Origin of the sequence: Bradyrhizobium lablabi (genome assembly GCF_018131005.1) — a bacterium.
GTDB lineage: Bacteria > Pseudomonadota > Alphaproteobacteria > Rhizobiales > Xanthobacteraceae > Bradyrhizobium > Bradyrhizobium lablabi_D.
In genome coordinates, this window is the sequence record NZ_JAFCJK010000008.1 from 225292 (window position 1) to 282962 (window position 57671).

Genomic DNA, 57671 nt, shown 5'->3' on the forward strand with positions numbered 1-57671 from the left:
GCAATGCGATAGGGATCGCTGGAGGAGGGGGAAAAATCTGCCGCTCGCGGCAGCTCTTGCCGGGATGCGGAACCCCGGGGATTGCGGAAAGCTCGATTTTACTCGGTTTTCTCCATGGCATGAGGATTGCTCAAGAGCGGCAGAGCCGCCGCATGCGGCGTTGTCGGAGTAACTGCCATGTTGTTTGCCCTTGGCGCCGCGTCGTCAGCCATCGACTTCCTGAAATCGCTGACGTCGCCGAAGTCAACGTCCACGCAGCCGGCCGGTCCGGGCCAGGGCGGCAGCAGCCCGTTCGGTATCTCGACCGAGCCATCAAGCCCGGCCGGCGGCGGCAGCGCTGGTGCTGGATCCGCCAGCGGCCTCGCGCAAATCGCGCCGGAAACCTTCAGTGCGCTGCTCGACGCGCAAGGCCAGTCACCGCAGGGCGGATCGACAGGCACGACGAGCCGCTCGGACGCGCTCAAGGACCTGTTCTCGCAAATCGACGGCAATGGCGACGGCAAGATCACGCAGTCGGAATTCGAGAATACGCTCGGCGCGGGTGGCACCAATATCGCGCAGGCCGACGACGTGTTCTCCAAGCTCGATGGCAATGGAGATGGCTCGGTCAACCTCGATGAAATGTCGCAGGCGCTGCAGGGCGGCAAGGGACATCATCACCACCATCACGTTGCCAGCAGTTCGACCGATGCGGCCGGTTCCGGCAGCTCCGACGCTTCGAGTTCCGATCCGTTGCTGCAGGCGCTGGACGGCGCATCGAGCACGTCAGTGACCAACAGCGACGGTTCGACAACGACCACGCTGACCTATGCCGATGGCTCCAAGGTGACAACGACGACGCCGGCCGCGCAGTCTGCGTCCAGCAACGCGACCTCGTCCTACAATTTCATCGAGCAGTTGATCCAGCGCCAGGCCCACGCCGTCTCCGCGCAGGCCTCCGCTTCGGTTGCGATCAGCGTGTAGGGAACGCGCGTACTGCGCTCGATCGCATCGGCCCCGGCCGTTGGGCTCGGGTCGAGCGTTCATGGGGCGAGCCAGAGTGACCGCAAGGTCGGTACGCCCGCCGCGCGGGAGCCCGTCATCACCCGCGCCTTGGCCAGCGTTGCGAGGTGCGGTGCCATTATTGTGCAACGGCGGCGCCGAATATCATCACTCAACGACCGCGGGGACGTCACAATAAATCATCAAAGCGTCATTTCCGGCGCGGCCAATGGAGCAGGACTGGGGCAGACACGCCAGAGGAGGGGAACCATGGCGCTGCAATTCCGCACCATCGACGGCTCCAACAACAATCGTGCAAATCCCACCTTGAACCAAGCCGACACCGACTTTGCTCGGGTGGCTCCGGCGAATTTCTCCGATGGATTCCACGCTATGACATCGGGGCGGAATCCGCGCGAGATCAGCAACATCGTGGTGGCGCAGGTGGAGACCGGAGAGGATGAGCCGCATTTGATGGATGACCGCGGCATCGCACTATCCGGCATGATGTATGCGTGGGGCCAGTTCATCGATCACGATCTGGATTTGCAAAAGCCGGGAACGACAATTGATATCTCGATCACAGTCCCGGCCGACGATCAGTTCCTGGTGCCCGGCAGCATCATTCCGCTGACACGGGTCGCCATCGATCCTGCGACCGGCATTGCCGGACATCCGGCAACTGCGATCAACACGGTTACGGGCTGGCTGGATGGATCACAGATATACGGATCTGACGCTGCCACGGCAGCGGGCCTGCGTACACCCGACGGTCATATGAAAATGTCGGCGGGGCGCAATCTTCCGGTCGTCAACACCGATCAGGGCGAAGCCTTTGCCGCTGGTGACGCGCGGGCACAGGAGAACCCCGATCTGACGGCCCTGCAGACGTTGTTTGTCCGCGAGCACAATTATCAGGTCGATCGACTGCACGAAGAACATCCACGCTGGAGTGGCGATAAATTGTACGAAACCGCGAAAGCCATTACCACGGCTGAGATGGTCAACATTACCTACAACGAGTTCCTGCCACACCTGTTGGGCAAGGACGCCATCAAGCCGTACCACGGCTATGATCCCACGGTGGATGCGCGGATCACGGAAGAGTTTGCAGGCGCGGCGTTTCGTTTTGGTCACTCCATCGTCTCCGACGAGATCAGCGCCACCAGCAATCTGGGTGCCTTCACGTCGGAGCAGACGTTGGCAGAATCGTTCTTTGAGGATCCAGCGACTTTCAAGGCTACGGGTGCAGATGGCTTGCTTCGGCATCTATCGGGAGATTTGGCGAATCTGCTGGACGCCCATCTTGTCGATGGCCTGCGAAACTTCCTGGTCGATCCTCCGGACGCTCTGGATCTGGCGGCGATCAACATCCAGCGCGGCCACGATCTTGGGTTGGGTACGCTGAACCAGACCCGGGAGGCGCTGGGACTGGAGCCGTACACCGACTTCGATCAGCTAAGCTCTAACCCGGCGACGGCAGCGGCATTCGAGCAGGCCTATGGTTCAATCGATGCCGTCGATTTATGGGCTGGTGGATTGGCGGAGGATCATGCTCCGGGAAGCATCATCGGCTCCACATTTGGCAAGATCATCGGCGATCAGTTTTCCGCTCTGCGCGACGGCGATCGATACTATTTCGAGAACCAGAAGTTCGACCAGCAAACCCTGAAAGAGATCAAGAGCACCACGTTGTCGGACTTGATCCTGCGCGACACAGACACCACGGCGATCCAGAGTGATGCTTTCGTCGCCACGGAACGGCATAGTGGCGCGTTGGGGCGAGTTGACCCGACCGGACAAGAGGCGGCCGACGGCATGGCGCAGCTTGTGGTCGGATCCGCGGGCAAGGATACCCTGATCGGTGGAGATTTGGATGACACGTTGGTGGCCGCGCGCGGCCACATGACCATGACAGGCCATGCTGGTGCCGACACCTTTGTGTTCGACCTTGGTCACCTCAAGGGCAGACACAACACCGCGGTCATCACTGACTTCGATCCGAAAGCGGACAAGCTGCAATTCTTGAACGGCGCCCCCGTTGGGACCTCATCCGATCATCACGGCGGAACGCTGCTGCATGTCGGCATTGAAACCATCGACTTGCTCGGCGTAAAGCCGAGCGAACTCCACGATCGCGACTGGGCGTAAGCCCATCGCGGTTGTGCTACACGTCCTGACCGAACCGGTCTTTCCAGCTCGGCAGCGCGCCGGGGAAGGGCAGTGTAGTTGCCTCATAGACGCCGCGCGCGATCGCGCGGGCAACGACGTTGGCCGCGACCATGCCCAGACCTGTCAGCCCGAACAGCGGATCGATCGGCTTCGCTCCCGTGGCCGCGGCAAACACCACGTCGCCGTCGAGCGGGGAGTGCACCGGATAGATCGCGCGGGCCATGCCGGTCTGCGCGATCATTGCCAACCGCCGCGCCTGCGGCTTTGTGAGCTGGGCGTCGGTCACGACGGCAACGAGCGTGGTGTTCTCCGCCGGCGTCGCCTCGGAGCCGCCTTTCACGCGCATCCTGAGCATGTCGGGCGTGAACGATTGCGGCAGACCGCGACGGCCGAATTCGCCGTCAACCTCGAAGGGTGCCGCCCAGAACCAGCGGCCGTCGCCGATCGTGACGCTCCCGATTGCGTTGACGACCGCGAGCGCCGCCACGATCACGCCGTCACCGGTCGCGGCCGAGGCCGAACCGAGGCCGCCCTTGAGCGTTGCGGTCGTCGCGCCCATGCCGGCGCCGACGCTGCCGAGGCGGAAGTCGGCGCCGGCGGCGTTGGCCGCCGCGTAACCGAGGTCGCGATAGGGCGGAAAGCGGCCCCACGCCTTGTTGCCGCCGTTGCTCAGATCGAAGCAGATCGCGCCGGGGACGATCGGGATCACCGCGTCGCGGATGCGAAAGCCGCGACCGCGCTCGGCGAGCCAGGCCTGCACGCCGCCGGCGGCATCGAGCCCGTGCGCGGAGCCGCCTGACAGCGCGATGCCGTCGATTGCCTCGACCACGTTCTGCGGTTCGAGAAGAGCATCCTCGCGGGTCCCCGGGCCGCCGCCGCGCACATCGATCGATGCGACCGCCGGCTTGTCGAAGATGATGGCCGTGACGCCCGAGGCGAGCTGTGGGTCGTCGGCGTGGCCGACGCTGACGCCGGCGATGTCGGTGAGCAGGTTCTTCACGATGCGCTCCGCTGGCCCTCTGCACTCGGTTCGTTCGGGTATAGCACCGCGACGGGTGCATCAACCGTCAAGCGCGATCCGCAGCATGCGCGCGAGCTCGGATTTGCGGTAAGGCTTTGCCAGCAGCAGAACGCCGGTATCGAGGCGGCCGTGATGCACGATGGCGTTTTCGGTGTATCCCGACGTGAACAGGACGTTCAGCGCCGGATTGCGCTTCAGCGCTTCATCGGCAAGCCGGCGGCCGTTCATTGCTCCCGGCATGATGACGTCAGTGAACAGAAGATCGATCGCCGGATTGGTGTCGATCACCTGCAGTGCTTCGGCGGCGTTGGCGGCCTCCAATGTCGCGTAGCCGAGGCTTCGGACCTGGGCCACCACGTAGTTCCGCACCAGCGCATCGTCCTCCACCACTAGCACGAGCTCCTCGCCGCCCTCGGCCTCCGCTGCCGCGCTTGCTTCGGCCAGGGTCTGGCCCGCGCCCGCTGCCCGCGGCAGGTAGATCTTGACCGAAGTGCCGTGGCCTTCCTCGCTGTAGATCTTGATGTGGCCGCCGGACTGCTTGACGAAGCCGAATACCATGCTGAGGCCGAGGCCGGTGCCCTTTCCGACCTCCTTGGTGGTGAAGAAGGGGTCGAACACCCTTTCCAGCAGGTTGGCGGGAATTCCGATGCCGCTGTCGCTCACGGCGATCATCACATAGTGGCCGACCGCGACCTCGCTGTTCATGTCCGCATAGCTTTCGTCGAGATAGACGTTGCGGGTTTCGAGCGAGAGCTTGCCGCCGTTTGGCATCGCGTCGCGTGCATTGAGCGCTAGGTTGAGGATCGCGGTGGTGAGTTGGCTGGGATCGACCAGCGCCGTCCATGCATCGTCCGCAAGCATCGGGGTGATCACGATATGCTCGCCGAGCGTCGGATGCAGCAGCTTGGCAGCCTCCAGCGCCAGCCGATTGACGTCGACCTCGGTCGGCTGCAGCGGCTGCTTGCGTGCGAACGCGAGCAGATGCTTGGTCAAATTGGCGCCGCGTTCAGCCGCCTCGTCGATCAGTCTCGCGACCGCGACGAGATCGGGCCTGTCGGCGACGGCTTCCTCGAGCAGGCCGATCGTGCCGGTGATCACGGTCAGGATGTTGTTGAAGTCGTGTGCCACGCCGCCAGTGAGCTGGCCGACCGCATCCATCTTCTGCACCTGGCGGAGTTCGGCCTCGGCGACCTGCTTCTCGGTCAGGTCGCGGCCGATGAAGAAGTGACGGCGCACCGGTTCCGACCAGGTTCCGGTCCAGTTCAGCGCCACCGGCTCGCCGCTCCTGGCGATGTAGCGTGTCTCGAAGTTGCGCTTGATCAGGCCGCGCCGCGCAGCCCGCATCTCGTTGCGGGTATTTTCGAGATCGTCAGGATGGATGAATTCCACCGCGGAATGCCCGATCATCTCGGCCGGATCGTATCCGAGGATCGTCTTCGCGCTCGGGCTCACCTGAATGAAATTGCCCTGCGTGTCCGTGATCAGGATCAGATCCTGCGAGGTGTCGAAGATGCGTCGGCGCTCCTCGATCTCCTGGTTGAGCGCCCTCTGCGCGCGCTTGCTTTCGGTGATATCGCGCGCGGTCTTGGACGCACCGACGATCTGCCCGGTCGCAGTGCGGATCGGGGACATGCTGAGCAATACGTCGACCTCGCGCCCGCTCCGGTGCAGCCGCACGGTTTCAAAGTGCTCGATCTTCTCGCCGCGCCCGACGCGGTCCAAAATGTCGCGGACCTCGGCGCGGCGTTCGGGGGCGATAATGATGTCGACGCTGTTGCCGACAGCCTCGGAGGCGGAGTAGCCGAACAATTGCTCGGCGGCCCGGTTCCAGGCGGTGATCGTGCCGCCGAGCTCCTGCGTGATGATGGCGTCGTTGGAATTTTCCACGACCGCGCTGAACAGCCGCTCGCGCTCGGCGCGTTGGTCGCGTTCGGTCGCGGCCTCGCGCCGGGCGAGGCCAAGCAGCCGCGACATCTCGGCCTGCAGCCCGAAATTGTCGATCAGCAGCACCGTCAGCACGAAGCTTGCGGCGCACAGCCCGTAGATGCGTCCAAGGTAGAAGCCGAGATCGAAGCGCCCCACGTTCAGCATGGCCGACATCGCGATATCGAACAGCCAGGCGCACAGTACGACCATCAGCCAGACATCGAGGACGGAATGCGGTCGCCGGATGAAGAGCACGGCGAGCGCGGCGAGGCATAAGCACCAGACCGTCGACACCACCCCGATCAAGGTTGAGGTATAGCGTTCGCCGCCCAAGAGCACGGGCAGCATATCGTGGTGTTCGGTGACCAGCCAGGCGAACCCAGCCAAGGCAGCGACGACCGCGGCGACGCAACCAATGATCGCGCCTGTGGTCGATCCCGCGACCTTGGGGCCGCCATCCTTGCCCTTCGACAGCGCATAGCCGAGCACGAGCAGCGGAAACACGCCGTGCCAGATCATGTAGAGCCAGACCGTCGTCTGCGGGCCTGCGCCGAGCAGTCCCGACGGCGCAAACAGGTCAGGGAAGGTCAGCGCGTGGGTCACCGCGGCGCCGGCCGTGAACAAATAGCCGCTTGCCAGCATGAGCAGGGCGCGCGAGCGCAGGATCGCGAACTGCGAGAACAGGAGAACGGCCGTGATGATGTCGTTGATCGCAAGCGCTGCTTGATAGCTCGCCACGAACGCCGGCACCGGCGTCAGCGGCGTGCCCGCGAATGGCACGGCGATCGCGAAGAGAACTGCCGAGATCGCAACAACCGTCACCGCCGCGGTGCGGTCGCCGCGCGACGCAGGCAGGGTGGAAAGAAAGATGCTGCGGTCGTTAGCCGTCGGCACTTATGGTCTCCCGGAAAGCCGGCGACGAAGCCGCCAAGAATGGCAATGGGCCGAGCGCGTACAATACCTCATCGGCGATGGCGGAACAGAGCGGCGTCGGCGCTGGGTTTCCTCCCGCGCTCGCCCGAGCTTGCAAGTTTGGCCCGCATGCAAAAGGCCGTTTCGGTCAAACGAACCGTTGCGCGCGATCGACATTGCGCGCGGACCGGTTCCGCGGAAGATCGCCGCAGGCGCGGCGGACCAAAAAAAACGCCCCGGCGAGCCGGAGCGTTTCTCGGATCCCAGATCAGAACCGATGCCCGAGGCGTCATGAGCCCTTCGGATTGATCTCGGTGTAGTTGCCCTTGTTGTCCCACTTGTAGACGACATAGTCGATCGCCTTGATGTCGCCCTTGGCGTCGAAGGCCATCTTGCCGAGCACCGTGTCCCATTCGCCGGCCTTGATCGTGTCCATCACCTTCTTGGCGTCGGTGGTGCCCGCCTTGGCGACGGCCTGAGACCATACCTGCATCGCGGCGTAGGTGTAGAGCGTGTAGCCTTCGGGGTCGATGTTCTTGGCCTTGAACTTCTCGACGATTGCCTTCGCGGTCGGCTTGTTGCGCGGGTCGGGGCCGAAGGTGAACAGCGTGCCTTCCGCGGCCGGGCCGGTGATGGAAGCGAACTCCTTGTCGTTCATGGCGTCGCCGGCCATCAGCACTGTCTGCAGGCCCTGGTCGCGCATCTGGCGCAGGATCAGGCCGGCTTCCTGATGGTAGCCGCCGACATAGACGAGATCGATATTGTCGCGCTTCAGCCGGGACACGATCGAGTTAAAGTCCTTGTCACCCTTGTTGTAGGATTCGAACATCTTCTCCTGGAAACCGGCCTTGTTCAGCGCCTTCTTGGTCTCGTCGGCAAGGCCTTTGCCGTAGGTGGTCTTGTCGTTCAGGATCGCGACGTTCTTGCCCTTGTAGTTCTTCATGATGAAGTCGGCGGCAACCAGTCCCTGCTGATCGTCGCGGCCGCAGACGCGCGCCACGTTCCAGAGCTTGCGCTCGGTGAATAGCGGATTGGTCGAGGCCGGGGTGATCTGCAGCACGTTGCCGTCCGCGTAGGCCTCGGACGCCGGGATCGACGACGACGAGCAGAAGTGGCCGGCGACGAACGGAATCTTCGAGCCCGCGATCTTCTCAGCCACCGAGCGCGCCTGCTTGGGATCGCAGGCGTCGTCGTTGGATTGGAGCGCGATCTTCTTGCCGAGGACGCCGCCGGCGGCGTTGAGGTCGGCGACCGCCTGCTCTGCGCCGTTCTTCATCTGCCGGCCGAAAGCGGATTCGGAGCCCGTCATCGGGCCCGCCACTGCGATGGTGATGTCTTGCGCGTATGCGCTCGCCGACAATGCGAACGAAGCGCCCATTGCCAGGCCGATGAGCTTCAGTGCTTTCATGACAAGTCCTCGTGGTCGTTGCCTCTTGGGGAATCACCCGGTGGGCCGGGCGAGATAACCGGCGCCATTGTCGGCTGATTTTGCGGCGAAGTCACCGGCAATTTTCAGGCAAATCGACGACCTGTCCGCAGCATGTTGCTGCGGGCTTCACGCGACCGGCGGCTAGCCGTGGCGGCCGCCTTCCAGATAGGCAGCACGGATCTCCGGGCGCTGCAGCAACTCGGCGCCGGTTCCAGCAAGCGTAATCAGGCCGTTGACCATCACGTAGCCGCGGTGCGCGAGCTTCAGCGCGTGGTTGGCGTTTTGCTCGACGATCAGCACGGTCAGGCCATCCCGCCGGTTCAGGGTGCGGATGGCGTCGAAGATCTGTCGCGCGATCAGCGGCGCAAGCCCGAGCGAGGGCTCGTCCAGCATCAGCAGTCGCGGCCGGCTCATCAGCGCGCGGCCGATCGCAAGCATCTGCTGCTCGCCGCCGGACAGCGTGCCGCCGCGCTGCGCAATGCGCTCCTTCAACCGCGGGAACAGGGTGAACACCCGCTCGAGTCCGGCGGCGCGTTCGGCTTCGTTGCAATCTGTCGCGTCCGCGCCCATTTGCAGGTTCTCCGCGACGCTCATTCGCGGAAAGATCCGCCGCCCTTCGGGCGACTGTGCAATCCGTAGCCGCGCGATCTCGTGCGTCGGAACGCCGGTGATGTCCTCCCCGTCGAATTCGATCCGGCCCGCGCGGGCGCGCGGCTTGCCGAAGATCGTCATCATCAGCGTCGACTTGCCGGCGCCGTTGGCGCCGATGAGCGCCACGATCTCGCCGGCATTGATCTCGACGTCGACGCCCTTCAGCGCCTCGATCTTGCCGTAAGCCGCGCGCAGTCTGCGGATTGCGAGCAGGGGAGGTGCTGCCGGTGATGCGCTCACGGGCTGCTCTCCATCACGGCGATGGCTTCCTCCTCGTCGGCGCCGAGATAGGCGGCAATCACCTTTGGATCGTCACGCACCACCTGCGGCGGGCCTTCGGCAATCTTGACGCCATAGTCCATGACAACGACGTGGTCGGATATCTCCATCACGACCGACATGTCGTGCTCGATCAGGAGGATCGAGGTGCCCTGTTCGGCGCGGATCGAAAGCAGCAATTCGTTGAGCGCGCCGCTCTCGCGCGCATTCAGGCCGGCGGCCGGCTCGTCGAGGCAGAGCAGCGCCGGCTCAGTGCACATCGCGCGTGCGATTTCGAGACGCCGCTGGTCGCCATAGGGCAGGTTGCCCGCGGCGTCATCCGCGCGGGCAAGCAGATCGATACGTTCGAGCCAGATCCGTGCCAGATCGATCGCGCGCTGCTCGGCATGGTGCCATGACGGCGCGCCGATCAGCCCGAGAAAGGTCAGCCCGGAGGCGCGCATCAGCGCGTTGTGCTGGGCGACCATGAGGTTCTCGAGCGCGGTCATGCCGGGAAACAGGCGGATATTCTGGAAGGTGCGCGCGACCTTCGCCTGTTTGGAGATACGGAAATCGTTGAGGCGCTCGAGGGCGATCGTGCGGCCGTCGTCGTGAGAGAGGCGGATGGTGCCGCCGCTCGGCCGATAGAAGCCGGTGATGCAGTTGAAGACCGTGGTCTTGCCGGCGCCGTTGGGCCCGATCAACGCGGTGATCTTTCGCCGTTCGGCCACGAAGGAGAGATCGTTGACGGCGACGATGCCGCCAAAGCGCATCATCAGATGATCGACGGCGAGGATATGGTCGTCGCTCATCCGTGGCCCTCCTTGACGAGGTCGGACGAGATCGCCTGGTTGCGCTCCAGGAACACGGTTGGCGAGCGGTGGCCGATCAGCCCGCGCGGCCGCCAGATCATCAGCAGCACCATCGCGACGCCGAACACCAGCATCCGGTACTGGTCGAAGCCTCGAAACAGTTCGAAGCCGCCGATCATGGTCAGCGCCGCGAGGGCTACGCCAAGCTGCGAGCCCATGCCGCCGAGCACGACGATCGCGAGCACCAGCGCCGATTCCTGGAAGGTGAAGGATTCCGGGCTGATGAAACCCTGCCGCGTCGCGAAGAACGCGCCGGCGAAGCCGCCGAACATTGCTCCGGTCGCAAACGCCGTCAGCTTGGTCGTGGTGGTGTTGATGCCGAGCGCGCGGCAGGCGACCTCGTCCTCGCGCAACGCCTCCCACGCGCGGCCGATCGGCAGCCGCCGCAACCGGATCGTCACCCAGTTGGTGAGCAGCGCCAGCGCGAGGATCACGTAGAACAGGAAGACGACGCGGTGGGTCGGCGAGAACTCGATGCCGAGCCGCGCAGCAAGTCCGTCATCGCCCGCCGTCAGCGGGATGCCGAACAGGGTCGGGCGAGGGATGCCGGACACGCCGTTGGGGCCGCCGGTCAGACTCTGCCAGTTGATGATGACGAGACGGATGATCTCGCCGAAGGCAAGGGTGACGATGGCGAGATAGTCGCCACGCAGCCGCAGCACCGGAAACCCGAGCAGGATGCCCCAGAACGCAGCCAAGATGCCCGCAAGCGGCAGGCAGACCCAGAACGACAGTCCGAAATTGGTCGCGAGCAGCGCGTAGGAATAGGCGCCGACCGCGTAAAAGGCGACGTAGCCGAGGTCGAGCAGGCCGGCGAGGCCGACCACGACGTTCAGCCCCCATCCGAGCATCACATAGGTGAGGACCAGGATCGCGAGGTCGAGAATGTAGCGCTGGTCGTAGAAAATCACGGGGACGAGGAACGTGAAGACCAGAAGCGCCGGCGCGAGCCAGCGCCCGACGAAGGCAAACGCGGCCTGCACCGGCTTGGGCACGACCCGGTCCTTGTCGACCGGTCCCCACCACTGCCGCAGCAACTCGATGACGATGCTGCCGCCGAACACGGCGGCGACCATGGCGGCGAGTTCGCCGAACCTGGTCCAGTAGATCAGGCCGCCCTGAGGCCCGGCCTCGGTGCGCACGCCGATCATCAGCGAGAACAGCACCAGCGCGACCAGCGCGCTGATCGAGGCTTTCTTCAAGATGGAGGCGCTGCCCAAGGGTTGCGCGGCGTGCGAGGGGCGGGCTTTTGTTGCGCTCACTTCATGCCGCCCGTCAGACTTTTTCGACTTCGGGCCGGCCGAGCAGGCCGGTCGGCATGAAGATCAGCACGACGATCAGAATGGAGAACGCGGCGACGTCCTTGTACTCGACCGAGAAATAGGCCGACCAGAAGGTCTCGATCAGGCCGATCGCAAGCCCGCCGAGCACCGCGCCGGGCAGCGAGCCGATGCCGCCGAGCACGGCTGCGGTGAAGGCCTTGATGCCTGCGACAAAGCCCATGAAGAAATCCACCTGCCCGTAATAGAGCAGGTACATCATGCCGGCGACGGCGGCGAGCGCAGCACCCGTCACGAACGTCATCGAGATCGTGCGGTCGACGTCGACGCCAAGCAGCGCGGCCATGGTCTGGTCCTGCTCGCAGGCGCGCATATCGCGTCCGAGCCGCGTGCGCGACACCAGCCAGGTAAACAGGGTCAGCAGCACGATCGTGACCAGCACGACGATGATCTGCATATTGGAGATCTGCACGTTGAAGCCGCTCGCGCCTTCATGCAGCGTGTAGCCGCCGGTGATGATCGGCGGTACCGGCTTCACCCGCGCGCCTTGCGCGATCTGCGAGAAGTTGGTCAGCACAAAGGACATGCCGATCGCCGACAGCATCGGTGCGAGACGGAACGAATGCCGCAACGGACGGTACGCAATCCGTTCGACGGTCCAGCCGTAGAGCGCCGTAATCGCCATCGAGACCAGAAGCACGACCAACAGGATGAATGGGATCGCCGTCAGGCCCAGGGATACCAGCACCAGGAACGAAATCAGCGCGATGAAGCCGCCGATCATGAAAATGTCGCCATGGGCGAAATTGATCATGCCGACGATGCCATAGACCATCGTGTAGCCGATGGCGATCAGGCCGTAGATGGAGCCGAGCACCAGGCCGTTGATCAATTGCTGGGCGAAATAGTCCATGCACCGCTGCTATTCGAGGAGTGACGCGGCGAGGGCCCCCGGCAGCCTTGTCCGACGCGTCGTGCCATTTTCTAACAGCGGAACACCGGGGGCGGCAACAGCGCGGACCCCCACGAAAAGGGCTTGTACATAACTAGTTTGGCGGATGGGGTTCCGCGGTCACAGTGACGACAAGGCTTTGCCTTGCAATGACCATGACGAAACTGCCGTTTCGTCGCAACCGGGCCGTTGCCGCTGCGTTGTCCCCGGCTTCCAGGCAAAAAGGAAGATTACCGAATGAGCGGCCGGAACCAGAGCTCGGGCCAGCCGAGCCGTGAGGGCAGAACCCCAGGGGCGCAGTTCGGAAAACGGGAGCAAGAGCAATTGAAGGGTTCCGCCGGAAGACGGGACCCATTCTTTTTGAGCGGAATCCGCTGCCCCCCCCAAGGGGATTAAGGTAAACAAACGGTTTAAATTGCCCCCCGCAGTTTAAGGGCGTTACGTGGCTTGCAAACCGCCGCCTGCCTGAAGGGCTGCGGAAACAAATGGGAAGCGGCGATGTCGAGCACGTGGTCAAGCTCTTGGCGGATCAGTTCAATTAACGGCGCGCTGCTGGCCGCCTATTTCATCCCGCTCTGGACGCTGATCGCCTTCAACATCATGGTGTCGCCGATCCACGGGCTCTACGAGCGGCCGAGCGTGTCGATCGCGCTGTTTGCGACCGACCATTTGCAGCTTGCCAAACTGGCCACGGTCCGGCTCGCCTGGCTGCTGGCACTGGCGCGAATGACCGTGGTGGCCTTCTTCGTGATCTTCCTCGCCACGTTGGTCCGCCCGTCGCTCCGCAAGAGCGGAGCGTGCGACGAAGCCCTCGGCATGGCGCTCGCTCTCGGCAGCGTGCTCAGCTTTGTCAGCATGCTCACGGCCTCGAAGGTTGGCGAAACGGAAGCGCTCCGCCTGCATGCGGCCGAGCTATTGATGCTGATCGGTACCGCGATCGTGTTGCTGGTCGAGAAGCCGGCAAAGCCCGCCGCCGAAGCTCCCGCGAGCGTGGCGGCCGCCGAGCTATCGCTGCAGCAGCCCTAGCTCAGCGATAATCGCGCCCGCTTCCTTGACGGCGTGATTGGCCGCCGGCACGCCGCAATAGATCGCCTGTTGCAGCAGGATTTCCTTGATGTCTTCCGGCGTGAAGCCGCCTTCGGCCAGCGCTGCGCGCACATGCAGGCGGAATTCATCCCACTGGCCGAGCGCGACCATCGTGCCGATGACAAGCACGCGCCGCGTGCGATGATCGAAATGCGGCCGCGTCCAGATGTCGCCCCACGCATAGCGCGTGATCAGGTCCTGGAAGTCGGTGTTGAACGCGTTGCGGTTCTTGATCGACTTGTCGACCCATTCATCGCCCAGCACCTTGCGGCGCTGAACCATTCCGTCGTCGCGGCGCTGATTGTCATCCATTTGATGTTTCCTCTTGTCATTGCGAGGAGCGAGCGACGAAGCAATCCAAACCTTCGCTCGCGCTAGCGTTGCGTCAGGAAGCCGACCACGGCCTCGGTGAAGGCATGCGACTGCTCGACATTGGAGATGTGCGCCGCATCGAGCAGCGTCATGCTCGCACCGGGAATGCCGCTGCGGATCAGTTCCGCCGCCGATACCGGCGTTGCCATGTCCTGTCGCCCGGCGATCACCAGCGTCGGGCTCTTGATTCTGGGCAGCAGCGCGCGCTGGTCGAGCGTTGATAGCGCCTCGCAGCAGGCGATGTAGCCTCGAACCGGCGAGGCCAGCAGCATTGTCTTCATGTTGGCGGTGAGGTGCGGCTCGCGCTCCCGGAAATCCGCGGTCAGCCAGCCAGACAGGACCACGTCCGCGACCGCGGCCATGCCGCCGTCCTTGACCGCCTGGATGCGCTCGAGCCAGCGCGCCGGATCGGGATAATAGCAGGAGGTGTTGGCGAGGATCAGCTTGCCGAACCGCTCGGGTGCGTTGGCACCGAGCCATTGCCCGACCATGCCTCCCATCGAGAGACCGCACCAGTGCACTTTCTCAATGTTGAGGTCGTCGAGGATCGCCAGCACGTCGCGGCCGAACCGCTTCATCGAGTAGGGACCGGGCGGCACGCCCGACTTGCCGTGGCCGCGGCGGTCGTAGCGGATGACGCGAAATAGCTGCGTCAGCGCCCGCATCTGCGGCTCCCACATCTGCAAGGTGCAGCCGAGCGAATTCGACAGCATCAGCGTCGGAGCGCCGTCGCGGCCCTCCACCGAGACGTTGAGCAGGCACCCGTCGGCGTCGATCATTGGCATCTTGCGCTCCTCGTCATGCGCGGCCGAAAGCGCGAAGCGCGTCTTCCGCATCTGACCCGCGCATCCATCTATCGAAGAGGATGGATTGCCGGGTCAAGCCCGGCGATGACATCTACGCTACTTTTCGTTCAGCGAAGCGAGCAGGCGGTCGATCAGGACTTGCGAGGCGCCCTGATAGGTCATTGGGTCGAACAAGGCCGCAATTCTGTCCGCGCCAAGCCGGGAGGCGATCATTGGATCTGCCGACAGCACGTCGCGCAAATGCTTCTTCTCCGCGACGGCTTTCTTGCTCGCTGCCTCGATCAGATGATGCGCCTCGCTCTTGCCGATCGTCTCGGCGAGCGTCATCGCCACTCTTTCCGCCATGATCAGCCCACCGGTGGCCTCGAGATTGGCGCGCATGCGGGCCTTATCGACTTCGAGCCCTTCGGCCAAATCGACGATGGCGGCGAGTGCACCCGAAGTGACCAGCATCAGGGTCGGCAGCGTCGGCCATTCCGCGTGCCAGGGGCCGGCGCTGCGCTCATGATCGTGCACCTGCGCAGCCAGAATCGTGGCGGTGAGGTTGGGCGCCATGGTCGCAGCCGCGAGTGCGCCGGCAGCGGCAACCGGATTGCGCTTGTGCGGCATGGTGGATGAGCCGCCGCGGCCTTCGCCCGCGGGTTCGAAGGCTTCCCCGACGTCGGTCTGCATCATCAGCGAGACATCGCGCGCGATCTTGCCGCAGGTGCCAGCGACGATGGCGAACACCGAAGCCGCCTCCGCAATGCGGTCGCGGTGGCTGTGCCAGGGTGCGTCGGGCAGCGGCAAATTCAGGTCGCGCGCGAGCTGCTCGGAGACTGTCAACCCTTTGTCGCCGAGCGCGGCAAGCGTCCCGACCGCGCCGCCGAATTGCAGCGCCAGCGTCTCGCTCCGCAGGCGCCGCAGGCGCTTGCGGGAGCGGTGCAGGGCCGCCGCATATTCGGCGAGCTTCAAGCCGAACGGCATCGGCAGCGCGTGCTGCAGCCAGGTGCGCCCTACGGCCGCGGTGTCGCGATGCTGCCGCGCCAGCCCGGCAAAGCCGGCGACGGCGCGATCGATGTCGGCGAGCAATGCATCAATGCCGGCGCGAAGGGTGAGCATCGTCGCTGTGTCGATGACGTCCTGGCTGGTCGCGCCCCAATGCACATAACGCGCGGCCTCGCTGTCCGCCTTCGCGACGTTGGCGGTCAGCGCCTTGACGAGGGGCATCGCGAGATTGCCGGCGCGCGTCGCGGCCTCCGCCAGCGCGATCCGGTCGATCGATTCGGCCTTGCAGGCGGCCTCGATCGGCTGTGCTGCCTTCGCCGGGATCACGCCGCAGGCAGCCTCCGCGCGGGCCAGCGCGGCCTCGAATTCCAGCATGTTTTGCAGATAGGCGGCATCGTCGCACACCGCGCGCATCGCGGAGCTCGACAGCATCGGCGCAAGCAGGGGAGAAAGAGCCGTACTCATGTCGCGCGACATAACCATTCTGCAAGCGCCCTGCCAATGCCTGCCGACCGGTTTTTCAACCGCCGCACGGATTGTGCGGTGTTGTGAACGGGGGCGGTCTTGCTGCGCTGCGAATATGCATCGCTCATCCCTCCCGGCGACCCTTTCCTTTGCGCGCGGGCTGCTTTACTGGGGAAGGTTACAGCGATCGGGAGGCATCTCACATGGCCATGACGATGAACGGCGAAGTCCAGCTCGCGGCGCCGCGCCAGGACGTGTGGGATAAGCTCAACAATCCCGAGGTGCTGAAGGCGTGTATTCCCGGCTGCGAGGAGCTGGAAAAGACCGACGAATATGGCTTCCGGGCCGTCGCCAAGATGAAGGTCGGGCCGGTCTCCGCACGTTTCAAGGGCAAGGTCACGCTGAGCGATCTCGATCCGCCGAACGGCTACAAGATCTCGGGCGAGGGCGAGGGCGGCGTGGCCGGCTTCGCCAAGGGCGGCGCCACCGTCGCGCTCGCCGACAAGGATGGCGGCACGCTGTTGAGCTACAATGTCGAGGCCCAGATCGGCGGCAAGCTCGCCCAGCTCGGCCAGCGCCTGATCAACGGCACCGCCAAGAAACTTGCCGATGAATTCTTCGCGAATTTCGCCAAGGCGGTGCAGGGACAGCCCGACCAACAGCCGGGTTAGTCATGTCTGGCCATGCCTGGACGAGTGGCTCGGAAGGTTGCTCATTGCTGGGCCGGCTCATATTATGTCGTCGATGATGGTTTTAAACGCCTGTTCTGCCGATATGCGGTGGCGCAGATAAGAGAGTGCTGATGGCCAAGATTTCAATGATCGTGAACGGCAACCCCGTGAACGCCAACGTCGATCCCCGTACCCTTCTGGTCCAATTTTTGCGCGAAAACCTGCGGCTGACCGGTACGCATGTCGGCTGCGACACGTCGCAGTGCGGCGCTTGCGTCGTGCACCTGGATGGCAAGGCGGTGAAATCCTGCACCACGCTCGCGGTGATGGCCGATGGACACGAGGTCAAGACCATCGAAGGGCTGGCCGCCGACGGCGCGCCGCTGCATCCAATGCAGGAGGCGTTCCGCGAGCATCACGGCCTGCAGTGCGGCTTCTGCACCCCCGGCATGATCATGACCGCTGTCGACATGGTCCATCGCAAGGGCCACGATCTCTCCGACGAGGTCATCCGCGAAGAGCTCGAAGGCAATCTGTGCCGTTGCACAGGCTACCAGAACATCGTCGCTTCGATCGCCGCCGGCGCCAAGGCGATGGCGAAGTCGGACCTCGCGTAATCCGCATTCATCGCGACCAGCGATCGGGACATTTCCAATGTACGAATTCAAATACCATCGTCCGGCGACCGTGCGGCAGGCTGCCAACCTTCTGGTAAAGAACGAGGATGCCAAGCTGATCGCCGGCGGTCACACGCTCGTGCCCGTCATGAAGCAGCGGCTGGCGAGCCCGCCGCATCTGGTCGACCTCTCCCACGTCGAAGGTCTCGACACGATCGAGATGAAGGGCCGTTCGCTCGTGATCGGCGCCACCGCGCGGCATGCCGATGTCGCAAGTTCGGCGATCGTCGGCGAGGCGATCCCAGCGCTCGCTGAACTGGCCGGTCTGATCGGCGACCCCGCCGTCCGCCATCGCGGCACGATCGGCGGCTCGCTCGCCAACAACGACCCGACTGCGGACTACCCGGCCGCGGTGCTGGCGCTCGGTGCGACCATCGTCACCAACAAGCGACGGCTGAAGGCCGAGGAATATTTCCAGGGCTTGTTCTCGACCGCGCTGGAAGTGGACGAGATCATTACCAAGGTGATGTTCCCGCTGCCGAAGAAGGCGGCCTATGTGAAATTCCGCAACCAGGCCTCGCGTTACGCGTTGGTAGGTGTGTTCGTGGCCAGGCGTCCGTCCGACGTGCGCGTCGCGGTGACGGGCGCAGGTTCGGATGGCGTGTTCCGTGTCGCGGCGTTCGAGGAGGCGCTGAAGAAGCGTTTCTCGCACAAGGTGCTCGAGGGCATGAGCGTACCGGCCGAAGGCCTCAACAGCGACCTGCACGGCAGCGCCGAGTACCGCGCGCATCTGATCGGCGTCCTGGCGCGCAGGGCGGTGGAAGCCGCGGCCGCCAAGGGCTAAATTCCGAGTCGTAAGCTGCAAAGCGTGATTTTGCCAAAACCTGCTCGAAGACTGGCGGTCCCATGAGTGCATCGGCGCTACCCACTTCCGTCGATGCGCTGCTGGAGTTGCTGACGTCGCGCGGCTACCTCGCCGAGCGGTCGCTCGCGACCGTGACCTATCTCGCGCTGCGCATGGGCCGTCCGTTGTTCCTGGAGGGCGAGGCCGGCGTCGGCAAGACCGAGATTGCGAAGGTGCTGTCGGCGGCGCTCGGGCGAAAGCTGATCCGCCTGCAATGCTATGAAGGGCTCGACGTTGCTTCGGCCGTCTATGAATGGAGCAGCGCCGCGCAGATGATCGCGATCCGCCTCGCGGAAGCGGCCGGCGATGCCGATCGCGACCAGCTTGCGAGCGACATCTTCGCCGAGCGCTTCCTGATCAAGCGACCGCTATTGCAGGCGCTGGAGCCCGATGTGGCGGGCGCGCCGGTGCTCCTGATCGACGAACTCGACCGCGCCGACGAGGCGTTCGAGGCGTACCTGCTCGAGATCCTCAGCGACTTCCAGGTGACCATTCCCGAACTCGGCACGGTGAAGGCACCGGCGCCGCCGATCGTGATCATCACCTCCAACCGCACCCGCGAGATCCACGACGCGCTGAAGCGTCGCTGTCTCTATCACTGGGTGGATTATCCCTCCGCCGAGCGTGAGCTTGCGATCGTCAAGTCGCGCGTGCCGAACATTTCGGCAAAGCTGTCGCAGCAGGTCGTCCGTTTCGTGCAGGCGTTGCGCAACCAGGATTTCTACAAGTCGCCGGGCGTCGCAGAGACCATCGACTGGGCGACCGCGCTTTCCGAGCTCGACGCGCGTTCGCTGACGCCGCAGGTGGTCGGCGACACGCTGGGCGCGCTGTTGAAGTACCAGGATGATATTGCGCGCATGCAGGGCGACGCGCTGCAGAAGACCTTGAAGGAAGCGACGAGCGACAACTGACGGCGTCCGCCGCAAACCGAGTGGTTCGATGGCGATCAATCATCTTGCGCCTCCGACCGGCCACATGGCCGACAACGTCATCGGCTTTGCCCGCGCGCTGCGGGCGGCCGGGCTCCCGGTCGGCCCGGGCTCGGTGATCGACGCGCTCAATGCGCTGCAACTGATCGAGGTCGGCAATCGCGGTGATTTCTACACCACGCTCGAATCGATCTTCGTCAAGCGCCACGAACATGCGCTGATCTTCCGCCAGGCCTTCGAGCTGTTCTTCCGCGCCGCAGAGGAATGGAAGAGCATGCTGGATTCGGTGCCGCTGCCGGATCATGCGAGGAAGAAGCCGCCACCGGCCTCGCGCCGCGTCCAGGAGGCAATGTCGCAGCCCGCCATGCAGGAGGAGCGGCCGCAGGCCCAGGAGCAGGAGCTCAAGCTCTCGGTCTCCGACAAGGAAATCCTGCAGAGGAAGGACTTCGCGCAGATGACGGCGGCTGAAATCGCCGAGGTCACCCGCGAGATCGCCCTCATGAAGCTGCCGCAGGCCGAGTTGCAAACCCGCCGCTACCAGCCCGACCCGCGAGGCTTGAGGCTCGACATGCGCCGCACAGTGCGCAACTCCTTGCGCACCGGCGGCGAGATCATCGATATCCGCAAGCTCGGCCGTATCGAAAGGCCCGCGCCGATCGTGGCGCTGCTCGATATCTCCGGCTCGATGAGCGAATACACCCGCCTGTTCCTGCACTTTCTCCACGCCATCACCGATGCCCGCAAGCGCGTCTCGGTGTTCCTGTTCGGTACCCGCCTGACCAATGTGACGCGCGCACTGCGGCAGCGCGATCCGGACGAGGCGCTGGCGCATTGCTCGTCCTCGGTCGAGGACTGGGCTGGCGGTACAAGGATCGCCACCTCCCTGCATACCTTCAACCAGCTTTGGGCACGCCGCGTGCTGGGGCAGGGGGCGATCGTGCTTCTGATCTCCGACGGGCTCGAGCGCGAGGCCGATGCAAAACTCGCCTTCGAGATGGATCGGCTGCACCGCTCCTGCCGCCGCCTGATCTGGCTCAATCCGCTGCTGCGCTACAGCGGTTTCGAGGCCAAGGCGCAGGGCATCAAAATGATGCTGCCGCACGTTGACGAATTTCGCCCGGTGCATAATTTGACGTCAATCAAGGGGTTGATCGAGGCGCTGTCGTCCCCGCCGCCGGCACACCACCGCAGCCTGATCCGCTCTGTAGCTTAAGCATGATCCGAAAAAGGTAGGAGGCCAACATGCTGAACCGCGACGAAGACATTCTTCAGGCGGCCGAGACCTGGCAGAAGCAGGGCCATGGAGTCGCGCTCGCCACCGTGGTCGAGACCTGGGGCTCGGCTCCGCGGCCGGCCGGCTCGAGCCTCGTGATCAACGACGACGGCACGTTTCTGGGTTCGGTCTCGGGCGGCTGCGTCGAGGGCGCCGTCGTCACCGAGGCGCTCGACGTGATCGCCAATGGCCACCCCAAAATGCTGGAATTCGGCGTCGCCGACGAGACCGCATGGAACGTCGGTCTCTCCTGCGGCGGCACCATCCGCGTCTTCGTCGAGAAGGTCGGCTAGCCGTGAAGCTTGAAACCCTGAGAGAGCTGAACGCCGAGCGCGCCGCGCGCCGCCCGGTGATCATCGTCACCGACACCTCCAACGGCGAGCAGCGGCTGGTGAAGGCCAAGGACATCCCGTCCGATCCGTTGCGCGCCGAGATCGCAACGCAATTGCGGATGGGCAAGAGCGCGAACGTCGAGGTCGGCGGCAAGAAATTGTTTCTCAACGTCTACGCGCCGACCGCCAAGCTCGTGATCATCGGCGCGGTCCATATCAGCCAGGCTCTGGCGCCGATCGCGCGCGCGCTCGACTACGATGTGACAGTGGTGGATCCGCGCACGGCCTTTGCGAGCCCGGAGCGCTTTCCCGACGTGCCGCTGATTGCGGAATGGCCCGACGTGGCGTTGCCGCCGCTCAACGTCGATCACTACACTGCGTTCGTCGCGGTCACCCACGACCCCAAGATCGACGATCCGGCGCTGCTGCATGCCTTCGAGCGCGACTGCTTCTATGTCGGCGCGCTCGGCTCACGGAAGACGCATGCCAAACGCGCCGATCGGCTGCGGGCGCTGGGCGCCAAGGAAGTCGATATTGCGCGCATTCACGCGCCGATTGGTCTGCCGATCGGCGCAGTGTCACCGTCGGAGATCGCCGTTGCGATCATGGCCGAGATCACGGCTCAACTGCGCTTGCCCCCCAAAGAGAAAGAACAAGCGGCATGAAGTTCGGTCCCGCCAGTCTGGCCGACGCGATTGGCGGCGTCACCGTACATACGCTCCGCCGGGGTTCGCTGGTGCTCAAGAAGGGCACCACGATCGGCCCCAGCGAGGTCGATGCTTTGACCAGTGCGGGGGTCAAGGAAATCGTCGTTGTGCGGCTGGAGGAGGGTGACGTCTCCGAGGACGTCGCGGCCGCCAGCATCGCGCAAGCCGTCGCCGGCGACGGTGTCAATGTCGAGCGCGCCTTTACCGGCCGCGCCAATCTGTTCGCCGCGCGCCCCGGGGTGTTGGTGGTCGATCGCGCCGCGGTCGATCGCATCAACGGCGTCGATGAGGCCATCACGTTTGCGACGCTCCCGGCGTTCAAGCCGGTGGTCGAGGGCGAGATGATCGCGACCGTCAAGCTGATCCCGTTCGGCGTCGAGGCGAGGCTGCGGGACGCAGCCGTCGCCGTTGCCGGCACCGATACGCTGCGCATTGCGCCATACATGATCAAGAAGATTGGCGTGGTCTCGACGCTGTTGCCAGGACTGTCGCCGAAGGTGATCGACAAGACGCTGCGCGTGACTGCCGAACGGCTGGCGCCGGCAGATGCGGCCATCATCGCCGAGCGCCGTGTGCCGCATGAGGAGAGGGCGCTTGCCGCGGCGATCAAGGAACTGCTCGGCCTTGGCGCAGAACTCGTCATCGTGTTCGGGGCGTCCGCGATCGCCGACCGGCGCGACGTGATTCCGGCCGCGATCGAGGGGATCGGCGGCGCGATCGAGCATTTCGGCATGCCGGTCGATCCCGGCAATCTGCTTCTGATCGGTAGCGCCGCCGGTGTGCCAGTGCTGGGCGCGCCGGGCTGCGCGCGCTCGCCGGTGGAGAACGGCTTCGACTGGGTGCTGATGCGTCTGCTCGCCGGCATCGAGGTGACGCGCGCCGATCTCACCGGCATGGGCGTCGGCGGCCTGTTGATGGAGATCGTGACGCGGCCGCAGCCGCGTGCGGTCCCCGACACTGAAGGCAACCGCAACGTCGCGGCGATCGTGCTCGCCGCCGGGCGCTCGACCCGGATGGGCGGCCCCAACAAGCTGCTTGCCGAGCTCGACGGCAAGAAGCTGGTGCGGATCGCCGCCGAGCAGGCGCTGGCTTCGAAGGTCTCGGAAGTGATCGTGGTCACCGGACATCAGGCGGAGCTGGTCGAGCAGGCCCTGACCGGCCTCAAGGTCAAATTCGCGCGCAATCCGGATTTCGCGGGCGGGCTTGCAAGCTCGGTGAAGGCAGGTATCTCGGCCGTTTCGGACAACGCCGATGGCGCGATCGTTTGCCTCGGCGATATGCCCTTGATCGATGCGCAGTTGATCGACCGCCTGATCGACAATTTCGCGCCCGACCGCGGCCATCTGATCGCGGTACCGGTGAACGAGGGCCGGCGCGGCAATCCGGTGCTGTGGTCGCGGCGTTTCTTCAAGGAACTCATGACGCTCGACGGCGATATCGGCGCACGTCACCTGATCGCGAAGCACGCCGAAGCGGTCGCGGAAGTCCCGGTCGAAGGCGACGGTGCGTTCCTCGACATCGACACGCCGCAGGGGCTGGAGGCCGCGCGGCGGGGGTAGTTCGCAGTTGTCGCCGGCTCCTATTCACCAACTGGAAACGTCCCCCGGATAGATTCGCCGCCCTGCTCTGGGGGATTTCCGTCTTGATCGTTTCGACCGTCGCCGCGCAACGTCGCGCGCTGTTCAAACTTGCCGTCACGCTGTTGCTTGGCGCTTCGCTTTTCACTACCGAGACTTGGGCGGCCGGCGCGTTTGCGATCGGCAAATGTGGGGCTTACGGCCAGGCCTACGACTATCCGGCGGAGGCTGCGGCGCGCGCCGCGGCGCTCAAGCAGTGCAAGGGGGACTGCACCGCCGTCTCGATGAAGCGCGCTTGCGCCGCCTTGTCGGTCGACATCACCAATCCCTGCGGCCCCCACGGCTACGCCGTGACGCCGACGATCGCGAGCTCGCTCAACGCCGCTACCCGCAAGTGCTATGAATATGGCGGCAAGGAATGTGTGATCCGCGCCTGGGCCTGCGACGCCAAGGGGTAGCGGCGGGGGACGCGCGCCGAAGCTCCAGATTCCTGTTTTGGCGCGTTTTCTTCACGCCGACCGAAGTCCACTTCGCTCGAAAGCGCTGTGGCGATCCCAGACAAAGTCCGTGTTTCTGCTGTATAGTTCAACAGAGGAGCGGACACCGGTTCTTTAGGGGCTAAATCATGCGCAAGACACTTGGCTTATTGTCCTTGGCCATTGCTGTTGTTCTATTCGGTCCACAGACGAGCGTGCGGCCTGCCGCGGCCCAGACGCCGCAGAGCGTGCTGTCTGCTCAGATTCGCTTGCAAGGCTTTACCTGCGACAAGGCGCTCGGCGCGACACGGGACAAGAAGCGCTCCCGGCCGGACTATGCCGTGTGGGTGCTCAGATGCAGCAATGCGACATACAGGGTCTCGCGCCCACCGGACATGGCGGCAAAGGTCGAAGTGCTCCCGTGAGCTAAAGCGCGATGATCATCCTCATCTCGTCGCGCGCTAGCCGATCCTTACGACCATCTTGCCTAGCGCGGCGCGCGTCTGCATGGTCTTGAACGCCTCGCGGAAATCCGCGAGGGCGAACACCTTGCCGACGACGGGCGTCAGATTCCCGCCGTTCAGCCATGCCGACAATTGCGCCATCACGCGCGCCTGCGCCAGCGGCTCGCGGCGCGCGATCTGGGCGACGTCGACGCCGATCAGGAGGCCGCCCTTCAGCAGCGGCAGGTTGAACGGCAGCGCCGGGATGCTGCCTGAGGCAAAGCCCACGACGAGATGCCGTCCGTTCCATGCGATCGAACGGAACGCCTGTACCGAGATCTCGCCGCCGACCGGATCGAAGATCACGTCGGCGCCGTGGCCGCCGGTCAATTCCTTCAGGGTGTCGCGCCAGTCCGATCTGGAGTAGTCGATCACGGCGTCGGCGCCGAAGCTCGCGGCGAATTTGCGCTTGTCCTCGGTCGAGGCCGCGGCGATGACGCGCGCGCCGAGCAGCTTGCCGACCTGGATCGCAGCAATGCCGGTGCCGCCGGCCGCTCCAAGCACAAGCAACTGTTCGCCGGCGCGGAGCGAGCCGCGTTCGCTGAGCGCGTAGAGCGCGGTCAGATAGTTGGTGCGGAAGGCGGCGCCGGCTTCCGGCTGCAATCCGTCAGGCATGATCTCGACAGCGTCCGGCGGAACGACGATGTATTCCGCGAGCGCGCCCGAGCGCGCTGCGCCCATCACCCGCATGCCCGGCGCGAAGCCCTGGACGTCAGGGGCAACTTCGTCGATCACGCCGGCAAATTCCGCGCCGGGCGTAAAGGGCAGGGGATCCCGGGTCTGGTAGCGCCCCTCGACTTTCAGCCCATCGACAAAGCCGACGCTCGCGGCCTGCACCCGGATGCGGAGCTGGCCCGGCGTCACCACGGGGACAGCGATGTCCTTCAACCCGATCTGATCGATGGGCGCGTATTGCTCGACGATGACCGCCTTCATCCGTCCTCCTCTCTCTCCACTGCCTCGTTCCTTCGCAAGGGACAGGCTATCCCACGTCCGTCGTTCTACGGGCAGTCCTTTGCGCATGCGAGAGCAGCGCATTGCGAGGAAACCGAGCAGCTTCAACCACATCGCGCAAAGGAGTGCGTTTACCTGTTGTTATCCCTACCGAATTCGGTAACGCGTCCTTAATCGCATTAACGTTAGGGTCGTGCCGCGGTCCGCCTTGGATCGCGGCCCGTCCAGGACAGGCGGGTGTCGCGTTCGCGTTGGAGTTTTCCATGGATATCATGACAGGCGCCGGGCTGTTGGCTGGCATCATCGTCATTTCGGTGATGATGATCATGGGCGGCGACCTGCATATGTTCATCTCCGAACACGCCATGATCATCATCTTCGGCGGTTCGATCGCGGCGACCATGATCCGTTTTCCGCTCGGCGTGATGCTGCACGGGCTGCCGCTAGGCGCCAAATTTGCCTTCACGATGAGCCGGCTGTCGGCCCGCGACCTCGTCGAGGAACTGGCCCGCATCGCCGAGATCGCCCGCAAGCAGGGGCCGGTGGGCCTTGAAAAGGTCGAAGCAACTGATCCCTTCCTCGCCAAGGGGATCCGTTACGTCGCCGACGGTTACGACCTCGAATTCATCCGCGACAATCTCGAACGCGACCGCGACAACTTCCTGATGCACCTCGACGAGGGCAGCAAGATCTACCGCGCGATCGGCGATTGCGCCCCGGCCTTCGGCATGATCGGCACGCTGATCGGCATGGTGCAGATGTTCGCCAACATGACCGATCCCTCCAAGCTCGGCCCCTTCATGGCGACCGCGCTGCTCGCAACCCTGTACGGTGCGCTGGTCGCGAACCTGTTCTGCCTGCCGATCGCAGACAAGCTGCATGGCAAGCTGCTCGACGAGGAGACCAACCGCACGCTGATCATCGACGGCATTCTGATGATCCGCGACTCCAAGAGCCCGGCGCTGGTGCGCGAAATGCTGCTCGCCTATCTGCCGGAGAAGCATCGCCAGGAGGAAGGCGAGCCGGTCCCGGCCTGACGACCGGCCGGTGCGTTTGGGGCTTTGAGCGATGGCCAAGAAAAAGCGTGGCAGCGCCCATACCGGAGGTCACGGCTGGTTCGTGACCTTCGCCGACCTGATGGGCCTGATGATGAGCTTCTTCGTGATGCTCGTCGCCTTCTCCACCATGGACAACAACAAGCTGAAGATCGTCGCAGGTTCGATGCGCGACGCGTTCGGCGTGCAGACCAACGTTCGCTATTCCGGCATCGTCGAGTCCGACGGCCTGCCGACGCGGCCGAAGCTGAAGAATGTCGAGCACATCTCGCCGGAGGAATCCTCCGCCAATCCGACGCCGGACCAGCAGGAGCGCAGCCAAATCAACGGTGCGCGGCTGAAGATCGACCGCGAATTCGCGCTCGCCTCGGCCTCGCTGCGCCAGGCGCTGCAGGACATGCCGGAGCTGACGGAGCTGTCCAAGCACATCATGTTCGAGGAAACCAAGGAAGGGCTCAACCTCGAGATCGTCGACCAGGACGGCCGCTCGATGTTCGCCGACGGCTCCAGGGAGCCATATGAACGCACCCGGCGGCTGATCCAGAAGCTCGCCGCGCCGCTCAAGGCGACGCCGCTGCGCGTGTCGATCGTGGGACATACCGCCGCAGGCTTCGTGCCGGCGCGCAGCGACTACGGCGCTTTCGATCTGTCGGCTGACCGTGCCAATGCGGTGAGGCAGATCCTGGAGCGGGAAGGGCTGCCGCCATCTCACATCTTCGCGGTGTCGGGTAAGGCCGATGGTCAGCCCCTGTTTCCCGACGATCCGACGCTGCCGGCCAACCGTCGCGTGACGATTACATTGATGCGCGAAAATCCGCCGCTGCCGCCCGATCTCAAGCCGTAAGTTCAATTACCATACTACCATTGCGGTAGCCGTGTTGCTCGGTTGACAGCCAGCGCGGAAGCGTCGATAGCCGCGCGGATCAATTCACCCGGCAGAGCGTTCCAACCTGTCATGGCTGTCAGCGTCTCATCCACCGAAGCCCAGGAGGGGCAGCTCAGCTCCGGCTTTTGGGCGCTAACGCTCGGCAGCATCGGCGTTGTGTTCGGCGACATCGGAACTTCGCCACTCTACGCGTTCCGCGAGGCTGTGGGCGGCGCTGCGCATGGCCAGCCGGTCACGCGCATCATGGTGCTCGGCGTGCTCAGCCTGATTCTCTGGTCGCTCTTCGTCGTCGTCACCGCGAAATACGTCCTGCTGCTGCTGCGCGCCGACAATAATGGCGAGGGCGGCACACTCTCGCTGATGGCGCTCGGCCAGCGCGCAATCGGACGCCGTAGCTGGCCGCTGCTGGCGCTCGGCGTGCTCGGCGCCTCGATGTTCATCGGCGATTCCATGATCACGCCGGCGATCTCGGTGCTGTCGGCCGTCGAAGGCCTCAAGCTCGCCACGCCGCATCTCGAACATTATGTCGTGCCGGTGACGATCCTGATCCTCGTCGTGCTGTTCTCGGTGCAGAGGGGTGGCACGGCGCGCGTAGCCTCGGCCTTTGGACCGGTCATGGTGGTGTGGTTCGCCTCGCTGGCGGTGATGGGGATCGTCCATATCACGGACGATCCGTCGGTGCTGGCGGCGATCAATCCATACTACGCGATCGAGTTCATGCTGACCCACGGCACGATCGGCCTGGTGACGCTGGGCGCGGTGTTCCTCGCGGTGACTGGTGGCGAGGCGCTGTATGCGGATCTCGGGCATTTCGGACGCAAGCCGATCCAATCCGCCTGGGTGTTCTTCGTGCTGCCGGCGCTGCTCCTGAACTATTTCGGCCAGGGCGCGCTGGTGCTGTCCGATCCGTCCGCGATCGAGAACTCGTTCTACCGCATGGTGCCGGAGGTGCTGCTGCTGCCTCTGGTGGTGCTTGCGACCGTGGCAACCGTGATCGCAAGCCAGGCCGTCATTACCGGCGCCTATTCGCTGATCAGTCAGGCAGTGCAACTCGGCCTCCTGCCGCGCTTCGAGGTCCGCTATACGTCCGAGACCCACGCCGGCCAGATCTATCTGCCACGCGTCAATCGTCTGCTGTTGATCGGGGTGGTCCTGCTGGTGCTGATGTTCCGCACGTCGAGCGGATTGGCATCCGCCTACGGCATCGCGGTGTCGACGACCATGGTCGCCGACGGCATCATGGGCTTCATCGTAATCTGGAAGTTGTGGAACTGGCGCGCCGCGAGCGCCGCAGCGCTGATCCTGCCCTTCGTCGTAGTCGACATGACATTCTTCAGCGCCAACCTCTTGAAGTTGCTCGAGGGCGCGTGGGTGCCGCTGCTGTTCGGCGCGACAGTGGCGATCATGATCTGGACCTGGCGGCGCGGTGCGGCGATCCTCGTCGCCAAGACCCGCCGCATCGAGGTCCCGCTCCTCGAACTGATCAAGAGCCTGGAAAAGCGGCCGCCGCACATTGTCAAGGGCACCGCGGTGTTCCTCACCAGCGACCCGAGTTTCGTGCCGACCGCGCTGTTGCACAATCTCAAGCACAACAAGGTGCTGCACGAGCATAATGTCATCTTGACCATCGAGACCGCGCCGACACCGCGGGTCGATCTCGCCGAGCGCGTCCAGATGGAGCGCATCAGCAACCAGTTCTCTGCCGTCCGGCTGCGCTTCGGCTACATGGAGTCCCCCAACGTGCCAAAGGCGCTTGCGGTCGCGCGCAAGCTCGGCTGGCAGTTCGACATCATGGCGACGTCGTTTTTCGTGTCGCGCCGTTCGCTGAAGCCATCGGCGCAGTCCGGCATGCCGCAATGGCAGGACCATCTCTTCATCGCGATGAGCCGGTCCGCCAACGATGCCACGGACTATTTCCAGATCCCGACCGGTCGGGTCGTCGAAGTGGGAACCCAGGTAACTATCTGATCTGAGAACGAAATTCAAAATAATCGGATTCAAATCCATGCGCGAAATGCATGCCGATGGTCGGAATCCGTGCTAACCTTCGCATTCGCGCCGGGAGTATAGGCCTGCCGCCTGGCGTTCGGCAGTGCAGTAGAGATAGAGGCACGTCTTCCCATGTCATCCGAGAGTGCGATCGCCGCGGCGGAAACGCCCGCGGCCAACGGGCATGGCGAGGCGCATTCCACGGCCGGTTTCAAGGCGCTGATGCTCGGCAGCATCGGCGTCGTCTATGGCGACATCGGCACCAGTCCGCTCTATGCGCTGCGTGAAGCCGTTGCGGCGGCCAGCGGCACCGAGGGAGCGGTGACGCCGCATGCCGTGCTCGGCGTGCTCAGTCTGATCCTGTGGGCACTGATCGTCGTGGTCACGTTGAAATATGTCGTGATCCTGCTGCGCGCCGATAACCACGGCGAGGGCGGGACGCTGGCACTGATGGCGCTGGCGCAGCGTGCGGTGACCAAGGGTGCCGGCACGATCGTGCTGCTCGGCATCATCAGCGGCGCACTGTTCTATGGCGATGCCGTCATCACGCCCGCGCTGTCGGTGCTATCGGCAATCGAGGGCATCAAGCTCGTCACCGCGAGCTTCGACCCCTATGTCGTTCCGATCACCGTCGTGATCCTGGTGCTTCTGTTCTCGGTGCAGTCGCGCGGCACCGCGCGCGTCGCGGCGTTCTTCGGGCCGGTCATGTGTTTGTGGTTCGCGGTGATCGCGATCGCGGCCTTGCCGCAGATCGTGCGGCATCCGGAGGTGCTGCAGGCGCTCAATCCGTTTCACGCGGTGTCCTTCATGCTGCATCACGGCGTGATCGGCTTCATCACCCTTGGCGCGGTCTTCCTCGCGGTCACCGGCGCGGAGGCGCTCTATGCCGATCTTGGCCATTTCGGCAAGCGGCCGATCCAGACAGCGTGGCTGCTCATCGTGCTGCCGTCACTGGCGCTGAATTATCTCGGGCAGGGGGCGCTCGTGATCGCAGACCCCAAGGGAATCGAGAACCCGTTCTTCCTGATGTTTCCGGATTGGGCGCTGATCCCGATGGTCTCGCTTGCGACGGTTGCGACCGTGATCGCGAGCCAGGCCGTCATCACCGGCGCCTATTCGCTGACGCGCCAGGCGATCCAGCTTGGCCTGCTGCCCCGGTTTGAAATCCGCCACACCTCGGAAGCGCATTCCGGCCAGATCTATATGCCCCGCATCAACCGCCTGCTGTTCATCGCCGTGATCCTGCTGGTGCTGATGTTCCGTTCCTCGAGCGCGCTCGCCTCGGCCTACGGCATCTCCGTGACCGGCACGATGGTGGTGACGGCGATGATGGGATTTGTGGTGATCTGGCGGGTCTGGAACTGGACGCCGCTCGCGGCCGCCAGCCTGATCGCGCCGTTCCTGTTCCTTGATCTCACCTTCCTCTCCGCCAATCTCCTCAAGGTGCTGGAGGGCGGTTGGGTGCCACTCGCGCTTGGCGCCGCGATGATCGTGGTGATGTACACGTGGCGTCGCGGGAGCCGGCTGCTGTTCGAGAAATCGCGCAAGCTGGAATTTCCGCTCGCCGAGCTCGTTGCGATGCTGGAGAAGCGACCGCCGCAACGCGTCCCCGGCACTGCCGTATTCCTGACCAGCGATCCCGTCAGCGCGCCGACCGCGCTGATGCACAGCCTGAAGCACTACAAGGTGCTGCATGAGAAGAACGTCATCCTCACCATCCAAACCGCGCCGACGCCCCGCATCGACCCGTCCGAGCGGGTACGGATGGAGGAAATCAGCCCGACCTTCTCGAAGGTCACCCTGAAGTTCGGCTTCATGGAATCGCCGAACGTGCCGAAGACACTGGCGATCGCCCGCAAGCTCGGCTGGCAGTTCGACATCATGTCGACCTCGTTCTTCCTGTCCCGCCGCGCGCTGAAGCCGGCCGTGCATTCCGGCATGCCGCGCTGGCAGGATCATCTGTTCATTGCGCTGAGCCGCATTTCCAACGACGCCACCGACTATTTCCAGATCCCGACCGGGCGGGTGGTCGAGGTTGGAACACAAGTCACGATCTAGCTTTGAGAAAGCCCGGTAAGCGTCTTGGGGCGCTTGATTTTCTATGCGTGAGGGGCGACTTTGCGCTTCGGCTGGCGGGAGCCAAAGCGGGCCTAACGAGTGTCGGAGGATTTTTCAGTGGCGGACCACAAGGTGCATGATCTGATGCCGGATGAGGTATCGAAGGGAATTGCGGAAGGCCGCTATCTGCTGGTCGACGTCCGCGAGCCCAACGAGGTCGCTGCCGAGGCTTATCCTGACGGCGTCGTCGTGCCGCTGTCGAGCTTCGATCCCGCGGCGATTCCCGACCCGCAGGGCAGAGAAGTGGTATTCGCCTGCCGATCCGGCAAGCGCTCGGTGACTGCCTCGCTGGCGGCGCAGGCCGCAGGCCTGCCCTACGACAAGCATCTGGCCGGCGGAATCCTCGGCTGGAAGTCGGCGGGATTGCCCACCAGGACCGGCGGCTGACCTCTGCCATGACTTCCATGAACAAGGTCTTCGCGGACCTTCCGGTCACGATCTTCGAGGCAATGTCGCAGGCCGCGCGCGACAACGACGCCATCAATCTCGGCCAGGGCTTTCCCGACGATCCCGGCCCGGAGGACATTCGCCGCGCCGCCGCGGACGCATCGGTGAACGGGTACAATCAGTATCCGTCAATGATGGGCATCCCCGAACTCCGGCAGGCGATCGCATCCCATTACGACCGCTGGCACGGCCTCAAGCTCGACCCGATGACCGAGGTGATGGTCACCTCCGGCGGCACCGAAGCATTGACATCCTCGATCCTGGCCGTGGTCGAGCCGGGCGATGAGGTCGTGTGCTTCCAGCCCGTTTACGACTCCTATCTGCCGATCATCCGCCAGGCCGGCGGCATTCCACGGCTGTTGCGGCTGCAGCCGCCGGATTGGCGGCTGAACGAGGACATGCTGCGCAGCGTCTTCAACCACAAGACCAAGGCGGTGCTGTTCAACAATCCGCTCAACCCGTCGGCGGTGGTCTATCCGCGCGAGGACCTCGAATTGCTGGCGCGGTACTGCCAGGCATTCGACGTGGTCGCGATTTGCGACGAGGTCTGGGAGCATGTCGTCTTTGACGGCCGCGAGCACATTCCATTGATCACGATTCCGGGGATGCGCGATCGCACCATCAAGGTCGGCAGTGCCGGCAAGATCTTCTCGCTGACGGGATGGAAGATCGGTTTCGTTTGCGCCGCGCCGCCGCTGTTGCGCGTGGCCGCCAAGGTGCACCAGTTTCTCACCTTCACCACCGCTCCCAATCTGCAGGCGGCGGTGGCCTACGGCCTCGGCAAATCCGATGACTATTTCCACGCGATGCGGAAGGATATGGCGCGAAGCCGCGACCGCCTCACCAAGGGGCTGGAGAGCATCGGGTTTCCCGTGCTGAAGTCGCAGGGAACGTACTTCCTGACAGTCGACCTGTCGCCGCTCGGGCTCAACGAGACCGATGCGGAGTTCTGCTGGCGTATCGTCCAGGACTACAAGGTCGCGGCGATTCCGGTGTCGGCATTCTATGAGCAGGATGCGGTGACCTCGGTCGTGCGCTTTTGTTTTGCCAAGAAGGACGCCACGCTCGACGCCGCTCTGGAACGCCTGTCGGACGCGGTCCACCGTCGCAAGAGGTAAGTCAAGATGCGAAAGCGGAACTGCCATGACCTCAGCATCATCGGTGCGATCGCCGCGGTTCTGCTGTTCTCTCCGTCCGCTGATGCGCAACAGCGTACGGTCAATTTCTACAACTGGTCGAATTACATGGCGCCGGGGGTCCTTGAGGACTTCACCAAGGAGACCGGCATCAAGGTCGTCTACGACACGTTCGATGCCAACGAGACGCTGGAGACGCGGCTGCTCGCCGGCAGGTCCGGCTACGACGTCGTGGTGCCTACCGGCTATTTCCTGCAGCGCCAGATCACCGCAAAGGTATTCTTGAAACTCGACAAGTCGAAGCTGCCGAACCTCGCCAACGCCTGGCCCGTGGTTGCCAAGGAGCTTGCGACCTACGATCCCGGCAACAATTACGGCGCCAACTACATGTGGGGCACCACGGGTATCGGCTACAACGTCAAGATGGCGCAGCAGGTCCTTGGCGCCGACGCCAGGATCGATAGCTGGGACATGGTGTTCAAGCCGGAGAACCTCGCCAAGTTCAAGGATTGCGGCATCCACATGCTGGACTCCGCCGACGATATCTTGCCGGCAGCGCTGAGCTATCTCGGCATCGATCCGAATTCGACCAGGCAGGCCGACCTGGAGAAGGCCGCCGATCTCGTCATCAAGATCAGGCCTTACATACGCAAGTTCCACTCATCCGAATATCTCGGTGCTCTGGCCTCGGGTGAGATCTGCTTCGTGGTCGGCTGGTCGGGCGATATCATGCAGGCGCGCAGCCGCGCGGCAGAGGCCAAATCCGGCGTCGAGATCGGCTACACGATCCCGAAGGAGGGCGCGCAGATGTTCTTCGACAATCTCGCGATCCCCGCGGACGCCAAGAACGTCACCGAGGCCTATGAGCTCATCAATTATCTCTACCGTCCCGACGTCGCGGCGAGGAATTCGAACTTCCTGTCGTACGCCAACGGCAATCTGGCGAGCCAGAAGTTGATCGACCCGAAGATTTTCAACGACGAGAACATCTATCCCGACGAGGCGATGCAGAAGAAGCTGTTCGTCATCACCGCGCGCGATCCTGCCACGCAGCGGATCATCAACCGCCTGTGGACCCGGGTGAAGACGGGAAAGTGACCCCTTGGTCGCGGTTGCATGCTCCGTCATTGCAAGGAGCATCAGCCTGCGATCCGCGACGCGGTGGGATAGCCGCTATAGCCGTTTCGAGCGAAGTGGATACCGTTCCACGTACGGAAAACGCGTCAGAACAAGATGCAGCTTCGGTTTCTGCTTCAATCGGAAACGATGATGCTCTGGCCTAACGCCACCGCCGGTGCAGCCAGAGCCACTGATCCGGATATTCGCGGACCCAGCCCTCGACGACGTCGGTGACCGCTTGCATCGTGCCCGGGATGTCGACCTCGCCGGATGCATCGAACACCGGCTTCACTTCTTCCGACACCTCGCCACGGAAGCGGCCGTCGGGCAGTCGGATGATCCGCGTGCCATGGATCGGGCAATCGACCTGACGGCGCAGGCGCGCCAAGAGCGGGTTCGCGGTGGTCTTGCGGCCGAAGAACGTGACGGGCACGCCGTTGGTCAAATACTGGTCGACCAGCATTGCGACGTGCTGGCCGTTCTGCAGCGCCTGCGCCAATTTGAACGGCGCATCGCGGCCAGCGGGGACAAGTGTGCCCATCTTGACCGCGCGAATGCGTTCGATGGCACGGTCGGCAGATTCGATGTTCGGCCGTCGGAACAGGATCGCGGCATCGAGCCCGTGAGCGACGGCGGCGAGCGCAGGCAATTCCCAGTTGCCGAGATGCGCGGCAAAGAACAGCGCTGGCTTGCCGTCGTCACGCAGCCGGTCGAACAGTTCCTTGCTGCGTGGAGAGAATTCGACGCGGCTGGGCTTTTCCGGATGCTCGGGATCGTGGTCCCAGATGCGATCGAGATGGGCGAACTCGGCGCCGATACGCCCGAGATTGTCCCATACGCCGGCGAGAATTGTCTCGATCTCCTCCGGCGACTTCTCGGGGAAGGCGGCCGTGAGATTCTCGCGGCCGATGCGGTCCTCGCGCAACCTGCGGCCGATGAAGTGTGCCGCGCGGCCGAAGAACCAGGCGGTCTTGTCCGGATCGAAATAGCGCGTGGTCCGCAGCAGCCCGATCGTCAAGGCGCCAACGGAAGCCTCGATCGCCGGTTTTGCGGCGTCGCGCAGGCGCGCCCTGGTGCGAAGGAGCAGGCGGTTCATCGCACGAAGCGAAACGCCCGCTCAGACCGGTTCGTGCGTCAGGATCAGCGAGGCGTTTTGCCCGCCGAAACCAAACGAGTTCGACATCACGGCGGTGACGCGGGCGTCGCGCGCCTTGTTGCCAACCACATCGAACGGGATCGCCGGATCCGGCACTTCGTAATTGATGGTCGGCGGTATCCGCTGATGTTCGAGCGTGAGCAGCGAAAAGATCGCTTCGACTGCGCCGGCCGCCGAGATGGTGTGGCCAACCATCGACTTGTTCGACGACACCGGAATGTTCGGTGTGTGGTCGCCGAACACGGCCGCGGTCGCCAGATATTCCATCTTGTCGTTTTCCGGAGTCGAGGTGCCGTGGGCATTGATGTGGTCGATCTGGTCCGGCTCCATGCCGGCGTCGGCGAGCGTCTTGCGCACGCAACCGATCGCCGGCTTGCCATCCGGGCTCGAGCGCGTCCGATGGAAGGAGTCGGTAAGCTCGCCGCATCCGGCGACGACGCCCAGGATGCGCGCTCCGCGGGCCATTGCGGCGTCGTAGCTCTCGAGCACCAGTGCACCGGCGCCTTCGGCCATGACGAAGCCGTCGCGGTTCTTCGAGAACGGCTTTGAGGCGGCTTGCGGCGGATCGTTCTGGGTGGAGAGGGCCGACAGCAGGGAGAAGCGCACCATGGCTTCGGGATTGACCGAGCCGTCGGTCGCGATGCAAAGAGTCGCGTCGGCTTCGCCGCGGCGAATCGCCTCGACGCCAAGCTGGATCGCAGTCGCGCCGGAGGCACAGGCGGTCGACAGTGAGATCGGCGACCCCTTGGTGCCGAAGGTATCGGCGAGATTGCCCGCGACCGAGCCGAACATGAAGCGACGATGGTAGTCGGCAAATCTGCCGCCGCCGCCCGCCGCCACCACGTCCATCGTGTCGAAATTCTTCTTCGCGATCGTTCGGCTCACCAGCAGCCGTTGCGGCCATTCGGTTTCGACAGGGGCGACCGCCAGAAACATCGGACCCGGGAAGTCGCCCTTGCGGCCGACGCCGGATTGCTCGAGCGCTTCTTCGGTCGCCATCACCGCAAGGCGCTCGGACAGGCCGGTCGAAGAAAAGGGTTCGACGGTGACGAAATCGACCGCGCCGGCCATCGTGGTCTTCAAGCCGTCGATCGGGAAACGGGTCACCGTCTTGATGCCGGATTCGCCGGCGGTCAGGCGCTTCCAGTTGTCCGTCTTGCCCGCGCCAAGCGAAGTCACGATCCCCATGCCAGTCACAACAACGACCGGCCTGCCGAATTTATCGCGTGGTGCTGTCATGGTTCCCCCGTCGATACTGCGCCGGACTTAACTGACGGCCTCGACCAGGGCCATGCCTTCGCCCTGCCAATGACCGGCCCCCAAAACGACAATCTGGGTCGGCGCCTCGGCCTTTTCAACCTCGAAACCGGTCGGATCGTTGGCGGGATAAAGTGCCCCGCGCGAAATCGACAGTGCGGCGAGCGCTAACCCGAGCGGAAACTGCGCTTCCACTGTGTGGCCAAAGGTCGTTCCGGTCGCGCGCACGGCGAGGCCCGGGTGCTCGCTGAGGAACGCGCGTTCCTCGGTGGTCGCGGGCTCGGCGCCGGTTGCGCCGGTGATGACGACGCCATCGTCGGCACTGATGCCAAGCTTTGGCCACATCGCCCGCAGCGACTTCGTGAGCGCGCCGGCTTGATTGCGTTGCGCACGGTCGGCGACCACCTTGGTCAGCTTGGCGTAAGGCTTTGCCCCACGCGCTTCCGCGTGCTCCCGCGCTTCCATCACCAGGAATGCGCCGACAGAGCCGAGCGCGAAGCCGGGTTTGTCCCCGCGGGCCCAGAGCGGCGCATATCGGTCCTTCAGGTTGAAGTCAGCATACTCATAGAGCATCAGCAGATCGGCGCGGTCGCCGTTATGCGCAGCGCCGACGAGCGCGATGTCACTCTGGCCGGCCTCGATGCGGGCAACCGCGATCCGCGCTGCGTCGATGCTGGAAGCTTCCTCGCCCATGAAGGTTCGCGAGGTCCCGCACACGCCATGGACGATCGCGATATTGCCGGCGAGCAGATTGGAGAGCTGCGCCAGGAACAGCGTCGGACGCAGCTCGTTCATCAGCTTCTCGTTGAGGAAGCCGGGCTGCGAGTTGCCCTGCGCGTCGGCGTTCATGATCGCCACGTCGACATTGAGGTCGCGCTCGCCGCCGCCGGCCGCGACGATCATGTCCATCCGCGACAGCACTTCCGGATTGCCTTTGACGCCGGCGGAATCGAGCGCGAGACCGGCCGCATAGGTGCCGATGCGCTGCCAGGCTTCCATCTGACGCTGATCGCCCTTTTTCGGGATCTGGGCGTCGAAGCTGACGGGTGCGAGCGGATGGATCACGCAGGGCGCAAAGCGCTTCTCGTCGACGTTGATGCGCCTGGCGCCTAGTGCTTCCCAATGCGCGTCCAGCCCCTCGCCGAGCGAGGAGAGCAGGCCGATGCCAGTAATCCAGACTTCCTTCGGCTCAATCATGGCCCATCGCCTGCAGCGGGAAGCCGATCTTCCTGGCCATCGCGTCCATGTGTCCGCGGAAGGCAGGGTCGGGGAAGGGGACGAGGCGGAAGGTGATCTCGGAGCTGCATTTCAGCTCTTTGCCGACCCGGACCTTGGCCGAGGTGACTGCGAAGCCCGAGCCTTCGTGCTCGAGTTTTGCTTCGATGGTCAGCAATTGGCCGGGACTGACGAAGCCGCGCATCTTGGCTTCCTTGACCATCGCCAGGAACGGCATGCGCTCGAACTTGTTCACGCCGAGCAACAGCCAGCCCGAACTTTGCGCCATCGCTTCGGTGAGCAGGACGCCCGGCATGATTGGAAAGCCGGGGAAATGGCCCTCGAAGATAGTGTGCGTCGTCGGAACCTGGGCCTCGACTACAATTGTCTTGTTGCCCACGTTGAGGTCGACGATGCGGTCGATCAGTATAAAGTAGTCGAGCTGCATTGGGCGATTATGAGCCCGTGCCGGTGCCCGCGCCCGCATTCTTGGCCGCGACCAGTTCGTCGATGCGGTCGGCGAGGTTCTTCAACACGAAGTACTGCTCGGTCGTCGCCTTACCGTCGTTGACCTCCTGGGTCCACTTTTCGAGCGGCATCTTGATTCCAAAGGCCTTGTCGATGGCGAAGGCGATGTCGAGGAAGTCGAGGCTGTCGATTCCAAGATCATCGATGGCGTGGCTCTCCGGCTTGATCGTGTCGCGCGGGATATCGCAGGTCTCCGCGATAATGTTGGCGATCTGCTCGAATGTGGAAGACATCATTAAGCCTTTGATATATTTGAGATAATTCTGGGGCGGCTCGGAGGAGATGGTCGCGTCGCCCCGGAATGCCCTATTCCCGCTGCCGGAGTCGTGTGCCCGTATAACGGAGCAGGGCCGTGAGTTCAATGGACGTGGGGACGGCGACCGGGGCAGTTCGGCGGGACAAGAATGGTCGCTTGGTTCCCCCGGCAAGCAGCCGACCTGCAGGGGGCGGATGCAGGCTCCTTTGGGAAACGTGTCAAATGGGATGCCGGTTCGCGTGAAGAGAACGCGCAAAGCAACAATCTAGCGCTTCGGTTCTGATTCCATCAGCCGCGCGGCATCACCGAAATCTTTGCGCAATCTCGGCGGCCCATCAGCACGCAGTCTTGGGTCTTGCGCAGGTCGGCGATGCTCACTGCGAGCCAGATGCCGATCGCCGTCAGCGCCACAGTGAACGCGAAGGCCGCAATGTTGGCGAGCATGCGCTGACGGAAATCGTCCGGCTCTTCGCGCGGCTTCTCGTAGCGGGAGAGGTCGTTGGCGACGGAAACGGGGCGGGCCGGGCGGGGCGGCTCTTCGCGCTTGCCCGGTAGTTGTGCGGACGTACGCGGCCGGAATTTGAGCACCACGTGCTCGCTATCCGAGGTGATTGGCCGCTGGGTTTTCACTGATGTCAGTCCGGTCGCGTCGCAGTCCTTGTTTAGCATGTTTGCCGCGCCCCACATCTAAAATCTTGGTGCGCGCAGAGGTGGTATCCAGCCTTCAGGCAGCTTGCGGAACCGGTCCCGATCGTCGGCGCACGGCAGGCCGGATGGTTCGGCCTTCCGCCCCTCTCCAACGATATGTCATAATGGAACCCGTTCCGGAAGGCTGTCAAACGGGAGCACAGTCATGGCCCATACGCGCGAGCCCTACGTCAAGCCGGTCCCAATCATGGCCCTACGGCCGACCCAGATGACGGTCGGCATGCAGGAGGTAAAAGAAAAACGGAAGCGCTGGCGCGAGCACAAATCGGACAAGAAGCGCGCAGAACTCCTCGGCAAGCATATGATCCCGGTCGTCCATGGTCCTGACGATCGCTACTACGTGGTGGATCACCACCACTTGGCGCGGGCGCTGCACGATGAGGGCGTCAAGGATATTCTCGTCACCGTGATCGGCGACCTCACCATGGTCGAGCGTGACGTGTTCTGGGGCGTGATGGACAACAAGCGCTGGGTCTATCCCTACGACGCCAAGGGCGAGCGCCGGCATTTCAAGGACATTCCGAAATCGGTGGCCGATCTCAAGGACGATCCGTTCCGCAGCCTTGCCGGCGAGATGCGCCGCTCCGGCGGTTTCGCCAAGGACACGACGCCGTTCAGCGAATTCCTGTGGGCCGACTTCCTGCGCCGACACATCCCGGCCAAGCTGGTGAAAAACGACTTCGCCAACGCCATAGAAAAAGGCCTTGCGCTAGCCCGCAGCAAGGGCGCGATCTACCTGCCCGGCTGGTGCGGGCCGGCGTCTGACGGCTGATCAAGCTGGTAGCGCCGGGGACCAGTCTTCTAATCGCCTGTATCATCCTTGCCGCCGAGCGTGCGGTGCAGCCACCGCTCGACGGAGTTTCCACACGTCAGGAGCAAAAGCGCGAAGACCAGTGCCGTGATGACGATCGGCCAGTGTCCGGCGCCGCAGGCGGTCCCGATGCAGGCGGCAAAGAAGACGCAAGCAGCGCTCGTCAAGCCGCGAACCCGGAACCGATCACCTTGCCGTACGATCACGCCGGCGCCCAGAAATCCGATGCCGGTCAGTACGCCTTGAGCAACACGGCTGGCCGCGTCCGTGAACTGGCCCGGTTCTGCGGCCTGCATGGCGAGCAGAATGACTGCCGCGGTGGAAAGACTGACGAGGCCAAGCGTCTTCAGGCCGATCGGCATGCCACGCAGGTCACGGTCGAGCCCGACAAGGCCTCCGGCGAACGTGGCGACACCGAGCCGCAGGACAATCTCGCTCCAGTCCGTCAAAACCGTCCTCTACTTTGGCAATCGTCCAAGCATGTAGAACTCGTTGTTCGGCCGCATCGCGGTGACATTCGCCATTCGGTTCGACAGCGCAAAGAAGGCGGCGATCGCGGCGACATCCCAGATGTCGTCGTCGCTGAAGCCATGGGCCGCGACGGCGGTGAAATCGGCCTCAGAGATCTCTTCCGCCGCCCGGCTCACCTTCATCGCAAAGTCGAGCATCGCGCGCTGGCGCGGCGTGATGTCGGCCTTGCGGTAGTTTACCGAGATTTGGTCCGCTAGCTCCGGATTCTTGGCGCGGATGCGCAGGATCGCGCCGTGGGCGATCACGCAATACTGGCACTGGTTGGCGGCGCTGGTCGCCACCACGATCATCTCGCGCTCGGCCTTGGTCAGCCCGCCGTCTTTTTCCATCAGCGCGTCGTGATAGGCGAAGAAGGCGCGAAACTCATCCGGACGGTAGGCCAGCGTCAGGAACACGTTCGGCACGAAGCCGGATTTCTCCTGGACTGCAAGAATGCGGGCGCGGATGTCCTCGGGGAGCTTGTCCAGAGCGGGCGCGGGAAAGCGTGTTGCGGTCGGCTGTGTCATGAAATGGTTCCGGCGTGCCGCTGGAGTGCGGCATCACGCGAACCATAGTGGATGACGGCCTCGGCGCAAGGCGCATGCGCCGCCGCGTTGCGATGCCGCCATAGCCTCTTCGAGCGGCGTGGATTCCGGTTCGCGTGAAGAAGCTGCGGCTCTGATTCGATCAGAACCGATAATGGCTAGCGCAGCGGCTTTTTCAGCAACGAGAAGCGGTCCGGATCGAGACCCATCGAGGGTTGCAGCATCGGAGCTTCCGCGGATGCCATCGTCCGCTGCGGCCGCTCGTTCATGCCGGAATCGCTGCTGGGCACATCGCGATGTGACGTCGCGCCGCGCCAGCGTTCCAGCACGGCGCTGACGAAGTGCATGTCATGGCCGGCAGTGACCGACGGCACGGTGGCGATGGTCGCTTCGCCGCGCGGCAATTGGTGCGGCGGCACTTCCTTGAAGCGCAAGCGCGTCGGCAGCGCCACGCCCTCGCCGAACGCCAGCACCTCGCGGGTGCCGAGCGAGGGCACGAACGACAACAGGTTGGCGGCGGCGTCCGAGACCGCGGAGCGCAGCAGCGCCTGGTCGCGGTCGTTGGCGAGGCGCATCGTGAACAGCGTGTTGCACTGGGAGATGATGGTGGCGTCGAGCTCGGCCGGACGCTGGGTGATCAGCCCGAGATAGACGCCGTATTTGCGGCCTTCCTTGGCGATGCGCGACACTGCCTTGCGGGTCGGGCCGAACCCGACATTGCGGTCGGCGGAGGCGTAGCGGTGGGCTTCCTCGCAGACGAACAGCATCGGCGAGACGCCGTCGCTCCACAGGCCGAAATCGAATGCCATACGGCACAGCACCGACACCACGGAATCGACGACTTCGGCTGGAAAGCCCGCGAGCTGCATGATGGTCATCGGCCTGCCGTTGGCGGGCAGGCGGAACAGATGGCTGATCACCTCCGCCATGGTATCGCCGCCGACATTGGCGTTGTCGAACATGAAGGCGTAGCGCGGATCGTTTCGCACCGTTTCGACGCGCGAGATCAGCTTGTGATAGATGATGCGCGAGGAGCGGTTCTCGAGTTTGCCCATGCGCTCGTCGATCAGCGAGATCAGGTCGACGAGCCGATAGGGCACCGGCGTATCGACGGTGTAGCCGATCTGCTTCGGATCGACGCGCTTCAATCCGAGACTGACCCGGTCGGAGTTTTGATACTGGGTGTAGAGACCCTTCGCGACCGGGATCACTTCGGCGAGGATGTCGAGCTCTTCGGGCACGCCGGGACGGCCCGCGAACAGCACGTCGACAATCTCCTCGAAGTTGAACAGCCAGAACGGCAGCTTCAGGTTTCGCGGGTTGAGCACCTGGGCGCGCTCGCCGAAGCAGCGGCCGTATTCGTTGTGCACGTCGAGCAGGAAGATACGCAGGTTCGGCCGCGACTTCAGAATCTCGTTGAGCAGGAGCGACACGCCGGTCGACTTGCCGACGCCGGTCGAGCCCAGCACGGCGAAGTGCTTGGAGAGCATTTCCTCGACGTCGACGTAGGCGGTGACCGAACGGTCCTGCTGCAGTGTTCCGACATTGATCTGGTCCGATCCGGAAGGAGCATAGACGGTGCGCAGCTCCTGGTTGGTGATCAGCTCGACGCCGTCACCGATGGTCGGATAATTGGTGACACCGCGCTGGAATTTGGGCCGCTCGCCGCCGAGGATCTCGCCGAGCAGGTCCACTGAGGCGGTCGCGATGTAGGCATCGGACTCTGGCAGGCCCTCGCACGACACTTCGGTGATCATGGCGACGATGACCGAGGTCAGACAGCGGATGCTGACGAACCGACCGACTGTGGCGCGCACTTCCGAAAGCGGCATCTGGCCCGTCGCCATGAGCCCGACCCGGGCCTGCGAGCCGCGCACAGAGATCACACGTCCAAAGGATGTCACGATGTTGCCTGGAATGTCCCGAAAATTTCCCGATCCCAAATATGACGGCGCGGACTGGAAAAACCGTTAAATCGCGGCAGTTCCAGTTTGGCTAAATCCGCGCCTTCTCGGTCAGGATTCCTTTGCAGAACGCCCGCTCGGCGGATCATTTCCCACTTCTGCAGCAAAAATCGTTGCTTTGCGGAAGGACGGCGGCCGTTTCACCCAAGTTTCGTTAACCTGGGATTCACCATGGCCGAGAACGCCTCGCTCGCCGGATCAAGGCCGATTTCATCCTGATCGCGGTGGGGACCGGTCTGATCAATGGGCTCGGCTGCGGCCTGCTCAACGCCGCCTGCGCCGAGGCGGCCAACTGGCCGGATCACGTTCAGCCGGCCGGCTTAGGCCGTTGAGATCCCGCATCTGCTGTCGTCGCATCGCGAGAGAATTGCCTCGGTCGGCTGACCGTGCTGCGGACGCCGCTCCAGTGCTTGCTGCCGCGATTGACCCAAAAACATCCGGCCTGTATCCATTGGACAACGACAAGAACAGGGCAGGGTGGAACGCGATGAGCCGCGGCATCGGGTCTTGAGCGCGTCAGCGCGGCCGTCCGCGCTCGCTCCCTTCCGCATCCGGAATTATCGATTCCAGTGGCCTGCCGATCTGCTCACCTCCTGGGCGTTCGAGATGGAGACGCTCATCCTCGGCTGGTATGTGCTGGTCGAGACCGGCTCGGTTCTGCTGCTCACGGTGTTCGCCTCGCTTGGCTATGTCGGCACGCTTGTCGCCCCGGTGTTCGGCGTGATCGGTGACCGTATCGGCCATCGGGACCTGCTTGCCATGATGCGCGCCGCCTATGCGACGCTTGCGGCCACGCTCATGATACTGGCGCTGACCGGCCATCTCACGCCGCCTTGCGTGTTCCTGATCGCGGCGCTGATGGGCATCGTGCGGCCGTCCGATCTTGGCGTGCGCGGCGCGCTGGTCGCGACCATCATGCCGCACGAGCAACTGATCGGCGCCATCAGCCTGTCGCGCACCACCATGGATACCGCGCGCATCGCGGGCGCGCTGAGCGGCGCCGGGCTGTTCGCGTCGCTCGGCATCGGGCCTGCCTACGTCGCCATCGTCTGCCTCTACGCGGTCGCCACCGTGCTGACGCTTTGCGTGGTCGCGCCGCACGGGCGGGCCAAGGCCCACGAGGCGGTCGAGGCCGTTTTGCGGCGCTCGCCGCTGCGCGATCTCAAGGAAGGCATCAGCTATGTCTGGACCTCGCCGCGGATGCGCGCCGCGATCTGGATCGCCTTCCTCGCCAATCTCACCGCCTATCCGCTGACCAACGGTTTGCTGCCCTACGCGGCGCGGGAGATCTACCTGACCAACCAGAGCGGCCTCGGCTATCTGTCGGCGAGCTTCGCTGTCGGCTCGCTGGCGGGCTCGATTGCGCTCAGCCTCGTCGGCAGCGTTCGCGTTGCGCGGTTGATGATCGGCGCTACCATCGTCTGGTATGCGACCCTGCTGGTTTTCGCGCAGATGCAGACGGTGCCGAGTGCGATGGCCTGCCTGATGCTTGCAGGATTTTCGCAGAGCCTGTGCATGATCTCGCTTGCGGTGATCCTGATGCGGGCGGCAAGTGAGCAGTTCCGCGGCCGCGTGATGGGGGTGCGCATGATGGTGATCTACGGCTTGCCGCTTGGCCTTTTGGCCGCCGGCGGTCTGATCGATCTGGTCGGCTTTGCCGCGATGGGCACTCTCTATGCCGTCGCCGGTCTCGCAATGATGCTGGTCATCATACTGCACTGGCGTGCCGACCTCTGGCACGCGCACGCGCCGGCCAATGCGCGTTAGCGTTCTCGCTCAAATATTCGACGCCAAATCGACTCGCCCGCGAATTTGCCGCCGCGCGCATGTTCGCGGGTGGGTGATACTCCACTATTTTGTTGACGAGACCTAATCTTTTGTACAGTAGTACAAATAGGTGCCGCGCGAAATGATGCCATGCGCCGCCGATCTCGCGTCACCGCGGAAGGAGAAGCGCTGATGCAGCCGGAGCCGATCTTCGATCTCGCCCATCTTGGGCATATGGAGTTGCTGACGCCAAAGCCGGACGAGAGCCTGAAATTCTTCGTCGACGTGATGGGCATGACGGTCAGCGGCCGGAAGGGCGAGTCGGTTTATCTGCGCGGCTGGGATGATTACGAGCGCTATTCGCTCAAGCTTACGGCGTCGAAGACGTCGGGCATGGAGCACATGGCGCTGCGCGCGCGCAGCCCCCAGGCGCTCGAACGCCGTGTCGCCGCGCTCAAGGGCTCGGGCTTCGACATCGGCTGGATCGACGGCGACATGGGGCAGGGGCCGGCATTCCGTTGCCGCGATCCCGACGGTCACGTCATCGAATTATACTACGAGACCGAATGGTACCAGGCACCGGCCGAGCTGAAACCTGCGCTGAAGAACCAGGCGCAGCGCTTTCCCGCGCGCGGGGTCAATGTTCGTCGCCTCGATCACCTGAACTGCCTCGCCGTCGACATCAAGGCGAACCGTCTGTTCTTCGAGAACTATCTCGGCTGCCGAACCACCGAGCAGATCGTGCTCAACGACGGTACGGAAGCGGCGATGTGGATGACGATGTCGAACAAGAGTTACGACTTCGCCTATACACGCGACCATTACGGCAAGACAGGCCGCTTCCATCACGTCACCTACGCGCTCGACAGTCGCGAGGAGATCCTGCGCGCCGCCGATATCTTCCTGGAGAATGGCGTGCATATCGAGACCGGGCCGCACAAGCATGCGATCCAGCAGACGTTCTTTCTGTATGTCTATGAGCCCGGCGGCAACCGCGTCGAGGTCGCCAATGCCGGCGCCCGCCTGATCCTCGCGCCGGACTGGAAACCGATTGTCTGGACCGAGGAGGAGCGCAAGAAGGGCCAGGCGTGGGGATTGAAGACGATCGAGTCCTTCCACACTCACGGCACACCACCGGTGACGGGCTGACGCGAATTAGCTGAAACGGCTTGCAGCCTCGCGCCGGCGTCCGCGACAGAGACGCCGCCAACGCAGCTCCGCTTCGTTCCCAGCGCAGCATGATTGCGTCGAAGGTTCCTTCGGCCCTCCGTCTATCGTTCACGACGGGGCCGCTATGCCTGAAGTCCCGTTGATTTGACTGCAACCGTGATGTTCCTGGCATCCACCGGTCTTGCAGGCGCGCCGGCCAGTACCATCTTCCGGAAGCTCGAACGGCATGAGGGACGTCATGACATCGCAGCCTGACTTTTCCAGCGAGGTATTCAACCGTGATCCCGCTGCCGGGATTGCCGCGCTGCGCGCCCGCGGACAGGTTGTCGAGGTGAGGTTTCCGATCGTCGGCCGGGTCTGGGTGACGACCACCTATGAGACGACCGCGGCGATGCTGAAGGACAGCACGACATTCACGCTGCGCAAGGAGGACGGTGAAGTTGCGGGCCTGCGCTGGTGGATGCCCAGGTCGATCGCGACCGTCGCCAACAACATGCTGACGATGGACGAGCCCGACCACACGCGGCTGCGCAGCATCGTGGACGAGGCGTTCCGTCGCCGCGCTGTGCTCGAGATGGAGCCGCACATCCGCGCCATCGCCGATCGTCTGGCCGGCGAACTGTTCGCGGCCGGAAGTCCCGCCGATCTGGTGCAGCGCTATGCACGCATATTGCCGGTGTCGGTGATCTGCGAACTGCTCGGATTGCCGATGGCTGATCGGACAAAATTCATCGCCTGGGCCAACTCGATGTCTCAGCTCAGAGGTCCGGTCAGCTTCCTGCGCATGATGGTCGGATTGTCGAAAATGCGGCGTTATCTCGAAGCACAGTTGCGGCGTGCGCGCGAGAAGGGGGGCGAGGGGCTGATTGCGGAACTGGTGCAAGTCGAAAAGGAAGGCGGCCGCATCACGTCGGCTGAAATGGTGTCGATGGTCTTTCTGCTGCTCGGCGCCGGCTCGGAGACCACGACGCACCTGATCAGCGGATCAGTCTTTGAGCTGCTCAAGAACCCTGCGCGGCGCGATTGGCTTGCCGCCGACTGGGGCCGCGTTGGGCTGGCGATCGAGGAATTCCTGCGCTTCGTCTCGCCGGTGCAATTCTCCAAGCCGCGCTATATCAGGCGCGATGTCGAGCTAGGCGGAGTCCATCTGAAGAGAGGCGACCGAATCATGGCGATGATCGCGGCCGCCAATATCGATCCGGACGCGCATGAGCACCCTGAGAGGATGGAGCTCGATCGCAAGCCAAATCGGCACATCTCGTTCGGGACGGGAATCCATTTCTGTCTCGGCCACCAGCTCGCGCGGATTGAGGCGGCCTGTGCCCTGCAGGCCCTGTTTGTGCGCTGGCCCAAGCTCCGGCTTGCAGTTGCACCCGCGCAGATTCGCTGGCGCGGACGGCCCGGAATCCGTTCGATCGACAAATTGCCAGTGGTCGCCGGCAGCTGACGAATGATGCGCGGCGGATGGTTGCAACGTCTCGGGCGTTTGGTGTTAGGCTATGCGGCAACAAGAACGTCGGAGGAAAACGTCGATGGGTGAACAGACGACGGACAAAGGCATGCGAGAGGCGTCTCGCAGGCGTTTCCTTCAGGCGGGGACGGCACTGGTCGGCGGTTCTGCGGTGGCAGGGCTTGGCGGCGCGGCCGCGCTCGCCGAATCCGGGAGCAACCTTCCGCCCAACGTGCCCGAGTGGATGAAGGCGCCGGGTGATCCCATGGGAAGCCAGCCTTACGGTACGCCTTCGGTCTATGAGAAGGGGATCGTCAAGAACATCTCGAAGACGTTGCCGCAATACATCTCCGCTTCGGGCCGCACGCCGCTGCAGGAACTCGACGGCATCATCACGCCGAACGGTTTATTCTACGAACGCCACCATGGCGGCGTCCCGACCATCGATCCCGCGCAGCACCGGTTGATGCTGCACGGCATGGTGGATCGTCCGCTGGTGTTCTCGATGGACGATATCAGGCGCTTCCCGTCGCAGTCGCGCATCCACTTCATCGAGTGCTCCGGCAATCCCGTCTACACGAAGCCCTATGGCAAGACGGCGTCCGATCTCGTCGGTCTCGTGAGCTGCGCGGAATGGACCGGCGTGCCGTTGAAAACGGTGCTGAACGAGGCGGGCCTGCAGCAGGGCGCTAGGTGGATCGTGGCCGAAGGCGCGGACGCCGCCGCGCTGACGCGCAGCATCCCGATCGAGAAATGCCTCGACGATGCCATGCTGGTCTACAGCCAGAACGGCGAACGGCTGCGTCCGCAGCAGGGCTATCCGCTGCGGTTGCTGCTGCCCGGCTTCGAGGGGAACATGAACGTGAAATGGCTGCGCCGGCTGAAAGTCGTCGCCGAGCCTGCCTATTCGCGCGAGGAGACCTCGAAATACACCGATCTGATGCCTGACGGCACCTCGCGTGAGTTTACTTTCTACATGGAGGCGAAATCGATCATCACGCGTCCATCGGGCGGGCAGAAGCTTGCGGAGCCCGGCTTCCACGAGATCACGGGGCTCGCCTGGAGCGGCCGCGGCAAGATCGCGCGCGTGGAGGTGTCCGTTGATGACGGCAAGACGTGGCAGGACGCGCAGCTCCAGGAGCCGGTCCTGACGCGTGCGCTCACGCGCTTCCGCTTTCCCTGGCACTGGGATGGCAAACCCGCGGTGGTCCAGAGCCGTGCCGTTGACGAGACCGGTTACGTTCAGCCGACGCTCGCCGAGTTGCTGGCCGTGCGCGGCCCAAATCATTTCTATCACAACAACGCCATCTGGCCCTGGCGCATCGATGCGAACGGTGAGGTGACCAATGGCCAGGCCTGAATGGAAAGCTGCGCTCCTCGCGAGCGCGATCGGCGCCTTGACCCTCGCCGCGCAGGCTGAGGAACATTACGGGATCGGGCGCGCGGCGACGCCTGAGGAGATTGCCGGCTGGAATATCGATATCGGCCGCGACGGCTCGAACCTGCCGTCCGGCAGCGGCAGCGTCGAGCGCGGCCGCGTCGTGTTCAGCGAACAGTGCGCGACGTGTCATGGTGCGGATGGACAGGGCGGTCTCGGCGATCGTCTGGCCGGCGGACAGGGTACGCTGGCGAGCCTAAAGCCTATCCGCACCGTCGGCAGCTACTGGCCTTACGCCTCGACGCTGTTCGACTATATCCGCCGCGCGATGCCGCAGAACGCGCCGCAGTCGCTGAGCAATGAGGATGTCTACGCGGTGTCCGCCTACATCCTCAATCTCAATGGCGTGGTGCCCGCCGACGCCGTGCTCGACGCTAAGACGCTTGCGGCGATCCGGATGCCGAACCGCGACGGCTTCGTCACCGATCCGCGGCCCGACGTGCATAACCACTGAAGGCCGACGCCATGATCTCCTTCGCCAGGCAGAGGATGTGTGCTCCAAGTGCGAGCCCGCCTGGTCGCACGGAGGCCTAGACCGACGTTGCAACCGCCGCCGGGCTGGCCTTGGCGACAGCACCGCCGCGGTGCGGTGCCGGGCCGCGTCGTGCAAAATCCATCGCGGGCTTCTCGATCCAGCGATAGCTCAGCGCAGCAAACGGCACGACGACGACCACCGAGATGACCAGTGCCGCCAGAAGCGCATGGCCGGGCGTTCCGAGCAGCAGCAGCTTGTCTCCGTCGCACCAGCCGACCAGATCGACATGAATCTTGCGGCCGAGATAGGAGGCGGTCATCTTCATCAGTTGGAATAGGAACGTGTGGATCATGTAGATCGAGTAAGACCACAGGCCAAGCTTCTGCAGCGGCGAAGAGCGCAGCAGTGCCGAGATGAAGCCCTGGTCGAACGAGAACACGTAGATCACGATGGCTGCGAGCAGCGGGAATGCGTATTGCATCTCGCCCGGCTGTGTGCAGACGACGAACGCCGCGACCAGCAGCACGCTCCACACTTCGAGCATGTTCGGTGTCTCGAGCCGGCCGTTGGAATGCAGGCGCATGTCGTAGACGAGGCAGCCTGCGAAGAAGCTGAACATTGCGCGCAGCATGCCCCAATCGTGTGAGACGAACAGCTGTTGCGGCGACCGTTCGAACAACTGCATGCCTGCCGCAAGACACAGACCGAGGAAGATCTCCCGCCGGCGCTGCGGAAACAGCAGGATGACGACAGCGAACAACAACGACACATAGAATTCGACCGCCGCGCTCCAAGCCGGGCCGTTCCAGGTCAGGCCGGCATGGAGGTGGAACGACTGCAGGAAGAGGACGTTGGTGATCATCTGCCACGGCGTATGGCCTTCACCGAACGGCACGGAATCCAACGACAACGAACCGTCCGCGCGCAGGAATACGATCTTGACCACCTCGATTCCGATAAACAGCACCAGCATCACGATGTGCAGCGGCCAGAGCCTCGCGAACCGGCTCACCGCAAAGCGAAGACCGTCGGCGCGATCGTGTAGACGATGGCCATAGGCATGGCACAGCACGAAACCTGACAGCGCGAAGAACATGTCGACGCAGAACTGCAGGTTCGCGAATGGCTGGGTCCCCTTCAGTGCATGGTAAATCGGGATATGGAACAGCACCACAAGCAGCGCGCAGATTCCGCGCAATGCATCAAGTGCTTCAAATCGACCCAATCCCGAAATTGGTTGTCCCGCCATGGCACGTCTCGACCTCAGGTTGTTTGTTCGCATCGCCATGTCAGCAAGGCGGAGGCCAGCGGCCTCGTCGATCTTCGAGGTGGCCAACATCGAGCGAGCGTTTGCCGTCGCGCGGCGCTTGAACGGCGCGCTATAATTCCGCCGGGCGTCTTGCCGCAATGCGGACGGCGGAGGGTGTGGATTGTGGCCAGCATCTGGACGCGGAAGTCGACGGCCGATCTGCTGCAGGAAGCGGCGCGGTCGGAAGGCGACGCCGATACGCCGCCGTTCAAGCGCTCGTTGTCGGCGCTGCAACTGGTGACCCTCGGTATCGGCGGCATCATCGGCGCCGGCATTTTCGTGTTGACAGGCCATGCCGCTGCGGCGAACGCCGGTCCCGCGGTCACGCTCTCATTTCTTCTTGGCGCAGTCGCGTGCGGCTTCGCAGGCCTGTGCTATGCGGAGATGTCGTCGACCGTGCCCGTTTGCGGCAGCGCCTATACCTACGCATATGCGACGCTCGGCGAGTTCATCGCCTGGATCATCGGCTGGGACCTGATTCTCGAATACGCGGTCGGTGCCATCGCCGTTTCGGTCGGATGGTCGGGTTACTTCGTCAGCTTCGCGCGTGATTTCGGCATCAACCTGCCGCAGCACTTCACCTCGGCGCCGCTCGCCTACGACGTCAGCAGCGGCAACTGGTCGCGGACCGGCGCAATCGTCAACATTCCGGCGATGGCCATCATCGTGTTCGTGACCACGCTGCTCGTGATCGGCATCCGCGAGTCCGCGCAGTTCAACGGCTTCATCGTCGCGGTCAAGCTGACCGTCATCGCGCTGTTTCTCGGCAGCGCCTTGTCCTCGGTGACGCTGGCCAACTGGGTGACGCCGAGCAATCCGGAAGGCGCGCTGATCCCGCCGAATGCCGGCGTCGGCGTCTATGGCTGGTCAGGCGTGGTCCGCGGCGCTGCCGTGGTGTTCTTTGCCTATATCGGCTTCGACGCGATCTCGACCGCAGCGCAGGAGGCGAAGGCGCCGGAGCGCGACATGCCGATCGGAATCCTCGGCTCGCTTGTGATCTGCGCGGCGCTCTATGTCGCGGTCGGCTTCGTGCTGACCGGCATCGTGCCGTTCGACCGGTTGAATGTCGCAGATCCGATCGCAGTCGGCATCGATGCGATCGGCATTGGCTGGCTCGGTCCCTTCATCAAGCTCGGCATCCTGTTCGGATTGACGTCGGTCATCCTGGTGATGCTGCTGGCGCAGCCGCGGATCTTTCGCGCCATGGCACATGACGGCTTGCTGCCGCCGTTTGCGGCGAAAATCCATCCGCGCTTCCGGACGCCCCATGTCTCGACCATCATCACCGGCACGATCGTCACGATTTTCGCCGGGCTGTTGCCGATCGGCCTGGTTGGCGAACTCGTCAGCATCGGAACCCTGTTCGCATTCACCGTGGTCTCGATGGGCACGCTCGCGCTGCGCGTAAGCGACCCGCTACTGCCGCGTCCGTTCCGCGCGCCGGCGATCTGGTTGGTAGCGCCCGCCGGGGCCGCAACCTCGCTGTTCCTGATGTTCGGCTTGCCGCTCGACACCTGGATCAGGCTCGCAGTGTGGCTTGCGGTCGGGCTCGTGATCTATGCGGTCTACGGTGTTCGCCACAGCCGCCTGCGGGCAACGGGCCGCGGGTAGATGAGGCCGCGGTTCGACAGCATTTCCCAGAATCCGCGAGGTCGCTTGCCTTGGAAGGTTTCGGGTGGCTTACTGCCCGGAAACCCACTCTATAGAAAAGGGAGCAAGCGATGGTCGACATCGGATTTATTGGCTTGGGGATCATGGGCCGTCCCATGGCCGAAAACCTGCAAGCGGCGGGGCACCGGCTGTTCGTGCTCAAGAAGTCGAAAGCCGCAGGCGATCTCGTGGCCAAGGGCGCGGTGGCATGCGAGAGCGCAAGCGATATCGCGACGAAATCGAGCGTCGTTATCCTGATGCTGCCGGACACTCCGGAGGTTGAAGAAGTGCTGTTCGGCGACGGCGGCGTTGCCAAGGGACTCACCGACGGCAAGATCGTCGTCGACATGAGCTCCATCTCGCCCCTGGCGACGAAGGAGTTTGCAAAACGGATCAGGGAGCATGGCGCCGAATATCTTGATGCGCCGGTGTCAGGTGGAGAAGTGGGAGCAAAGGCCGCGTCGCTGACCATCATGGTCGGTGGAACGCAAAAGGCGTTCGATGCTGTCAAGCCGCTGTTCGAGAAGATGGGGAAAAACATCACGCTCGTCGGAGGAAACGGCGATGGGCAAACCACGAAGGTCGCAAATCAGATCGTGGTCGCGCTGACGATCGAGGCCGTGGCTGAGGCGCTGCTGTTCGCGTCCAAGGCCGGCGCCGACCCGGCGCTGGTGCGGCAAGCGCTCATGGGTGGGTTTGCGTCGTCTCGAATCCTCGAGCTTCACGGCGAGCGCATGATCGAGCGGAAGTTCAATCCCGGTTTCCGGATTGGACTGCACCAGAAGGACCTCAACCTCGCACTGGAAGGGGCGCGAAAGCTCGGAATTGCACTGCCGCACACGGCATCGGCGCAACAATTGTTCAGCAGCTGCGTCGCGAATGGCGGCAAGGAATGGGATCACTCCGCGATGGTCAAGGCCCTTGAACTTATGAGTTCGCACCAGGTCGCCAAGGGCTAAAGCATGATCCGGAAAAGTGTGTAGCGGTTTTCCCTCGCGACAAACGCGTAGCGTTTGCGCGGAGATCATGCGCAAGCAACAAGCTAAAGCGCGATGATGATTCATCCTGATCTCATCACGCTTTAGGCTATCGGCCGCGACGGTCGCGGGATGTGTCAGTGGAGCGGGGCCACCGGTACCAGGACGGCCGGTGTCCAGGTCAGCGCAAGTCGTTGACCAATCACGATCTCATTGGTCGACATTTTTGTCGCGACCGCATTACGGAATCTGGCGTAGGTATCCCGCTGGCGGCCGCTCGTATGGGCGGCCGCCAGATTGAGCCATTTATAAGCGAGCACGAAATCCTGCCGGACGCCGTGTCCCTTGTCGTACATCAGGCCCAGCATGGCTTGGGAGAACGGGTCGCCCAGAGCGGCTCCGCGTGTATAGAAATCGGCGGCCGCATCATAGGCTTGCGGCACGCCGAAACCGTTCTCGTACATGAAGCCGATCAAGCCGAGCGCCCTGGCATTGTGACGGTCGGCGAGCGGCCAGAGATCCCGTAACGCGCGACCATATTGGCCAAGATGGAAGGCCGCGATTCCGCGCGAAAGCGTATCAGCCCGTGCCACGGTCGGGGCGGCGATCGAGATCGCCGCGGCCAGAAGCGCGATGAAGGCTCTCCGCGGGAGACGGACCATGCCCGCGGATCGTTCAATGGTAGCTGGTGGTGATGGGAGCATTGGTTGAGGTCGTCGCGATGCCGCCGCGCAGCCGCGATCGGAGCTCCTCGGCGATGACGTGGGCGTCGGAACCGTCCCGGATGATCTGTGGGCGAATGAAGATGATGAGTTCGGTACGCTGAGTGGTATTCGCCTGATGGCCGAAGGCATCGCCGAGGCCGGGAATCTGATCAATGAGGGGGATCGCGTTGCGAGTGCCGTTCTGCTGCTCACTGATCAAACCGGCCAGCAGGACCGTCTGCCCGTTTGCGATCGAAATCTGGCTCTTGACCCGTCGCTCGGACACCGTCGGCGTCAGGCTGCCCGAGCTCCCCACCGGCACGTTGCTGATTTCCTGTTCGATATCCAGTCGAACGTTGCCGTTTGCACTGACACGGGGCGAAACCCGCAAGATGATGCCGGTGTTTCGATAATCGATGGTGTTCACCACCGTATTGTTGGTTGTCAGCACGGTCGCGCTTCCGGTCGATACCGGGACGACGTCGCCGACCTGCAGCGTCGCCGTCTGGTTGTTGATCACGACCAGCGACGGGTTGGAGAGCACCTTCACGCTCGTGACCGCGTGCAGCGCGTCAAGGATCAGGCTCGGTTGCGTTTCAGACCCGATCAGGAAGTTGAAGCCAGGAAAAGCGCGATTGATGAACGCGTTCGTGACCGATCCGGCGACGGATGCGGTGCCCGTTGTCGGGTCAACCGTAGTCGCGGGGCCCGTCAAGGCCTGGGTGTTGAGGATGGAGCCCGTGTTCGGCTTCAGGCCGACATTTCGGCTGGTCAGGTAGGTTTGCACTCCGTAGGAGAGGGTATTGTTCAGCGTCACCTCGGCGATCGTCGCATCAATTGCGACCTGCAATTGCGGCTGGTCGATCTGTACCAGGGTTGCTTCGATGGTGCGGTAATTGGCCTGGTCGGCGTAAATCAGCAGCGAGTTGTTTACGGCGTCCGGCGTGATCCGCACGTCCTGCATCACCGGTTGACCGTTGCCGCCGGAACCGTGTCCGTTGTCGAGCGCGGCGGCGCCGCCTTGCCCCTGGCTGCCGTTGGCCGGCTGTCCGCCGAGACCGGCACCGGCGCCCAGAATGGCTCCGTTACCCAAGGCGGTGCCGGTGCGGGAACCAAAGCTGTTCGACCCGTTCGTATTGCTGTTCAACGACAGCCGGTCGGTGCTCGAAGATGTGGTCGTCTCGGACCCCGGAGCGATCTGGCTGTCGGCGCTATCGAGCAGGCTTGACGACGATCCGCCAAGGAACATATCGGTCAGCACCCGCGCAATCTGGCGGGCATCGCCGTATTTGACGCGATAGACGTGGACGGTGGTCCGCGCGACGTCGTTGCGATCAAGCCGCTTGATCCAGGTCGCCGCCGTGCGAAGCATCTCCGGCTTCTTCGTTACGACCATGACGGCGTTCAGCCGCGCGATCGGCATGAACTTGATCACGTTCTGGCTGAGGCCGTTCTCGCCGGAATCGACGATCTTCTCCAACTCCGCGATGATGGGCGCCGGCGAGCCGCTCGAGATCGGGAAGATGCCGACCGACTGGCCACGCATCCAGTCGACGTCGAAGCTGAGCACCGTATCCACCGCGGCGCGGCGCTCAGCGCCGGTGCCCTGAATCAAGATCAGATTCCGAGACGCATCGGCGCGCACGGTGCCGGCCTTGGTGGCGAAGCTGTCCATCAGCTTCAACAGGGTCTGCGCCGACACGTACTGCAACGGAACGACGGAGACGCCGAACCCGGGCTCAGGCGAGGCGCCCGCGGAATCGACCGATCCGCCGCCGACGGCGTCGCCGAGGGGAGTCAGGCGGTAGCCCGTAGTGTCGCGCAGCAGCACGATGCCGCTGAGGCGCAGGGCATTTTCAAGCACGAAGACGATGTCGGACTTCGGTACCGGGCGAACCGAGACCAGGCTGACCGTGCCCTGTACGCGAGGATCGATAGTGTAGCCGACGCGGAGGATGTCGCCGAGCACGACCTTGGCCACTGTCGCCACCGGCGTGTTCTCAAAATTCAAATCGAACCCGTTGCCGTTCGCGGTCGCCTGGAGCCGCTCGCTGGACACGGTTTCAACGTCGGAGCCTTCATACATCGCCGTGCGAACGGTGCCGCCCCGGTTGGCGGTCGTCGCGATCCCATTCACGGGCTGGGACTGGCGCGGCAACAAGTCCAGCGAGCGGACCTTGTCGACGATATCGAGCTGAGATGCGTCCACGCCGGCGTCGCCGACGGTTGCGGAGTTGCAGGAAGCGAGCAGCCCAAGCGACAGCAGGGCGAACGCGGCCCCGAGGCCGCCACGGATCGTCGATTCGCGGCCCAGTTTACCCACGCGCTTCATGCCCTTTACTCGACCGGGTGAAGTTCAAGTCGCCTGTGACGACCAGTCCCTGTCCGCGCAAACCATTAGCGAGCGAAGATGACAGAAATAAATTGGTTACATGATCGTCGCTCTGCTTCGCACGTCGCGATGCGACGAACACAGCGCAACTAGCTGCAGATCCTGCCGCGATCAGTTCTTTCTCAGATTTTTTTGAACGAGGAGATAAAAACCGATTCGTACAACTGTCATACTTCGGATTGATAACCTTGCCCGGCCGGCGTTACGTGCAGCGGCAAGATAGCGTCGCGGTGCGAGCCGCGCGGAACTGGTGTGGCGGAAAAACAAGAATGGCCAACGATCTGTCCGTGCAGTTCGTGGACTACCTCCGCCAGAACCAGCATCTGGCGTCGGTTGACCACTCGGCCGGCCAGGATGCGGACCATCGTCATGTCAAGCTTTGGGAAATCACGAATCTATCGCCCATAGAATTTGCCGACGAGGCCGCCCGCTTCTTCTCGCTTGGGCGCGTGACGCTGCAGGAGATGATGGCGGCCGATCCTCTCGTCGCATCCTTCTCGCAGCGGTTTTTGCGCGAGACCATGGTGTATCCCTATAAGGCGCCCGATGGAACGTTGACGCTCGCCGTCGTCGATCCGGCCGATCAGGCGACGCAGCGCGCGGCGCAGATCGTGCTCGGCACCGGCGTCGCGATCAAGGTGGCCTCATCGGAAGACGTCGGCGTCGCGCTTGGCCAGCGTCTCGACGCGGACGAAAGCCAGGGCGCAGAGCCCATGTCGGCACTGCCGCGCGAGGACGATATAGAGAGCCTTCGCGACCTCGCCAGCGGCGCTCCGGTTGTTCGCGCCGTGAACGATCTGCTCGAGAAAGCGGTCGAACTCCGCGCCAGCGATATCCATATCGAGCCGTTTTCATCGGGCCTCATTGTGCGATTGCGGATCGATGGGCTGTTGCGGCCGGTCGCGGCGCTGTCCGGCGTGCTGCCGCAAGCGGTGATTTCCCGTATCAAGATCATCGCCAATCTGAACATCGCCGAGCGCCGCCTGCCGCAGGACGGCGCGGCGCGGCTGCGGGCCGGGCGCGCGGATATCGATATCCGCGTCGCGATCATGCCGACGCAGCACGGCGAATCCGCCGTCATCCGCATTCTGCCGAAGGACCGCGGACTGCTGGTCGTGGAGAAGCTGGGGTTTTCGGCGCCGGACGAGAGCAAGCTTCGGCGGCTCTTGAAGCTCCCGCACGGGATGATCGTCATCACGGGGCCGACCGGGAGCGGGAAGACGACGACGCTCGCGACGATCCTCTCGATCCTCAATGAGCCGATCCGCAAGATCCTGACGATCGAGGATCCAGTCGAATATGAGATCCCCGGGATCAATCAGTCCCAGGTCAAGCCGGCGATCGGCCTGACATTTGCTGCGGCCTTGCGCTCCTTCGTTCGACAGGACCCCGACGTCATCATGTTGGGTGAGATCCGGGATTCGGAGACGGCCCACGTCGCGGTCCATGCGGCACTGACCGGCCATCTGGTTCTGACGACCCTGCATACCGAGACGGCGGCGGCTGCGGTCCCGCGCCTCCTCGAC

At 63.8% G+C, this 57671-nt stretch carries 52 protein-coding genes (1 of these 52 running past the window's edge); 29 read left to right on the forward strand and 23 right to left on the reverse strand.

Going from position 1 to position 57671, the window contains the following annotated elements:
* Window positions 1-177: 177 nt before the first annotated feature.
* The gene (locus JQ553_RS24670; RefSeq protein ID WP_212502621.1) at window positions 178-963 is read left to right on the forward strand and encodes an EF-hand domain-containing protein; all 786 of its coding nucleotides are present in this window, start codon (window positions 178-180) and stop codon (window positions 961-963) included.
* Between the two features lie 288 nt (window positions 964-1251).
* Window positions 1252-3132, forward strand: a complete 1881-nt coding sequence (locus JQ553_RS24675; RefSeq protein WP_212502622.1) for a peroxidase family protein — start codon at window positions 1252-1254, stop codon at window positions 3130-3132.
* 16 nt (window positions 3133-3148) lie between these two features.
* Here JQ553_RS24675 and JQ553_RS24680 read toward each other — a convergent pair whose 3' ends face one another.
* From JQ553_RS24680 to JQ553_RS24710, 7 genes are all read right to left on the reverse strand, one after another.
* Window positions 3149-4153, reverse strand: a complete 1005-nt coding sequence (locus tag JQ553_RS24680; RefSeq protein ID WP_212502623.1) for a P1 family peptidase — start codon at window positions 4151-4153, stop codon at window positions 3149-3151.
* 60 nt (window positions 4154-4213) lie between these two features.
* The gene (locus JQ553_RS24685; RefSeq protein WP_212502624.1) at window positions 4214-6994 is read right to left on the reverse strand and encodes a PAS domain S-box protein; all 2781 of its coding nucleotides are present in this window, start codon (window positions 6992-6994) and stop codon (window positions 4214-4216) included.
* A gap of 307 nt (window positions 6995-7301) precedes the next feature.
* Window positions 7302-8420, reverse strand: coding sequence for a branched-chain amino acid ABC transporter substrate-binding protein (locus tag JQ553_RS24690; RefSeq protein ID WP_212502625.1), 1119 nt, complete (start codon window positions 8418-8420; stop codon window positions 7302-7304).
* Window positions 8421-8582: 162 nt separating this feature from the next.
* Window positions 8583-9332: an ABC transporter ATP-binding protein gene (locus JQ553_RS24695; RefSeq protein WP_212502626.1), complete on the reverse strand. Its 750-nt coding sequence runs from the start codon at window positions 9330-9332 to the stop codon at window positions 8583-8585.
* Window positions 9329-10162, reverse strand: a complete 834-nt coding sequence (locus JQ553_RS24700) for an ABC transporter ATP-binding protein (protein WP_212502627.1) — start codon at window positions 10160-10162, stop codon at window positions 9329-9331. Before JQ553_RS24700 ends, JQ553_RS24695 begins: the two co-directional genes overlap by 4 nt.
* Window positions 10159-11484 (reverse strand): high-affinity branched-chain amino acid ABC transporter permease LivM, encoded by a 1326-nt coding sequence (livM, locus tag JQ553_RS24705; protein WP_212502628.1) that lies wholly within the window; start codon window positions 11482-11484, stop codon window positions 10159-10161. Before livM ends, JQ553_RS24700 begins: the two co-directional genes overlap by 4 nt.
* A 13-nt stretch (window positions 11485-11497) precedes the next feature.
* A complete protein-coding gene (locus tag JQ553_RS24710; protein WP_212502629.1) occupies window positions 11498-12415 on the reverse strand; it encodes an ABC transporter permease subunit in 918 nt (305 codons plus the stop codon).
* Between the two features lie 537 nt (window positions 12416-12952).
* Here JQ553_RS24710 and JQ553_RS24715 point away from each other — a divergent pair.
* Entirely contained in the window at window positions 12953-13480 is a 528-nt protein-coding gene (locus JQ553_RS24715; RefSeq protein WP_212502630.1) for a hypothetical protein, read from the forward strand.
* On the opposite strand, the gene JQ553_RS24720 is transcribed toward JQ553_RS24715, so the two are convergent.
* From JQ553_RS24720 to JQ553_RS24730, 3 genes are all read right to left on the reverse strand, one after another.
* Window positions 13460-13852, reverse strand: coding sequence for a carboxymuconolactone decarboxylase family protein (locus tag JQ553_RS24720; protein ID WP_212502631.1), 393 nt, complete (start codon window positions 13850-13852; stop codon window positions 13460-13462). The genes JQ553_RS24715 and JQ553_RS24720 overlap by 21 nt on opposite strands.
* Window positions 13853-13914: 62 nt before the next feature.
* Window positions 13915-14697 (reverse strand): 3-oxoadipate enol-lactonase, encoded by a 783-nt coding sequence (gene pcaD / locus JQ553_RS24725; protein WP_212502705.1) that lies wholly within the window; start codon window positions 14695-14697, stop codon window positions 13915-13917.
* A 117-nt stretch (window positions 14698-14814) separates the two neighbouring features.
* Window positions 14815-16170 (reverse strand): 3-carboxy-cis,cis-muconate cycloisomerase, encoded by a 1356-nt coding sequence (locus tag JQ553_RS24730; RefSeq protein ID WP_212502632.1) that lies wholly within the window; start codon window positions 16168-16170, stop codon window positions 14815-14817.
* 203 nt (window positions 16171-16373) lie between these two features.
* Here JQ553_RS24730 and JQ553_RS24735 point away from each other — a divergent pair, with 203 nt between their 5' ends.
* The 10 genes from JQ553_RS24735 (at window position 16374) to JQ553_RS24780 (ending at window position 24081) form a co-directional block, all read left to right on the forward strand.
* Window positions 16374-16841 carry a CoxG family protein gene (locus tag JQ553_RS24735; protein WP_212502633.1) on the forward strand — a complete coding sequence of 156 codons (468 nt, stop codon included), beginning with the start codon at window positions 16374-16376 and terminating at the stop codon, window positions 16839-16841.
* 131 nt (window positions 16842-16972) lie between these two features.
* On the forward strand, window positions 16973-17458 hold the full coding sequence (locus JQ553_RS24740; RefSeq protein ID WP_212502634.1) for a (2Fe-2S)-binding protein: 486 nt from the start codon (window positions 16973-16975) through the stop codon (window positions 17456-17458).
* Between the two features lie 37 nt (window positions 17459-17495).
* Window positions 17496-18302 carry a xanthine dehydrogenase family protein subunit M gene (locus tag JQ553_RS24745; RefSeq protein ID WP_212502635.1) on the forward strand — a complete coding sequence of 269 codons (807 nt, stop codon included), beginning with the start codon at window positions 17496-17498 and terminating at the stop codon, window positions 18300-18302.
* Window positions 18303-18364: 62 nt separating this feature from the next.
* Complete coding sequence (locus JQ553_RS24750; protein WP_212502636.1) at window positions 18365-19273, forward strand: MoxR family ATPase; 909 nt, start codon at window positions 18365-18367, stop codon at window positions 19271-19273.
* A 28-nt stretch (window positions 19274-19301) separates the two neighbouring features.
* Window positions 19302-20504 (forward strand): VWA domain-containing protein, encoded by a 1203-nt coding sequence (locus tag JQ553_RS24755; RefSeq protein WP_212502637.1) that lies wholly within the window; start codon window positions 19302-19304, stop codon window positions 20502-20504.
* A 29-nt stretch (window positions 20505-20533) separates the two neighbouring features.
* Window positions 20534-20857 carry an XdhC family protein gene (locus JQ553_RS24760; protein WP_212502638.1) on the forward strand — a complete coding sequence of 108 codons (324 nt, stop codon included), beginning with the start codon at window positions 20534-20536 and terminating at the stop codon, window positions 20855-20857.
* 2 nt (window positions 20858-20859) lie between these two features.
* Window positions 20860-21561: an XdhC family protein gene (locus tag JQ553_RS24765; RefSeq protein WP_212502639.1), complete on the forward strand. Its 702-nt coding sequence runs from the start codon at window positions 20860-20862 to the stop codon at window positions 21559-21561.
* A complete protein-coding gene (locus JQ553_RS24770; protein ID WP_212502640.1) occupies window positions 21558-23162 on the forward strand; it encodes an NTP transferase domain-containing protein in 1605 nt (534 codons plus the stop codon). Before JQ553_RS24765 ends, JQ553_RS24770 begins: the two co-directional genes overlap by 4 nt.
* A gap of 86 nt (window positions 23163-23248) precedes the next feature.
* Complete coding sequence (locus JQ553_RS24775; RefSeq protein WP_212502706.1) at window positions 23249-23638, forward strand: DUF4189 domain-containing protein; 390 nt, start codon at window positions 23249-23251, stop codon at window positions 23636-23638.
* 167 nt (window positions 23639-23805) lie between these two features.
* Window positions 23806-24081 carry a hypothetical protein gene (locus tag JQ553_RS24780; protein WP_212502641.1) on the forward strand — a complete coding sequence of 92 codons (276 nt, stop codon included), beginning with the start codon at window positions 23806-23808 and terminating at the stop codon, window positions 24079-24081.
* A 36-nt stretch (window positions 24082-24117) separates the two neighbouring features.
* Here the strand turns inward: JQ553_RS24780 and JQ553_RS24785 are convergent, their stop codons facing one another.
* Complete coding sequence (locus tag JQ553_RS24785; protein ID WP_212502642.1) at window positions 24118-25095, reverse strand: NADPH:quinone oxidoreductase family protein; 978 nt, start codon at window positions 25093-25095, stop codon at window positions 24118-24120.
* Window positions 25096-25376: 281 nt separating this feature from the next.
* Between JQ553_RS24785 and JQ553_RS24790 the strand changes: the two genes are divergently transcribed.
* The 7 genes from JQ553_RS24790 (at window position 25377) to JQ553_RS24820 (ending at window position 33842) form a co-directional block, all read left to right on the forward strand.
* Window positions 25377-26150 (forward strand): motility protein A, encoded by a 774-nt coding sequence (locus JQ553_RS24790; RefSeq protein ID WP_212502643.1) that lies wholly within the window; start codon window positions 25377-25379, stop codon window positions 26148-26150.
* A gap of 31 nt (window positions 26151-26181) precedes the next feature.
* Window positions 26182-27012 (forward strand): flagellar motor protein MotB, encoded by an 831-nt coding sequence (locus JQ553_RS24795; RefSeq protein WP_212502644.1) that lies wholly within the window; start codon window positions 26182-26184, stop codon window positions 27010-27012.
* 111 nt (window positions 27013-27123) lie between these two features.
* A complete protein-coding gene (locus JQ553_RS24800; protein ID WP_212502645.1) occupies window positions 27124-29022 on the forward strand; it encodes a potassium transporter Kup in 1899 nt (632 codons plus the stop codon).
* A 153-nt stretch (window positions 29023-29175) separates the two neighbouring features.
* Window positions 29176-31101 carry a potassium transporter Kup gene (locus JQ553_RS24805; RefSeq protein ID WP_212502646.1) on the forward strand — a complete coding sequence of 642 codons (1926 nt, stop codon included), beginning with the start codon at window positions 29176-29178 and terminating at the stop codon, window positions 31099-31101.
* Between the two features lie 144 nt (window positions 31102-31245).
* Window positions 31246-31548: a rhodanese-like domain-containing protein gene (locus JQ553_RS24810; protein ID WP_212502707.1), complete on the forward strand. Its 303-nt coding sequence runs from the start codon at window positions 31246-31248 to the stop codon at window positions 31546-31548.
* An 8-nt stretch (window positions 31549-31556) separates the two neighbouring features.
* Complete coding sequence (locus JQ553_RS24815) at window positions 31557-32726, forward strand: aminotransferase (RefSeq protein WP_212502647.1); 1170 nt, start codon at window positions 31557-31559, stop codon at window positions 32724-32726.
* Window positions 32727-32732: 6 nt separating this feature from the next.
* Entirely contained in the window at window positions 32733-33842 is a 1110-nt protein-coding gene (locus tag JQ553_RS24820; RefSeq protein ID WP_212502648.1) for a polyamine ABC transporter substrate-binding protein, read from the forward strand.
* A gap of 181 nt (window positions 33843-34023) precedes the next feature.
* On the opposite strand, the gene JQ553_RS24825 is transcribed toward JQ553_RS24820, so the two are convergent.
* The 6 genes from JQ553_RS24825 to JQ553_RS24850 all read right to left on the reverse strand — a co-directional run bounded on the left by JQ553_RS24825 (window position 34024) and on the right by JQ553_RS24850 (window position 38905).
* Window positions 34024-34959 (reverse strand): lipid A biosynthesis lauroyl acyltransferase, encoded by a 936-nt coding sequence (locus JQ553_RS24825; RefSeq protein WP_212502649.1) that lies wholly within the window; start codon window positions 34957-34959, stop codon window positions 34024-34026.
* Between the two features lie 21 nt (window positions 34960-34980).
* Entirely contained in the window at window positions 34981-36258 is a 1278-nt protein-coding gene (locus tag JQ553_RS24830; RefSeq protein ID WP_212502650.1) for a beta-ketoacyl-ACP synthase, read from the reverse strand.
* 27 nt (window positions 36259-36285) lie between these two features.
* Window positions 36286-37473, reverse strand: coding sequence for a beta-ketoacyl-ACP synthase (locus tag JQ553_RS24835; protein ID WP_212502651.1), 1188 nt, complete (start codon window positions 37471-37473; stop codon window positions 36286-36288).
* Window positions 37466-37939, reverse strand: a complete 474-nt coding sequence (locus tag JQ553_RS24840) for a 3-hydroxyacyl-ACP dehydratase FabZ family protein (RefSeq protein ID WP_212502652.1) — start codon at window positions 37937-37939, stop codon at window positions 37466-37468. Before JQ553_RS24840 ends, JQ553_RS24835 begins: the two co-directional genes overlap by 8 nt.
* A 7-nt stretch (window positions 37940-37946) precedes the next feature.
* Window positions 37947-38252, reverse strand: a complete 306-nt coding sequence (locus JQ553_RS24845; RefSeq protein ID WP_212502653.1) for an acyl carrier protein — start codon at window positions 38250-38252, stop codon at window positions 37947-37949.
* A gap of 311 nt (window positions 38253-38563) precedes the next feature.
* Window positions 38564-38905, reverse strand: coding sequence for a hypothetical protein (locus tag JQ553_RS24850; RefSeq protein ID WP_212502708.1), 342 nt, complete (start codon window positions 38903-38905; stop codon window positions 38564-38566).
* A 223-nt stretch (window positions 38906-39128) separates the two neighbouring features.
* On the opposite strand from JQ553_RS24850, the gene JQ553_RS24855 reads away from it, so the two are divergent.
* Window positions 39129-39755: a ParB-like protein gene (locus tag JQ553_RS24855; RefSeq protein WP_212502654.1), complete on the forward strand. Its 627-nt coding sequence runs from the start codon at window positions 39129-39131 to the stop codon at window positions 39753-39755.
* Window positions 39756-39784: 29 nt separating this feature from the next.
* Here JQ553_RS24855 and JQ553_RS24860 read toward each other — a convergent pair whose 3' ends face one another.
* The 3 genes from JQ553_RS24860 to JQ553_RS24870 all read right to left on the reverse strand — a co-directional run bounded on the left by JQ553_RS24860 (window position 39785) and on the right by JQ553_RS24870 (window position 42696).
* Window positions 39785-40243, reverse strand: a complete 459-nt coding sequence (locus JQ553_RS24860) for an MgtC/SapB family protein (RefSeq protein WP_212502655.1) — start codon at window positions 40241-40243, stop codon at window positions 39785-39787.
* 9 nt (window positions 40244-40252) lie between these two features.
* Window positions 40253-40831 carry a peroxidase-related enzyme gene (locus JQ553_RS24865; protein WP_212502656.1) on the reverse strand — a complete coding sequence of 193 codons (579 nt, stop codon included), beginning with the start codon at window positions 40829-40831 and terminating at the stop codon, window positions 40253-40255.
* A 176-nt stretch (window positions 40832-41007) separates the two neighbouring features.
* On the reverse strand, window positions 41008-42696 hold the full coding sequence (locus tag JQ553_RS24870) for an ATP-binding protein (RefSeq protein ID WP_212502709.1): 1689 nt from the start codon (window positions 42694-42696) through the stop codon (window positions 41008-41010).
* 624 nt (window positions 42697-43320) lie between these two features.
* Here JQ553_RS24870 and JQ553_RS24875 point away from each other — a divergent pair.
* The 5 genes from JQ553_RS24875 to JQ553_RS24895 all read left to right on the forward strand — a co-directional run bounded on the left by JQ553_RS24875 (window position 43321) and on the right by JQ553_RS24895 (window position 49092).
* A complete protein-coding gene (locus JQ553_RS24875) occupies window positions 43321-44580 on the forward strand; it encodes an MFS transporter (RefSeq protein WP_212502657.1) in 1260 nt (419 codons plus the stop codon).
* 192 nt (window positions 44581-44772) lie between these two features.
* Entirely contained in the window at window positions 44773-45729 is a 957-nt protein-coding gene (locus JQ553_RS24880; RefSeq protein WP_212502710.1) for a catechol 2,3-dioxygenase, read from the forward strand.
* 259 nt (window positions 45730-45988) lie between these two features.
* Window positions 45989-47197, forward strand: a complete 1209-nt coding sequence (locus JQ553_RS24885) for a cytochrome P450 (RefSeq protein ID WP_212502658.1) — start codon at window positions 45989-45991, stop codon at window positions 47195-47197.
* Between the two features lie 85 nt (window positions 47198-47282).
* Entirely contained in the window at window positions 47283-48560 is a 1278-nt protein-coding gene (gene soxC / locus JQ553_RS24890) for a sulfite dehydrogenase (RefSeq protein ID WP_212502659.1), read from the forward strand.
* Window positions 48547-49092: a c-type cytochrome gene (locus JQ553_RS24895; RefSeq protein WP_212502660.1), complete on the forward strand. Its 546-nt coding sequence runs from the start codon at window positions 48547-48549 to the stop codon at window positions 49090-49092. The genes soxC and JQ553_RS24895 overlap by 14 nt, the downstream gene beginning before the upstream one ends.
* A gap of 76 nt (window positions 49093-49168) precedes the next feature.
* Here the strand turns inward: JQ553_RS24895 and JQ553_RS24900 are convergent, their stop codons facing one another.
* Complete coding sequence (locus tag JQ553_RS24900) at window positions 49169-50362, reverse strand: acyltransferase (RefSeq protein WP_212502661.1); 1194 nt, start codon at window positions 50360-50362, stop codon at window positions 49169-49171.
* Window positions 50363-50545: 183 nt separating this feature from the next.
* Here JQ553_RS24900 and JQ553_RS24905 point away from each other — a divergent pair, with 183 nt between their 5' ends.
* Window positions 50546-52033 (forward strand): amino acid permease, encoded by a 1488-nt coding sequence (locus JQ553_RS24905; protein WP_212502662.1) that lies wholly within the window; start codon window positions 50546-50548, stop codon window positions 52031-52033.
* Window positions 52034-52143: 110 nt separating this feature from the next.
* The gene (locus JQ553_RS24910; RefSeq protein ID WP_212502663.1) at window positions 52144-53031 is read left to right on the forward strand and encodes a 2-hydroxy-3-oxopropionate reductase; all 888 of its coding nucleotides are present in this window, start codon (window positions 52144-52146) and stop codon (window positions 53029-53031) included.
* A gap of 155 nt (window positions 53032-53186) precedes the next feature.
* Here the strand turns inward: JQ553_RS24910 and JQ553_RS24915 are convergent, their stop codons facing one another.
* Entirely contained in the window at window positions 53187-53711 is a 525-nt protein-coding gene (locus tag JQ553_RS24915) for a tetratricopeptide repeat protein (RefSeq protein ID WP_212502664.1), read from the reverse strand.
* A gap of 13 nt (window positions 53712-53724) precedes the next feature.
* Window positions 53725-56085, reverse strand: a complete 2361-nt coding sequence (gspD, locus tag JQ553_RS24920) for a type II secretion system secretin GspD (protein WP_212502665.1) — start codon at window positions 56083-56085, stop codon at window positions 53725-53727.
* Window positions 56086-56414: 329 nt separating this feature from the next.
* On the opposite strand from gspD, the gene JQ553_RS24925 reads away from it, so the two are divergent.
* A protein-coding gene (locus JQ553_RS24925) for a GspE/PulE family protein (RefSeq protein ID WP_212502666.1) crosses the window boundary here: on the forward strand, window positions 56415-57671 show its 5' portion. 411 nt of this gene lie beyond the right edge of the window; the window shows 1257 of its 1668 coding nt (coding positions 1-1257); its start codon is at window positions 56415-56417; its stop codon lies off the right edge, out of view.

Excerpts from the sequence above, each read along its gene's own strand:
- JQ553_RS24895 (WP_212502660.1), top strand. The coding sequence starts at position 48,547 with ATGGCCAGGCCTGAATGGAAAGCTGCGCTCCTCGCGAGCGCGATCGGC.
- JQ553_RS24795 (WP_212502644.1), top strand. The coding sequence starts at position 26,182 with ATGGCCAAGAAAAAGCGTGGCAGCGCCCATACCGGAGGTCACGGCTGG.
- JQ553_RS24870 (WP_212502709.1), bottom strand. The coding sequence starts at position 42,696 with ATGGCGACGGGCCAGATGCCGCTTTCGGAAGTGCGCGCCACAGTCGGT.
- JQ553_RS24715 (WP_212502630.1), top strand. The coding sequence starts at position 12,953 with ATGTCGAGCACGTGGTCAAGCTCTTGGCGGATCAGTTCAATTAACGGC.
- JQ553_RS24880 (WP_212502710.1), top strand. The coding sequence starts at position 44,773 with ATGCAGCCGGAGCCGATCTTCGATCTCGCCCATCTTGGGCATATGGAG.
- JQ553_RS24770 (WP_212502640.1), top strand. The coding sequence starts at position 21,558 with ATGAAGTTCGGTCCCGCCAGTCTGGCCGACGCGATTGGCGGCGTCACC.
- JQ553_RS24885 (WP_212502658.1), top strand. The coding sequence starts at position 45,989 with ATGACATCGCAGCCTGACTTTTCCAGCGAGGTATTCAACCGTGATCCC.
- JQ553_RS24790 (WP_212502643.1), top strand. The coding sequence starts at position 25,377 with ATGGATATCATGACAGGCGCCGGGCTGTTGGCTGGCATCATCGTCATT.
- JQ553_RS24915 (WP_212502664.1), bottom strand. The coding sequence starts at position 53,711 with ATGGTCCGTCTCCCGCGGAGAGCCTTCATCGCGCTTCTGGCCGCGGCG.
- JQ553_RS24830 (WP_212502650.1), bottom strand. The coding sequence starts at position 36,258 with ATGACAGCACCACGCGATAAATTCGGCAGGCCGGTCGTTGTTGTGACT.
- JQ553_RS24670 (WP_212502621.1), top strand. The coding sequence starts at position 178 with ATGTTGTTTGCCCTTGGCGCCGCGTCGTCAGCCATCGACTTCCTGAAA.
- JQ553_RS24825 (WP_212502649.1), bottom strand. The coding sequence starts at position 34,959 with ATGAACCGCCTGCTCCTTCGCACCAGGGCGCGCCTGCGCGACGCCGCA.
- JQ553_RS24750 (WP_212502636.1), top strand. The coding sequence starts at position 18,365 with ATGAGTGCATCGGCGCTACCCACTTCCGTCGATGCGCTGCTGGAGTTG.
- JQ553_RS24800 (WP_212502645.1), top strand. The coding sequence starts at position 27,124 with ATGGCTGTCAGCGTCTCATCCACCGAAGCCCAGGAGGGGCAGCTCAGC.
- JQ553_RS24810 (WP_212502707.1), top strand. The coding sequence starts at position 31,246 with ATGCCGGATGAGGTATCGAAGGGAATTGCGGAAGGCCGCTATCTGCTG.
- JQ553_RS24755 (WP_212502637.1), top strand. The coding sequence starts at position 19,302 with ATGGCGATCAATCATCTTGCGCCTCCGACCGGCCACATGGCCGACAAC.
- JQ553_RS24710 (WP_212502629.1), bottom strand. The coding sequence starts at position 12,415 with ATGGACTATTTCGCCCAGCAATTGATCAACGGCCTGGTGCTCGGCTCC.
- JQ553_RS24745 (WP_212502635.1), top strand. The coding sequence starts at position 17,496 with ATGTACGAATTCAAATACCATCGTCCGGCGACCGTGCGGCAGGCTGCC.
- JQ553_RS24700 (WP_212502627.1), bottom strand. The coding sequence starts at position 10,162 with ATGAGCGACGACCATATCCTCGCCGTCGATCATCTGATGATGCGCTTT.
- JQ553_RS24845 (WP_212502653.1), bottom strand. The coding sequence starts at position 38,252 with ATGTCTTCCACATTCGAGCAGATCGCCAACATTATCGCGGAGACCTGC.
- pcaD (WP_212502705.1), bottom strand. The coding sequence starts at position 14,697 with ATGCCAATGATCGACGCCGACGGGTGCCTGCTCAACGTCTCGGTGGAG.
- JQ553_RS24740 (WP_212502634.1), top strand. The coding sequence starts at position 16,973 with ATGGCCAAGATTTCAATGATCGTGAACGGCAACCCCGTGAACGCCAAC.
- JQ553_RS24805 (WP_212502646.1), top strand. The coding sequence starts at position 29,176 with ATGTCATCCGAGAGTGCGATCGCCGCGGCGGAAACGCCCGCGGCCAAC.
- soxC (WP_212502659.1), top strand. The coding sequence starts at position 47,283 with ATGGGTGAACAGACGACGGACAAAGGCATGCGAGAGGCGTCTCGCAGG.
- JQ553_RS24840 (WP_212502652.1), bottom strand. The coding sequence starts at position 37,939 with ATGCAGCTCGACTACTTTATACTGATCGACCGCATCGTCGACCTCAAC.
- JQ553_RS24735 (WP_212502633.1), top strand. The coding sequence starts at position 16,374 with ATGGCCATGACGATGAACGGCGAAGTCCAGCTCGCGGCGCCGCGCCAG.
- JQ553_RS24855 (WP_212502654.1), top strand. The coding sequence starts at position 39,129 with ATGGCCCATACGCGCGAGCCCTACGTCAAGCCGGTCCCAATCATGGCC.
- JQ553_RS24730 (WP_212502632.1), bottom strand. The coding sequence starts at position 16,170 with ATGAGTACGGCTCTTTCTCCCCTGCTTGCGCCGATGCTGTCGAGCTCC.
- JQ553_RS24835 (WP_212502651.1), bottom strand. The coding sequence starts at position 37,473 with ATGATTGAGCCGAAGGAAGTCTGGATTACTGGCATCGGCCTGCTCTCC.
- JQ553_RS24900 (WP_212502661.1), bottom strand. The coding sequence starts at position 50,362 with ATGGCGGGACAACCAATTTCGGGATTGGGTCGATTTGAAGCACTTGAT.
- JQ553_RS24760 (WP_212502638.1), top strand. The coding sequence starts at position 20,534 with ATGCTGAACCGCGACGAAGACATTCTTCAGGCGGCCGAGACCTGGCAG.
- JQ553_RS24690 (WP_212502625.1), bottom strand. The coding sequence starts at position 8,420 with ATGAAAGCACTGAAGCTCATCGGCCTGGCAATGGGCGCTTCGTTCGCA.
- JQ553_RS24675 (WP_212502622.1), top strand. The coding sequence starts at position 1,252 with ATGGCGCTGCAATTCCGCACCATCGACGGCTCCAACAACAATCGTGCA.
- JQ553_RS24785 (WP_212502642.1), bottom strand. The coding sequence starts at position 25,095 with ATGAAGGCGGTCATCGTCGAGCAATACGCGCCCATCGATCAGATCGGG.
- JQ553_RS24820 (WP_212502648.1), top strand. The coding sequence starts at position 32,733 with ATGCGAAAGCGGAACTGCCATGACCTCAGCATCATCGGTGCGATCGCC.
- JQ553_RS24720 (WP_212502631.1), bottom strand. The coding sequence starts at position 13,852 with ATGGATGACAATCAGCGCCGCGACGACGGAATGGTTCAGCGCCGCAAG.
- JQ553_RS24910 (WP_212502663.1), top strand. The coding sequence starts at position 52,144 with ATGGTCGACATCGGATTTATTGGCTTGGGGATCATGGGCCGTCCCATG.
- JQ553_RS24815 (WP_212502647.1), top strand. The coding sequence starts at position 31,557 with ATGACTTCCATGAACAAGGTCTTCGCGGACCTTCCGGTCACGATCTTC.
- JQ553_RS24780 (WP_212502641.1), top strand. The coding sequence starts at position 23,806 with ATGCGCAAGACACTTGGCTTATTGTCCTTGGCCATTGCTGTTGTTCTA.
- JQ553_RS24865 (WP_212502656.1), bottom strand. The coding sequence starts at position 40,831 with ATGACACAGCCGACCGCAACACGCTTTCCCGCGCCCGCTCTGGACAAG.
- gspD (WP_212502665.1), bottom strand. The coding sequence starts at position 56,085 with ATGAAGCGCGTGGGTAAACTGGGCCGCGAATCGACGATCCGTGGCGGC.